This window comes from Polynucleobacter sp. Adler-ghost, assembly GCF_018688495.1.
GTDB lineage: Bacteria > Pseudomonadota > Gammaproteobacteria > Burkholderiales > Burkholderiaceae > Polynucleobacter.
The window spans coordinates 605914-663027 of the sequence record NZ_CP061320.1; the positions used below are offsets into that span (position 1 = coordinate 605914).

General features: G+C 46.4%; 55 protein-coding genes (2 of these 55 cut by a window edge). 30 read left to right on the plus strand and 25 right to left on the minus strand.

The genetic code is table 11. The annotated features are described in order from the left end of the window. Both ICV89_RS03185 and ICV89_RS03190 read left to right on the plus strand, forming a co-directional pair. Window positions 1–961, plus strand: the 3' portion of a protein-coding gene (locus tag ICV89_RS03185; RefSeq protein WP_215309627.1) for an extracellular solute-binding protein. It extends 95 nt beyond the left edge of the window; only the last 961 of its 1056 coding nucleotides appear in the window; its start codon lies off the left edge, out of view; its stop codon occupies window positions 959–961. A gap of 66 nt (window positions 962–1027) precedes the next feature. Further along, window positions 1028–1297 carry a hypothetical protein gene (locus tag ICV89_RS03190; RefSeq protein WP_215309629.1) on the plus strand — a complete coding sequence of 90 codons (270 nt, stop codon included), beginning with the start codon at window positions 1028–1030 and terminating at the stop codon, window positions 1295–1297. Window positions 1298–1308: 11 nt separating this feature from the next. Here ICV89_RS03190 and ICV89_RS03195 read toward each other — a convergent pair whose 3' ends face one another. After that, window positions 1309–2169, minus strand: coding sequence for a hypothetical protein (locus tag ICV89_RS03195; RefSeq protein WP_215309631.1), 861 nt, complete (start codon window positions 2167–2169; stop codon window positions 1309–1311). A gap of 241 nt (window positions 2170–2410) precedes the next feature. Between ICV89_RS03195 and ICV89_RS03200 the strand changes: the two genes are divergently transcribed. Next, a complete protein-coding gene (locus tag ICV89_RS03200) occupies window positions 2411–4225 on the plus strand; it encodes an AsmA family protein (protein ID WP_215309632.1) in 1815 nt (604 codons plus the stop codon). A gap of 3 nt (window positions 4226–4228) precedes the next feature. Here ICV89_RS03200 and ICV89_RS03205 read toward each other — a convergent pair whose 3' ends face one another. The 3 genes from ICV89_RS03205 to ICV89_RS03215 are packed head-to-tail and all read right to left on the minus strand — an operon-like array spanning window position 4229 to window position 5079. Then, window positions 4229–4576, minus strand: a complete 348-nt coding sequence (locus ICV89_RS03205) for a phage holin family protein (RefSeq protein WP_215309634.1) — start codon at window positions 4574–4576, stop codon at window positions 4229–4231. Window positions 4577–4632: 56 nt separating this feature from the next. Continuing rightward, entirely contained in the window at window positions 4633–4836 is a 204-nt protein-coding gene (locus tag ICV89_RS03210; RefSeq protein ID WP_215309636.1) for a SlyX family protein, read from the minus strand. A 21-nt stretch (window positions 4837–4857) separates the two neighbouring features. Beyond that, window positions 4858–5079 carry a hypothetical protein gene (locus ICV89_RS03215; RefSeq protein WP_215309638.1) on the minus strand — a complete coding sequence of 74 codons (222 nt, stop codon included), beginning with the start codon at window positions 5077–5079 and terminating at the stop codon, window positions 4858–4860. A 33-nt stretch (window positions 5080–5112) separates the two neighbouring features. On the opposite strand from ICV89_RS03215, the gene ICV89_RS03220 reads away from it, so the two are divergent. After that, window positions 5113–6129 carry an LLM class flavin-dependent oxidoreductase gene (locus tag ICV89_RS03220; RefSeq protein ID WP_215309640.1) on the plus strand — a complete coding sequence of 339 codons (1017 nt, stop codon included), beginning with the start codon at window positions 5113–5115 and terminating at the stop codon, window positions 6127–6129. On the opposite strand, the gene ICV89_RS03225 is transcribed toward ICV89_RS03220, so the two are convergent. After that, window positions 6119–6535: a putative toxin-antitoxin system toxin component, PIN family gene (locus tag ICV89_RS03225; protein WP_215309641.1), complete on the minus strand. Its 417-nt coding sequence runs from the start codon at window positions 6533–6535 to the stop codon at window positions 6119–6121. The two genes, ICV89_RS03220 and ICV89_RS03225, sit on opposite strands and share 11 nt — an antisense overlap. Further along, window positions 6532–7080, minus strand: a complete 549-nt coding sequence (locus tag ICV89_RS03230; protein ID WP_215309643.1) for a YaeQ family protein — start codon at window positions 7078–7080, stop codon at window positions 6532–6534. Before ICV89_RS03230 ends, ICV89_RS03225 begins: the two co-directional genes overlap by 4 nt. A gap of 89 nt (window positions 7081–7169) precedes the next feature. Between ICV89_RS03230 and ICV89_RS03235 the strand changes: the two genes are divergently transcribed. Next, a complete protein-coding gene (locus ICV89_RS03235) occupies window positions 7170–8780 on the plus strand; it encodes an NAD(P)/FAD-dependent oxidoreductase (RefSeq protein ID WP_215309645.1) in 1611 nt (536 codons plus the stop codon). 247 nt (window positions 8781–9027) lie between these two features. Further along, complete coding sequence (locus tag ICV89_RS03240) at window positions 9028–9657, plus strand: OmpW family protein (RefSeq protein ID WP_215309647.1); 630 nt, start codon at window positions 9028–9030, stop codon at window positions 9655–9657. A gap of 69 nt (window positions 9658–9726) precedes the next feature. On the opposite strand, the gene ICV89_RS03245 is transcribed toward ICV89_RS03240, so the two are convergent. Then, window positions 9727–10323 (minus strand): ATP-binding protein, encoded by a 597-nt coding sequence (locus tag ICV89_RS03245; RefSeq protein ID WP_215309649.1) that lies wholly within the window; start codon window positions 10321–10323, stop codon window positions 9727–9729. Window positions 10324–10424: 101 nt separating this feature from the next. Between ICV89_RS03245 and ICV89_RS03250 the strand changes: the two genes are divergently transcribed. Beyond that, on the plus strand, window positions 10425–12356 hold the full coding sequence (locus ICV89_RS03250; RefSeq protein ID WP_215309651.1) for an ATP-binding cassette domain-containing protein: 1932 nt from the start codon (window positions 10425–10427) through the stop codon (window positions 12354–12356). A 35-nt stretch (window positions 12357–12391) separates the two neighbouring features. Here the strand turns inward: ICV89_RS03250 and ICV89_RS03255 are convergent, their stop codons facing one another. The 5 genes from ICV89_RS03255 to ICV89_RS03275 all read right to left on the minus strand — a co-directional run bounded on the left by ICV89_RS03255 (window position 12392) and on the right by ICV89_RS03275 (window position 17092). Next, entirely contained in the window at window positions 12392–13063 is a 672-nt protein-coding gene (locus tag ICV89_RS03255) for an alpha/beta hydrolase (protein ID WP_215309652.1), read from the minus strand. Window positions 13064–13099: 36 nt separating this feature from the next. Next, on the minus strand, window positions 13100–13435 hold the full coding sequence (locus ICV89_RS03260) for a chaperone modulator CbpM (RefSeq protein ID WP_215309654.1): 336 nt from the start codon (window positions 13433–13435) through the stop codon (window positions 13100–13102). Between the two features lie 5 nt (window positions 13436–13440). Continuing rightward, a complete protein-coding gene (locus ICV89_RS03265) occupies window positions 13441–14421 on the minus strand; it encodes a DnaJ C-terminal domain-containing protein (RefSeq protein ID WP_215309656.1) in 981 nt (326 codons plus the stop codon). Between the two features lie 132 nt (window positions 14422–14553). Further along, on the minus strand, window positions 14554–16101 hold the full coding sequence (locus ICV89_RS03270) for a UxaA family hydrolase (protein WP_215309658.1): 1548 nt from the start codon (window positions 16099–16101) through the stop codon (window positions 14554–14556). Between the two features lie 28 nt (window positions 16102–16129). Next, the gene (locus ICV89_RS03275; protein ID WP_215309660.1) at window positions 16130–17092 is read right to left on the minus strand and encodes a tripartite tricarboxylate transporter substrate binding protein; all 963 of its coding nucleotides are present in this window, start codon (window positions 17090–17092) and stop codon (window positions 16130–16132) included. A 66-nt stretch (window positions 17093–17158) separates the two neighbouring features. Between ICV89_RS03275 and ICV89_RS03280 the strand changes: the two genes are divergently transcribed. After that, window positions 17159–18304 (plus strand): mandelate racemase/muconate lactonizing enzyme family protein, encoded by a 1146-nt coding sequence (locus ICV89_RS03280; protein WP_215309662.1) that lies wholly within the window; start codon window positions 17159–17161, stop codon window positions 18302–18304. Here the strand turns inward: ICV89_RS03280 and ICV89_RS03285 are convergent. After that, window positions 18291–19226 (minus strand): 3-hydroxyacyl-CoA dehydrogenase family protein, encoded by a 936-nt coding sequence (locus tag ICV89_RS03285; RefSeq protein ID WP_215309663.1) that lies wholly within the window; start codon window positions 19224–19226, stop codon window positions 18291–18293. The two genes, ICV89_RS03280 and ICV89_RS03285, sit on opposite strands and share 14 nt — an antisense overlap. Before the next feature lie 144 nt (window positions 19227–19370). Between ICV89_RS03285 and ICV89_RS03290 the strand changes: the two genes are divergently transcribed. Genes ICV89_RS03290 through ICV89_RS03305 form a run of 4 tightly spaced genes read left to right on the plus strand, consistent with a single transcriptional unit; the run spans window position 19371 to window position 23096 of the window. Beyond that, window positions 19371–20303 carry an SMP-30/gluconolactonase/LRE family protein gene (locus ICV89_RS03290; RefSeq protein ID WP_251370897.1) on the plus strand — a complete coding sequence of 311 codons (933 nt, stop codon included), beginning with the start codon at window positions 19371–19373 and terminating at the stop codon, window positions 20301–20303. Between the two features lies 1 nt (window position 20304). Beyond that, on the plus strand, window positions 20305–21039 hold the full coding sequence (locus ICV89_RS03295) for a GntR family transcriptional regulator (RefSeq protein ID WP_215309665.1): 735 nt from the start codon (window positions 20305–20307) through the stop codon (window positions 21037–21039). A 15-nt stretch (window positions 21040–21054) separates the two neighbouring features. Further along, window positions 21055–22104: an Ldh family oxidoreductase gene (locus tag ICV89_RS03300; protein WP_215309667.1), complete on the plus strand. Its 1050-nt coding sequence runs from the start codon at window positions 21055–21057 to the stop codon at window positions 22102–22104. Window positions 22105–22124: 20 nt separating this feature from the next. Next, window positions 22125–23096 (plus strand): tripartite tricarboxylate transporter substrate binding protein, encoded by a 972-nt coding sequence (locus ICV89_RS03305; protein ID WP_215309668.1) that lies wholly within the window; start codon window positions 22125–22127, stop codon window positions 23094–23096. Window positions 23097–23145: 49 nt separating this feature from the next. On the opposite strand, the gene ICV89_RS03310 is transcribed toward ICV89_RS03305, so the two are convergent. Next, window positions 23146–23850 (minus strand): pirin family protein, encoded by a 705-nt coding sequence (locus tag ICV89_RS03310; protein WP_215309670.1) that lies wholly within the window; start codon window positions 23848–23850, stop codon window positions 23146–23148. Between the two features lie 72 nt (window positions 23851–23922). Here ICV89_RS03310 and ICV89_RS03315 point away from each other — a divergent pair, with 72 nt between their 5' ends. Then, entirely contained in the window at window positions 23923–25329 is a 1407-nt protein-coding gene (locus tag ICV89_RS03315; RefSeq protein WP_215309672.1) for a TAXI family TRAP transporter solute-binding subunit, read from the plus strand. Between the two features lie 34 nt (window positions 25330–25363). Beyond that, the gene (locus ICV89_RS03320; RefSeq protein ID WP_215309673.1) at window positions 25364–26719 is read left to right on the plus strand and encodes a DUF3422 domain-containing protein; all 1356 of its coding nucleotides are present in this window, start codon (window positions 25364–25366) and stop codon (window positions 26717–26719) included. Window positions 26720–26768: 49 nt separating this feature from the next. Here the strand turns inward: ICV89_RS03320 and ICV89_RS03325 are convergent, their stop codons facing one another. Together ICV89_RS03325 and ICV89_RS03330 are read right to left on the minus strand one after the other, a co-directional pair. Continuing rightward, entirely contained in the window at window positions 26769–28046 is a 1278-nt protein-coding gene (locus ICV89_RS03325; protein WP_215309675.1) for an NAD(P)/FAD-dependent oxidoreductase, read from the minus strand. A gap of 9 nt (window positions 28047–28055) precedes the next feature. Next, entirely contained in the window at window positions 28056–28385 is a 330-nt protein-coding gene (locus tag ICV89_RS03330) for a c-type cytochrome (RefSeq protein WP_215309677.1), read from the minus strand. A 183-nt stretch (window positions 28386–28568) separates the two neighbouring features. Here ICV89_RS03330 and ICV89_RS03335 point away from each other — a divergent pair, with 183 nt between their 5' ends. From ICV89_RS03335 to ICV89_RS03345, 3 genes are read left to right on the plus strand one after another with little or no spacing between them, the layout of a single operon-like run. After that, window positions 28569–30290 (plus strand): glycosyltransferase family 39 protein, encoded by a 1722-nt coding sequence (locus tag ICV89_RS03335; RefSeq protein ID WP_215309683.1) that lies wholly within the window; start codon window positions 28569–28571, stop codon window positions 30288–30290. After that, complete coding sequence (locus tag ICV89_RS03340) at window positions 30287–31534, plus strand: exo-alpha-sialidase (RefSeq protein WP_215309685.1); 1248 nt, start codon at window positions 30287–30289, stop codon at window positions 31532–31534. Before ICV89_RS03335 ends, ICV89_RS03340 begins: the two co-directional genes overlap by 4 nt. Then, complete coding sequence (locus tag ICV89_RS03345) at window positions 31531–32136, plus strand: hypothetical protein (protein ID WP_251370898.1); 606 nt, start codon at window positions 31531–31533, stop codon at window positions 32134–32136. The genes ICV89_RS03340 and ICV89_RS03345 overlap by 4 nt, the downstream gene beginning before the upstream one ends. 112 nt (window positions 32137–32248) lie before the next feature. Here ICV89_RS03345 and ICV89_RS03350 read toward each other — a convergent pair whose 3' ends face one another. From ICV89_RS03350 to fabI, 6 genes are read right to left on the minus strand one after another with little or no spacing between them, the layout of a single operon-like run. Further along, window positions 32249–33241 carry a tripartite tricarboxylate transporter substrate binding protein gene (locus ICV89_RS03350; protein WP_215309687.1) on the minus strand — a complete coding sequence of 331 codons (993 nt, stop codon included), beginning with the start codon at window positions 33239–33241 and terminating at the stop codon, window positions 32249–32251. 59 nt (window positions 33242–33300) lie between these two features. Further along, complete coding sequence (locus tag ICV89_RS03355) at window positions 33301–34146, minus strand: CoA ester lyase (RefSeq protein ID WP_215309689.1); 846 nt, start codon at window positions 34144–34146, stop codon at window positions 33301–33303. A gap of 40 nt (window positions 34147–34186) precedes the next feature. Beyond that, the gene (locus tag ICV89_RS03360) at window positions 34187–35557 is read right to left on the minus strand and encodes an MmgE/PrpD family protein (protein WP_215309691.1); all 1371 of its coding nucleotides are present in this window, start codon (window positions 35555–35557) and stop codon (window positions 34187–34189) included. Window positions 35558–35569: 12 nt separating this feature from the next. Then, a complete protein-coding gene (locus ICV89_RS03365) occupies window positions 35570–36454 on the minus strand; it encodes a MaoC family dehydratase N-terminal domain-containing protein (protein ID WP_215309693.1) in 885 nt (294 codons plus the stop codon). Between the two features lie 31 nt (window positions 36455–36485). Then, a complete protein-coding gene (chrA, locus tag ICV89_RS03370; RefSeq protein WP_215309695.1) occupies window positions 36486–37811 on the minus strand; it encodes a chromate efflux transporter in 1326 nt (441 codons plus the stop codon). Further along, window positions 37808–38593, minus strand: coding sequence for an enoyl-ACP reductase FabI (gene fabI / locus ICV89_RS03375; RefSeq protein WP_215309697.1), 786 nt, complete (start codon window positions 38591–38593; stop codon window positions 37808–37810). The genes chrA and fabI overlap by 4 nt, the downstream gene beginning before the upstream one ends. 50 nt (window positions 38594–38643) lie before the next feature. On the opposite strand from fabI, the gene ICV89_RS03380 reads away from it, so the two are divergent. The 5 genes from ICV89_RS03380 to ICV89_RS03400 all read left to right on the plus strand — a co-directional run bounded on the left by ICV89_RS03380 (window position 38644) and on the right by ICV89_RS03400 (window position 45098). Then, the gene (locus tag ICV89_RS03380; protein ID WP_215309699.1) at window positions 38644–40515 is read left to right on the plus strand and encodes an extracellular solute-binding protein; all 1872 of its coding nucleotides are present in this window, start codon (window positions 38644–38646) and stop codon (window positions 40513–40515) included. 11 nt (window positions 40516–40526) lie between these two features. After that, window positions 40527–41591: a microcin C ABC transporter permease YejB gene (locus ICV89_RS03385; RefSeq protein WP_215310303.1), complete on the plus strand. Its 1065-nt coding sequence runs from the start codon at window positions 40527–40529 to the stop codon at window positions 41589–41591. Next, the gene (locus ICV89_RS03390) at window positions 41588–42613 is read left to right on the plus strand and encodes an ABC transporter permease (RefSeq protein WP_215309701.1); all 1026 of its coding nucleotides are present in this window, start codon (window positions 41588–41590) and stop codon (window positions 42611–42613) included. The genes ICV89_RS03385 and ICV89_RS03390 overlap by 4 nt, the downstream gene beginning before the upstream one ends. After that, a complete protein-coding gene (locus tag ICV89_RS03395; protein WP_215309703.1) occupies window positions 42610–44277 on the plus strand; it encodes an ABC transporter ATP-binding protein in 1668 nt (555 codons plus the stop codon). The genes ICV89_RS03390 and ICV89_RS03395 overlap by 4 nt, the downstream gene beginning before the upstream one ends. Before the next feature lie 137 nt (window positions 44278–44414). Continuing rightward, complete coding sequence (locus ICV89_RS03400; RefSeq protein WP_215309705.1) at window positions 44415–45098, plus strand: C40 family peptidase; 684 nt, start codon at window positions 44415–44417, stop codon at window positions 45096–45098. An 11-nt stretch (window positions 45099–45109) separates the two neighbouring features. On the opposite strand, the gene ICV89_RS03405 is transcribed toward ICV89_RS03400, so the two are convergent. The 3 genes from ICV89_RS03405 to ICV89_RS03415 all read right to left on the minus strand — a co-directional run bounded on the left by ICV89_RS03405 (window position 45110) and on the right by ICV89_RS03415 (window position 46623). After that, window positions 45110–45382, minus strand: a complete 273-nt coding sequence (locus tag ICV89_RS03405) for a BrnA antitoxin family protein (RefSeq protein ID WP_215309707.1) — start codon at window positions 45380–45382, stop codon at window positions 45110–45112. After that, a complete protein-coding gene (locus ICV89_RS03410; protein WP_215309709.1) occupies window positions 45360–45635 on the minus strand; it encodes a BrnT family toxin in 276 nt (91 codons plus the stop codon). The genes ICV89_RS03405 and ICV89_RS03410 overlap by 23 nt, the downstream gene beginning before the upstream one ends. A 73-nt stretch (window positions 45636–45708) precedes the next feature. Next, window positions 45709–46623, minus strand: coding sequence for a patatin-like phospholipase family protein (locus ICV89_RS03415; RefSeq protein WP_215309711.1), 915 nt, complete (start codon window positions 46621–46623; stop codon window positions 45709–45711). A gap of 200 nt (window positions 46624–46823) precedes the next feature. Between ICV89_RS03415 and scpB the strand changes: the two genes are divergently transcribed. From scpB to typA, 8 genes are all read left to right on the plus strand, one after another. Then, on the plus strand, window positions 46824–47549 hold the full coding sequence (scpB, locus tag ICV89_RS03420) for an SMC-Scp complex subunit ScpB (protein ID WP_215309713.1): 726 nt from the start codon (window positions 46824–46826) through the stop codon (window positions 47547–47549). Between the two features lie 6 nt (window positions 47550–47555). Then, window positions 47556–49307, plus strand: coding sequence for a 23S rRNA pseudouridine(2605) synthase RluB (gene rluB, locus ICV89_RS03425; protein ID WP_215309715.1), 1752 nt, complete (start codon window positions 47556–47558; stop codon window positions 49305–49307). Between the two features lie 173 nt (window positions 49308–49480). Continuing rightward, a complete protein-coding gene (gene rimP / locus ICV89_RS03430; RefSeq protein ID WP_046329859.1) occupies window positions 49481–49972 on the plus strand; it encodes a ribosome maturation factor RimP in 492 nt (163 codons plus the stop codon). After that, window positions 49969–51450 carry a transcription termination factor NusA gene (gene nusA, locus ICV89_RS03435; RefSeq protein WP_046329860.1) on the plus strand — a complete coding sequence of 494 codons (1482 nt, stop codon included), beginning with the start codon at window positions 49969–49971 and terminating at the stop codon, window positions 51448–51450. Before rimP ends, nusA begins: the two co-directional genes overlap by 4 nt. Before the next feature lie 13 nt (window positions 51451–51463). Then, the gene (gene infB, locus ICV89_RS03440) at window positions 51464–54241 is read left to right on the plus strand and encodes a translation initiation factor IF-2 (protein WP_215309717.1); all 2778 of its coding nucleotides are present in this window, start codon (window positions 51464–51466) and stop codon (window positions 54239–54241) included. Window positions 54242–54255: 14 nt separating this feature from the next. After that, entirely contained in the window at window positions 54256–54624 is a 369-nt protein-coding gene (rbfA, locus tag ICV89_RS03445) for a 30S ribosome-binding factor RbfA (RefSeq protein ID WP_015420788.1), read from the plus strand. Between the two features lie 6 nt (window positions 54625–54630). Further along, on the plus strand, window positions 54631–55542 hold the full coding sequence (gene truB / locus ICV89_RS03450) for a tRNA pseudouridine(55) synthase TruB (protein ID WP_215309719.1): 912 nt from the start codon (window positions 54631–54633) through the stop codon (window positions 55540–55542). A gap of 70 nt (window positions 55543–55612) precedes the next feature. Continuing rightward, window positions 55613–57114 carry the 5' portion of a translational GTPase TypA gene (gene typA / locus ICV89_RS03455; RefSeq protein ID WP_215309721.1) on the plus strand. It continues 316 nt past the right edge of the window, so 1502 of the gene's 1818 nt are visible here — the first part of the coding sequence; the start codon lies at window positions 55613–55615; its stop codon lies off the right edge, out of view.

The window sequence follows — 57114 nt, forward strand, 5'->3', positions numbered from 1 at the left end:
ACTCAATCTCTACTCGGCGCGTCACTATCAAACTGACGAGGCGCTCTACAGTGACTTCACCAAAAAGACAGGCATCAAGATCAACCGTATTGAAGCAGATGACAATGCTTTAGCTGAAAGACTAAAGAGTGAGGGTGCGAATAGCCCAGCAGATGTGATTTTGATGGTAGATGCAGCGCGATTGTGGCGTGCGCAAATTGATGGCTTCTTCAAACCAATACAGTCAAAGTATTTAGAGAGTCGTATTCCGGCAAACTTGCGATCTCAGCCTGAGCCAGAGGGGTCAACTTGGTTTGGCTTTTCAACCAGGGCTCGTCTCGTGGTCTACAACAAGGCAAAAGTAAATCCCCTTGATGTCGATACTTATGAAAAGTTAGCTGAGACTGTAAACAAGGGCAGAGTCTGCACGCGCTCAGGAGCTCACCCTTACATGCTCTCATTAATTGGCGCCATGATTGAACGTCGTGGCGAGGCTGCCACAGAGGAGTGGGCAAAAGGCATGGTCGCTAATATGGCTCGCCCTCCTAGAGGTGGAGATACGGATCAGATTAAAGCAGTTGCTTCTGGTGAGTGCGGTGTAGCTTTAACAAATTCTTATTATTTGGTCAGGCTTTTACGCTCAACTAAGCCAGAAGACCAGGCCATTGTTTCTAAGATTGGATTTATTTGGCCAAATCAGCAGACGAGTGGTGCGCACATCAATATTGCGGGAGGTGGGGTTGCCAAGAGTGCGCCACATCCACAGGCTGCAAAACAATTTCTGGAATACTTAGCAAGTGACTCTGCGCAAGAGTATTTTGCTAACGGCAATAACGAGTGGCCTGTAGTGAAGTCAGTCAAAATTGACAATGAAGGCATCAAAATGCTCGGCCCATTTAAAGTAGAAAATATTTCTATTGCGGCGATCGGCAAGAATCAAATCGCTGCTCAACGCTTACTTGATCGTGTTGGGTATAAGTAAAATCAATTTACTAGGGTCCAAAGATGGCTAGAATGAATCTATTCTTTAAAAGATCTGGATTTCAATATGAACATTATCTCGCTTACTTTGGCGCTAGTTGTCTCAATGACCATGTTTGCTTGTGCAACACCCCCAAGTGAGTTTGGAGTCTACCGACAATCTGATGGAACGGTTGGGGTGCATGCCCCTAAATCCGCTAAAGATACTGAGGCTCAGGCAGCCGCAGTAGAGGAGTGTAAAAAATTAGGAAAGCGAGGCGCTACTATTGTCGAAACTCGTAAAACAGTGAACGACCGCTTTCCCATGACCTACATTTTTGTGTGTAATACCTACTAAGTAATCACTGCTTAGCTCAGCAACCATTTCTTAATCGATTTATTAACGCACATTGCATCTAAAGCTAAGCCAAAGAACTCTGAACCATTGGTAACCATGCTTTCAATGGCCTCAACCTTGCCAGATTTCACGCCACGCAAATAAGTGGCTGCACGATAGCGTAGGAAGTGCTCATTTGCACCTTCTTCGTTATCAGTAGAGCAAATCTCAAGGCTGCCATAACGGGTTTCTGGGTTGATATTCAAAATAGAGAGGCCTAATGCGCCAATCAGCTTTTCTGGAACGGGAATAGGCACGTAAGAGTAGAGAGAGACTAACTGCTCTTGTTCGTCGACTTCAATAATATGGTCAACATCGAACACATCCTTTTCTGTCAACTCCGTCTCACCAGAATCGCCTCCGCCAAAGGTAGACTCAAACTGCAACATTGCAGTATTGCTATCTTTAGAGATTTCGATCATGTCAGGATAGCCAAGTAAGCCTTTCCACCAATACATTAAGGAGAAGGTGCAAGGTTTTACTTCAACTAAACCCTTATTAGTCGATTTGGCAAAGTAGAGGCCGTAAAACTCATCATCTTCTTCGAGCCCATACTGATCAACTTTGAGTTTCTTGGGTGCAGCCGCTTTAGGAGATTTCTTCGCAGCTTTCTTTGGAGCTGGCTTTTTGGCTGCCGGCTTCTTCGCCACTACTTTCTTAATCGCCTTCTTAGCCGCTGGCTTTTTGCTTGCTGTTTTTTTCACTACCTTTTTCACGGCTTTTTTGGCTACCACCTTCTTGGTGCTAACTTTTTTAACGGCTTTCTTTGCAGGGGCTTTTTTTACCACCTTGGTAGCTACTTTCTTTTTTGCTGGAGACTTCTTTGTAGCCATGGTCTATTGCCCTTCCTATTGGTAGTTAATATATTTATTGCATCTTTGATCTTACTTCAGATCTTTCCATTTTTGCTGATACTGATATGGGGGATTTATCTTGCAATATCAAGCTTGTATGCCTAATTGATTTGAGCCTCAACAAAAAGCTAACGCCACTTACAGGCCTTATGCTAGCAAAGCTAATATTAGAAAATCAGTCCTAGTCTAAGGCTGGTAGGTGCCTTAGAATGACTTAATAATGAGTAAATTAGTCAAAATCACTATTAGCACCCTTGGCGGTGTAATCATCCTTATTGTTATAGGAGTATGGTACGCAGCCTCAACGGTAGATCCAGTGCAATTGACCAAATTACTCTCTGCCTCTGTAAAAACTGCTACCGGTAGAGATCTAAAAATTGCTGGACCAGTGAGCTTAAGTTTTTTTCCGGGGATTTCTGTTTCCGCAGAGGGTTTAAGTCTGAGCAATGCATCTTGGGCATCTGATTCTGACATGCTGACGCTTAAGCGCATTGATCTAAATATTAAAACGCTGCCGCTACTGAGTAAGCGTATTGAGATTGGTAATGTGAAGCTTGCTGGTCTGGAGCTATTTCTTCAAAAAAATGGGACTGGTAAGGCCAATTGGGACTTCAGTGCAGATGTCTCTGGGGACATGTCTGGCACTAAAAATAATACAGAAAGCCCCTCTGTTAGCGATGATTTAATCTCTATGGATAGTGTTTCGATTACGGATACTCAAATTCAGTATCAAGATCCTTCAAACGCGATATCAAGCTACCAAATTCAGCGTCTATCCTTGGCAGATAGCGGTGATAAAACAACCGTCTACCTCAACATGAGGCTTCAAGAGCAAGCTCTTGAGCTCAGCGGAAAAACAGGCTCATTCTCTAGATTATTTAAACAGTGGAATGTTTCCTCAACACAATTTCCAGTCGACCTCAACCTTACCATGAATGGTAAGTCTATGATGATTCAGGGTGAGGTAAGCAAGAATCGGAACTCTTTACCTGCAATCAATTTGACAATGAATTCAAAGGCATTCGACTGGCCTGTCTTGGGAGCATCGCCAAAGCAGTCTTCACGAGCTTTCAGTAGTAATCAGCCAGCAGCAACTGCGCATCAAGCACAACATCCACAGCCCAAATACTTATTTAGCGACGAGAGCATTCCCTTTGATGTGCTATCTCAAGCCAAAGGACAAATCGTAATTAATATTGGCGAATTGGGTTTGCCAAAACGCAAGCCTATTGACAATCTTCAGGCTTCCGTGAAATTGAATGGCCATGTGATTGATATTCCAAATCTGAGGTTTCAGATGGATAAGGGCAGTGCTGATTTACAGCTCAAACTTTCAGGGTTAGATGTGGCAAACCCTGTACTTACTGCCAAAGGGGTGACAAAGGATTTCACGCTGGAAAACTTACTAGCTAGGCTTGACCCGAGCTCCAAGGTGAGTGGGGGCAGTATGAAGATGGCGTTTGATGTGAAAACATCTGGAAGTAGTTTGCATCAAATGGCATCAAATTCAAATGGCAAGATTCAGTTGAGTATCAATCAGGCTCGCATGGGGGCGAATTTCTTAAACGATGCAGGTGATTTCGTAGTGACGCTGTTGGATTCAATGAACCCACTACGTAAAAAAACTAGTGAGACAGTTTTAGAGTGTGCTGTTGCCTACTTACCAATTAACAATGGCCAGGTCGCTATAGCTAAGTCGGTTGGAGTTGAAACGGATAGGTTGAATGTGGCTTTAGTTGGCTCTATCAATCTGAAGACGGAGGCTATTAATCTCACAATTGATCCACAAGAGAAATCAGGCCTCACAACGGGCTTGGATTTAACTGGAATGGTAAGGATGGGTGGGACGCTGGCAAATCCTAAGGCAGGCATTAATCAAGCTGGCGTGGTGAATAGCGCCGTCTCCATTGGACTTGGTTTTTTGACGGGCGGTGCCAGCATTTTGGCTGAGAATGCCAGATCAATGACTTCAAAGAGCCACCCATGCCGTGATGCGCTCCACCCCTGGTCTGATATTTACCCTGGGGCAGAGTAATTTTTAAAACAGTATTCCGCTGATAAAGAGACTGAATAATGAAATAAAGATGCTGGCAAAAAATGCGGTCCAAAAACTAGAAATCGTAAAGCCACTCACCACTGCAGACACCATCATCAGCACTAAGGCATTAACAACCAGTAGAAACAATCCCATGGTGAGGACGGTCAGTGGCAACGTGAAGAGAATTAATAAAGGCTTGACTACTGCGTTTGCAAATCCAAGCAGTAGAGCAGCAATCAAGAGTGAACCACCATCTGCAAAGCGTAAGCCGCTAAAAAGATAGCTGGCAACCCAGAGGGATAGAGAGGTTAAGCCCCACTGGACTAAAAATGGTACCAAGTTACCCATGGCGAGTGTCCTTCTTTATAAGAGCTACGTTAGCTATAACAAATGTTATCAGGGCTTTAATAATGCGGAGGGATTTCCTCTTTTGGGCTGCTGTTACCTGCGCCATCTCCGCTGCTAGTCTGCTCCTTGATGGATTTGAGCTCGCGATACAGAAATTCAATTTGTTGCTGCTGCTTGTAGATTGTTTGATTGAGTTGATCAATCAAATCTTCAGTAAAGCTAAGCTTGATTTCAAGATTGGTGATGCGATCATCGGTCATGTCAGTTTTCTCATCTTTTTCTTAGGCGTCGACCAATTCAAATCGACCATCTTCCATCTCCACTTTTGGTCTGATCCAAAAATCGTGTGACTGAAGGGATTCATAGACGTAGGCTGGCTCTAGATTGGCTTCGATATTGGCAAGTAAGACTACCTTATAGAAGCCACCCGTCTTAATATGTTTTAGCTTGCTGCCCGGCTTAAAGAGGCCGTCATCAGCATCTGCCATCTTTGCTTTACTCATGTCAAAAAAGTACTTTCTTAGTATGATCTACGGATGGCAAATTGCGTACCGTACTCTATTCTAGATATATCTCCGATCCCAGAGGGATTTACTGCTGCAGATGCCTTGCGGAATTCTTTAGATGTTGCCCAGCATGCGGAGGCTTTGGGCTATACCCGTTATTGGGTAGCCGAGCACCACAATATGACGGGTAATGCTAGCTCTGCGACCGCAGTTTTGGTTGGCTATATTGCTAGCGGTACAAAAACAATTCTCGTTGGGTCTGGTGGTGTGATGTTGCCAAATCACGCCCCCTTGGTGATCGCAGAGCAATTCGGTACTTTGGCATCAATCTATCCCGGCAGAATTGAGCTCGGCCTAGGGCGTGCGCCAGGGTCAGATCAAATGACGGCTAGAGCCTTACGGAGAGATTTGCTTGGGAGCGATGACCGTTTCCCGCAGGATGTGCGTGAGCTGCAACATTACTTCGGCCCCCTTCAGGAGGGGCAAGTTGTGAGGGCTATTCCGGGTATGGATACCGAGGTGCCGATTTGGATATTAGGTTCTAGTTTGTACGGCGCGCAACTAGCAGCCCACTTTGGCTTGCCTTATGCATTTGCGTCGCATTTTGCGCCCGAGCAATTATTGGATTCTATGTCCACCTATCGCGAACTATTTAAGCCATCAGATAAGTTAGCCAAACCCTATTGCGCATTTCTGATGAATGTAGTCGCTGCTGATACCGATGAGGAGGCGACCCATCTATTTACTACTTTGCAGCAAAACGTCATTCGCATGCGCCGCAATACCCGCGGGCAGTTACCACCTCCAATAGAAAATATCGATGACTTCTGCGAGCCGCATGAAAAAATGACTGCTGCTCAGGCTTTGCGCTGTTCTGCAGTAGGATCTTTGCAGACCATAAGAAAAGAGATGCAGTATTGGCTCGATCAGACTGGTGCCAATGAAATCATCATCACAGGTCAAATTTTTGACCATCAAGCTCGCCTCAAGTCGTTTGAGATTGCTGCCGAAGCTGCCAAAGGTTTACGCTTTAGTTCTATAGCCTAAAGGCGTTGTAATCGCTGGTAATCAGAATGTTTTCTGAGGCCGCTTTGTGAGCGATTTGAAGTACTGCATTATCTTTGCTAATGAGTATTGTTGGTCTGAGTTGATAGGCCAAATCCAAGAAAATCTGATCATCCGGATCCTGGCATTGCCAAGGTGCGGAAGCCAAATTTGAATCATCCTGCTGCTCCGCGATAGATTGCCATTGAGCCAAAATGGCTTTTTGAGTTTGTTTATCAAGCTTAAAGAGAGGGCGCGAGATGACATCGACAAACTCTTCAATTGTTTTCTGGCTGGCTAGGAATTGTGTTGCTTTATCAAAAAGCGCTTTCTTTAATTGAAGGGCTCTTTCGTCATTAAAGACAAAAATATCTAGCAAGATATTGGTGTCTAAAACTACAGGCTTCATTGCTGTTGATTGCGCCAGATTTCTGGGGTAATAGTAACTTGTCCCATATCCGAAGAAACGTATGCTTCACCATCCTGAATATTTACATGTAGCACCATACTGCGCTCAACTAGCTTATTCAGTTCTTTGGCCTGCTCTGCTGGAATGGAGATCACCTGAAGATTGCGGGCACGAGTCAATTTATTGGCAATGCCGTCCCACCAGATTTTGCTAGTGTGTCCGCCATAGCAGTAGACGATGACTTGATCAGATCGACCACAGGCTTTCAGAATACGTCTCTCGTCAGGCTGGCCTATCTCAATCCAGAGCTGAATGGCATCCGTGAGGTCTTTTATCCAGAGGTCGGGCTCATCGGTATCACTTAAGCCCTTAGTAAAAGCTAACTCTTCTTGTGCTTGCAGGGCAAACGCAATGATGCGTACCATCATCCGTTCTTCGGTTTCGGAAGGATGCTTGGCAATAGTGAGTGAGTGACTGCCGTAATAGTGGCGGTCAGAGTCTGCGACATGAAGGTCGGCTTTGTGGATAGTTGCGCGAAGAGCCATGGCATATTATCGCCCTTAAAATAGTCTTCACTGCGTATCCCAGTATTATTTCGAAAATTGCCCCTATTTAGTGTGTATCGTAGAGTCCCATGATCCGTATTACCGAACTTCGCCTCCCTATAAGCCATGCCCCCGAGGCATTGGAAGAGGCGATCTTACAGCGCCTAAAGATCTCAGCTCAAGACTTGATTCGGTTCAATATTTTTAAGCGTAGCTACGATGCCAGAAAAAACGTGTCACTGGCCTTTATCTATACAGTGGATCTATCGGTTAAAGATGAAGAAAAACTACTGAAACAGTTTTCGCATGACATTCATATTCGACCCTCACCGGATATGAGTTATCACTTTGTCGCCAAGGCCTCACAAGTCAAGAGTGAAGGCTTTGAACGACCGGTTGTCATTGGATTTGGCCCTTGTGGAATTTTTGCCGCCTTAGTGTTGGCGCAGATGGGTTTTAAGCCAATCGTATTGGAGCGCGGCAAACCAGTTCGCGAGCGTACTCAAGATACTTGGGGTCTGTGGCGCAAGAATGTCCTCAATCCAGAATCCAATGTGCAATTTGGTGAGGGGGGAGCAGGGACGTTTTCTGATGGCAAGCTTTGGAGTCAAATTAAAGATCCGAAATTTTACGGTCGCAAAGTCATTGCTGAATTCATCAAGGCGGGCGCACCAGAAGAAATTCGTTATGTAGCTAAGCCACATATCGGAACCTTTCGATTAGTGGGCGTTGTCGAAAGAATGCGTCAAGAAATTATTGAGCTTGGTGGAGAGATTCGTTTCTCACAAAAGGTCATTGGCTTTGATATTCAGATTGATCAGATTACAGGCGTCAAAATTGAGGGGTACCCTGATTTGTCTGCTAATCATGTGGTGCTGGCTTTAGGGCATAGCGCTCGTGATACGTTTGAGATCTTGCATGCGGCAGGTGTTTATATGGAGGCTAAGCCGTTTTCTGTGGGCTTTCGAATTGAGCACCCGCAATCCTTAATTGATAAAGCACGCTTAGGTCCACATGCCGGTAACGAGTTGATTGGTGCAGCTGATTACAAATTAGTTCACCATGCTAAGAATGGCCGAGCCGTCTATAGCTTCTGTATGTGCCCTGGCGGCACAGTAGTGGCAGCTACTTCTGAACCTAATCGGGTTGTCACAAATGGCATGAGCCAGTATTCGCGTAACGAGCGCAATGCAAATGCAGGCATCGTTGTCGGTATTACCCCGGATGACTATCCTGGCGGCCCCTTGGCAGGCATTGATTTTCAGAGGGCTTTAGAGTCCAAGGCATACGACCTAGGCGGATCTAACTATGAAGCTCCTGGCCAATTAGTGGGCGACTTTTTGGCTGGAAAAGCCTCTACAGAATTTGGCTCTGTAATCCCGTCTTATAAACCCGGCGTACACCTAACAGATCTTGCCGATGCTTTACCTCCTTATGCCATTGAAGCAATTCGAGAGGCGATTCCGGCTTTTGAGAAACAGATTAAAGGCTTCTCGATGAAGGATGCAGTGCTGACTGGTATCGAAACGCGAACATCCTCGCCTTTGCGCATTACTCGAGGCAGCAATTTTCAGAGTTTAAATATCAAAGGTCTTTACCCTGCAGGCGAGGGTGCTGGCTATGCTGGTGGAATCTTATCGGCAGGAGTTGATGGCATTAAGGTGGCGGAAGCAGTTGCGCTTGACTATCTCTCTCAATAAATTCATCACCTGATTGATAAAGAGTTCTCTGTTACTGGAACTGAATTCAAATAAAAAAGCGTAGTTTTATTCTGATTGATTGCAAAGTCAGAGTTATTTGATCTGAATCAAAAACTTATCAAAATAGCGTTGCTTTAATACCAATAAAAAATTTTAGTAGCCTGTATATTTGATTTGCATCAAATCGATACCCTATCTTCAACCTGAAAATCGATTGATCGAATTGATAACAGATAAGGGGTAAATCATGCGCATCAAAAATATAGTAGCTGCTATGGCAGCATTAGCTTCATTGGCTCCAGTGGTCGCTCAAGCCCAATCCTCGAGCGAGAACCCATGGATGGTTCGTGTGCGAGCAACTTATTTAGATTGGACAAATGGCCAAACTGAGACAGTTCAGTCCGCAAATTTAACGGCTCGTAAGCAGATGATCCCTGAGTTTGATGTCAGTTATTTCTTCACTAAAAATATTGCAGCGGAGTTGGTTCTAACTTACCCACAAACAGTCACTATTAATGCGGGATCCAATAGTATTGGTACTGTTAAGGCCTTACCCCCATCATTGCTATTGCAGTACCATTTCACAGATTTTGGTGCGTTTAAACCTTACGTTGGTGCTGGTGCAAATTACACTATTTTTAGTAATCGTAATAATTTATGGCTTGGCGGCAATCAATACACTGTTGATAGCTCAAGCTTTGGAGCCGTTGGTCAGGTAGGCATGGATTACATGTTAGATAAGAACTGGGGATTAAATATGGATGTGAAGTACATCTCCATGAATACAAATGTGAGTAGTGTATCTACAGGTACTAGTGTTGGTAAGCTTAACTTGAGCCCATGGACGCCAGCAGTTGGCCTGACATATAAGTTCTAAGTTAGTTTTTTAGTAATGTACTTTGGTGTTAAAAGTAAAGACCCTGCATACAGGGTCTTTTTTATTGTTTTAATTAATCAAGTGATCAATTAATTTCTTAAACTGAGTTTCATCAAAATGTAAGTTGTCGAAACGCTGTATTGCAGCATGCTCCGGTGGCTCTACTCTTCGCTTGGTGTACTCACTCCAGTGTTGTAGCTTGTATTCATCTCTCGGATCTGCGCGCCGCTCCATGCGGCTTTTAGCTTCACTCTCATCTAAATCAATCCAGGCAATTCTGATGCTCGATACGCTGGGCACACCAAGCTCTTCCGGCTTAAACATTCGACCACTTTGGATTTCACTAGAAAAGGGGCCCACTAGAATGACATTCACTCCGAGTTGCAGGTTTTCTTTGGCAATGGCAATGAGTCCCGCATACTCCCAATCCCTCAAGTTTTGGAGATAGAAAGGACTATCTCGATCATTGGGGTTATTGGTAGTGAGTTCCATGACATGGGCACTGTAGGCACCATACACCGTATCTTTATCTAAAAAGAAAAAGCTCTCTCCAGTCTTCTCAACAATGAGAGGCAGTGCTTTTTTAGCCAAAGTGGTTTTACCGGTACCCGCATGGCCGGCAAAGAGGATGAGTCGTGGTGCGCTAGGGCTGAGCTTGCAGGTCATTTACACCTTTATTTGGAGGTATTCCTGAAGTAAATTCTACTTCTCAATCCCATGTTTATTGGAAATATCACCACTTTGAGTGAAGTGACGATAATGTCGCCATGGCTTTAATCGTACTCACTGATGCAAAACTGGCTTTTGGCCACGTTGACCTCCTCGCAAACACTGCTTTCTCCTTGGAATCCGGGGAGCGGGTTGGCTTAATTGGCCGTAATGGCACTGGCAAATCCTCTCTCTTGAAGATCTTAGCCGGCATAGAAAAAATGGATGATGGTTTGCTGCAATATCAGCAAGGTCTCCGCATTGCCTATGTTCCACAAGAGCCGATATTTGAAGCTGAGGAGACCGTCTTCGATGCCGTATCTAAGGGTGTGGCTCAAGCCAAAGCTCTACGTGAAGAGTATGAAGCTCTTAGCATAGGGGAGTGGGACGATGCTGCTCACCATCGCCTAGATGAAGTGCAGTCCCAATTGGAGGCCTTAAGCGGCTGGAATTGGGAGCAACGCGTTCATGAAACCTTGGATCGTCTTCACCTTGAGGCTGATCTCAAGATTAATACTTTATCGGGCGGCACCAAGAAGAGGGTTGCTCTTGCTCGTGCGCTGGTAGAAATGCCCGATGTGCTGCTATTGGATGAGCCTACCAACCATTTGGATTTAGATTCCATTTCTTGGTTGGAAGATTTATTAAAAGAGTACAAGGGCTCTGTGATTTTGATTACCCATGATCGCGCGTTCTTGGATAACGTCTGCACGCAAATTGTGGAGCTCGATCGCGGTATCTTGCGTACATATCCAGGTAATTTCTCGGCCTATGAGGTATTAAAAGATCAAGAAATGAACTCAGAGTCTTTGGCTAATGCACGTGCAGATAAGTTGCTCGCCCAAGAAGAGGTCTGGATTCGTAAAGGAGTTGAGGCTAGGCGTACTCGCAGCGTTGCTCGTATAGCCCGTCTAGAGGCTCTGCGGACAACTCGCTCACAAAGACGTGATGCTGTTGGGCAAGTCAAACTTGCAGTCTCAGCAGGAGACAGAAGTGGCAAGATTGTTGCTGATCTGCAAAATGTTTCTAAGTCATACGAGCGCCCGATTGTGAAGGATTTCACGGCAACGATTTTGCGTGGCGATAAAGTAGGGCTGCTTGGTCCTAACGGCGCTGGCAAGACTACGCTACTTAAATTGATTCTCGGAACAATTGCGCCAGACTCTGGCACAGCAACCATGGGTACTCGTATCGAGGTGGCCTATTTTGATCAAATGCGTGAAGGTCTCGATCTCAATGCTTCTCTTGAGGATTACATCAGCCCAGGTAGCGAGTGGATCGAAATCAATGGCAATAAGAAACACGTGAAGAGTTATCTGAGCGATTTCTTATTTGCGCCGGAGCGTACTAATTCGCCGGTAAGTACTTTGTCTGGTGGCGAGCGCAACCGCTTATTGTTGGCCCGTTTATTTGCGCGTCCTGCAAACGTCTTGGTTTTGGATGAGCCAACCAATGACTTAGATATTGATACCCTAGACTTGCTTGAGCAATTACTTCAAGACTATAAGGGCACGGTATTCTTAGTCAGCCATGACCGCTACTTCTTAGATAACGTAGTGACCAGCATCATTGCAAATGAAGGCGATGGATTTTGGCGCGAGTATGAAGGTGGTTACGAGGACTGGAAAATTCAGAAGGCGCGCTCAGATAAGATTCGTGCGGCCAATGGTGGCCTTAAGGCTGCTGAGAAATCGGAACCCAAGCCAGAGGCAAAACCAGAAGCAAAAGCTGATTCAAAACCCGCTGCTGCAAAAACTGGGGTGAGCAAGCTTAATGGTAAAGAGCGGCAGGAATTAGAGGCCTTGCCTTTGCAGATCGAAACTCTAGAGACAGAGCAGGCTGATATTGGGATCGCTATGAGTAGTCCGGATCTTTACAAGAATGAGCCTGAATTAGCGGCGAGCATGCAAGCGCGCTTATCAGAAATCACTGCCGATCTAGATATCAAACTACAGCGCTGGGAGCTGCTCTTAAGTCGCTCAGAATCTTAATGTAATTGAAGTCCCAACACTCAATACAGTATGGGTTATGACTTGCCCAGCACCATAGTTAAAAATCTCGAGATATCTACCAGTTCATCCGGATGAAGGGAGTGTTCCATTGGGTAGGTATTCCAGTCCACCTGATAGTCTAATTTTTCTAGAGTATCGACTGAAGCTTCTGCACGCTCTAGAGTGATTACCGCATCCCAAGTGCCATGCGCCATAAATACAGGGGTCTTGCCATTGGCCTCACTTCTCTCTTGTGCCAGTGAATTTGCTAGAGGCAAATAGCCTGACAGCGCCATGATGCCCGCCAATCTATGTGGAAAACGTAGCCCTACCTGTAGAGACATAGCGCAGCCCTGCGAGAATCCGGCTAAAACAATTTTTTCATAGGCAATACCACGACTTGCTTCACGTTCAATTAACTCTGATATCGCTGTCGCCGATTTGTGAATGCCAGCAATATCTTCGCGGTCGTTGATAGTTCTTCCGGTAATGTCATACCAGGCTGGCATCACGTAACCACCATTGACTGTGACGGCCATGGAAGGTGCGCTCGGAAAAATAAACCGAATAGCAGGGCACTCGGAAAGATTCAATTGGGGAATGATGGGTACAAAGTCATTGCCATCAGCCCCTAGTCCGTGAAGCCAAATGACAGCAGCACTTGGATTGGGAGCGGTTTCAATTTCAATGCAGGGTAATGCGACCATTTATTTTTTTATCCTAAATTGCAAAGTACTTCGTTACTAAGTCTCCAAGAGACTTAAGCTATTTTTTTCGCGAACTAGTTGATTGCGAAGGCGACTGATTTCATCCAAAAGATCTAGCGCTAGCGCAACTCCAGGTGTATTAAGCTCTAGATCATGAGTCAGGTGAGCGGCAGTCTTTGCACGCTTGAGAGACTCTCCACTAAAGCGCCAGTCCTCTGGAGATGAGCCTATGGGACTGAGAACACCTTCGGATACCCAGGACATGATGAGATCCTCTGGCGCACGTGTTGCTTGTGAAATTTCCACAATACTCATGTGCACCTCTTCCTCAACTACGCTGCCTGTAATCCAGGTGATTTGTGTTTGTGTCATATTCATCATCCCTGCAAATGGTTTCTGGGCTTGAAATCAAAAGCTTTCTCCAGTGCTTGATAGGCTTCTTTTTGTGCATCTGTTTCGGCGCTGGGTAAAACAATATTTGGTACTACGTATAGATCGCCTGCCTCTTTGCTGGGGATGCCCTTCTCTTTGAGTCGCATCTTGCGGCCAGCCACTGTGCCCGCCGGAATCTTTAGTTCTAAGGTTGAGCCTGCAGGGGTTGGAATATTGACAGTAGTACCAAGCGCCGCTTCCCATGGAGCGAGCGGTAAATCAAGATAAACGTCTTTGCCATCTACGCGATAAATGGGATTAGGATGGAAATCAATCTCAAGATACAGATCACCTGCACCACCAGAGCCCATACCCGGACCGCCCTGACCAGCTAAGCGTAGATTTTGTCCGGCCTTAATACCCTTCGGAATACTGACATCGAGCTTACGTTCTTGGGTGCTGACATGGCCGTTAGCATCTTGCGTAGGCATATGTAGGGCGATAGTTCGTTTTGCACCGTGATAAGCATCCGCAAGATCAATCAAGATCTTGGCATGATGATCTTGACCTTTCAAGTTCATGCCTTGGCGGGGGTTACCACCTCGTCCACCTTGAGTTTGACGCCCTCTACCAAAGAGAGATTCAAAGAATTCGCTTTGATCACCTTCGTAGCCACCACCAAATCCACCATGCCCAGTGCCGAAGTTGCCGTCAGAATATTCAAATCCCTCGTTCCAGTTTGGTGGAGGCGTGAAGTCTTGACCATTCTTCCAGTTAGCGCCCATACGATCGTAGGCGGCGCGCTTTTCAGTATCTTTGAGAACGGAGTAGGCTTCGCCAACTTCCTTAAATTGAGCCTCTGCCCCAGCTTCTTTATTTACATCCGGGTGATATTTGCGCGCCAACTTTCGGTAAGCCGCTTTAATTTCTGCTTCAGTGGCGCCACGCGCTACACCGAGTGTTTCATAGTAGTCCCTGAATTTCATAAGCCTAATGAATTCCTGATTAATTCAATAGTATTAATTCTACAGTCCCCAGCACTGATTATTGGCTTCTTTTGAGCAAAGAAAAAGCGGGCCAGAAGCCCGCTTATCGCAAATGTCAGGTGCAGTCTTTGATTAGCTCATGACGCCAACTTGCCAGGGCACGAATTCATAATCACCTAAGCCTAATAATTCGCTTTTTGAAGGCTCTCCAGAGGCTGTCCTGAGGAAGAGTTCAAAAATGCGTTGCCCCATCTCTTGAACGGAAACCGTGCCATCTAAAATCTCTCCGCAATTGATGTCCATGTCTTCAGTTAGCCTTTGATACATGGGTGTATTGGTAGCCAGCTTAATACATGGCGCTGGTTTAGAGCCAAACATGGAGCCGCGTCCCGTGGTGAAGGCAATCAAGTTTGCTCCACCAGCAATCTGACCAGTTGCTGAGACAGGATCAAAACCAGGCGTATCCATAAAGACAAAACCTTTGGCTGTGACTGGCTCCGCATATCGATAGACCTCCATCAGTGGTCCGGTACCGCCCTTCATAGAAGAGCCGAGCGACTTTTCAAAGATGTTGGCAAGACCGCCAATTTGATTACCGGGACTCACTTGCCCATTGATCTGTACATCGCGACCAACGGAATACTCATCTTTCCACCAACGAATTCGTTGAATCAGTTTTTCACCAATGGCTTTGCTTGCTGCACGACGGGTGAGGGTATGCTCAACTCCATAAATTTCCGGCGTTTCAGAAAGAATACCTGTGCCACCATGGCGCGACAAGATATCAATTGCGGCACCTAAGGCGGGGTTTGCGGTAATGGAAGAGAATCCATCCGATCCACCGCACTGCAGACCAACGCATAAATGGCTTGCAGAGACAGTTTGACGCTTTACATTATTGGCTTCTGGCAGAAGCGCTTTGACGGCTTCTATTCCTGCTTCAATAGTTTTGCGTGTGCCCCCAGTCTCTTGCATGATGAAAGTATGCAAAGTAGAGTTTTCTTGCAATGCTTCTTGCTCCATCAAGCCTTTTAGTTGATTGCGCTCGCAACCTAAGCCAATAATGAGGGCTGCAGCTAGGTTAGGGTGTTGCGCGTAACCTGCCATCGTTCTGCGTAGCAATTGCATTGGCTCCCCACTCATCTCCATACCGCAACCAATGCCGTGACTAAAGGCAACTACACCATCGATATTGGGATAGTCTTTCAACCTCTCGGGCGTGAACCAGTCAGCAATTTTATTGACCACCGTTGCAGAGCAATTGACGGTGGATAGAATGCCAATGAAATTACGCGTACCTACTTTTCCATTAGCGCGCACATAACCTTCAAATGTTGCACGCTCAGATTCTGGAAGGAGGGTAGTGGGCTTGTATTCACTGGCATAAGCATAGTCACGATCAAATTCACGAAACTCGGTGTTATGACTATGGACCATCGTGCCAGCTTCAATATCGGTATTGGCGAAGCCCACGGTGACGTTGTATTTCAGGATAGGCTCACCCTGCAGAATTTTCTTTGCAGCAATTTTGTAGCCTGCAGGCACTTGGCTGCGACTCGTAAAATTCTCACTAGGAACCTGTTCGCCAATAGCGACATCAACTCGTGCAACAACAATGTTGTCATTTGGATGCAGGCGAATTATTGCGCCAGCTAATTTTTTTTCAGATGTTTCAATCATGAGTAACTTTCGATTCGTATATTTTGAATTATTCTGCAGTAACACCTGATTTTTTGACAATCGGCGCCCACTTGGCAACTTCAGATTTAATGTAGTCACCAAGTTGGCCTGGGGTGCTTGTGACAACATCAAATCCTCTTGAGTTCAACTGGGATTTAATTTCAGGGTTGTTGAGTACATTGGCTAATTGAGCATTTAATTTTTCCACAATTGCCTTTGGTGTGCTGGCGGGCGCAACAATGGCATAAACCAGTTCAACGTCAAATTTAGGGAGGGTCTCGGATATGGCTGGAATCTCTGGGGCATTTGGAGACCGTTTTAAGCTAGTGACACCTAAGCCAGTCAGCTTTCCAGATTTGACATAAGGCAGAGCCGCTGGAGTGCCAACAATAGCTGTTTGAATCTGTCCGCCCAGCACATCCGTTAATGCGGGAGCCGCCCCTTTGTATGGTACGTGGAGGATATTGGTTCCTGCCTGAGTATTAAATAATTCGCCCGCTAAATGGAGTGGTGTGGCTGCACCCGAAGAACCAAAGCTGACTTTGCCAGGATTGGCTTTATCAAACGCTATCAATTCTGCAACAGTTTTTACAGGGACACCAGGGTTGGCCACCAACATCAACGAAGAGGAAGCAACTAGTGAGACCGGGGCAAAATCTTTTACAACGTTGTAATTGAGTTTTTTATACAAGGTTTCATTAATAGCTTGGGTGCCCACTAGCATCAGGAAGAGTGTGTAACCATCGCCTTTGGAGTTGACTACATATTCCGCGGCTAAATTGGCACCTGCACCTGGTTTGTTTTCAATGATGATTGGCTGACCCAAGTTTTCACCCAGTTTTGGAGAAAATCCACGGGCGAGAACATCTGATGGTCCACCAGCTGCAAATGGGATAACTAGCTTGATCGGTTGGTTTGGGTATCCTTGTGCATTCGCTAGCGATGGCAGAGTGATTCCTAGAGCCAGTAGGGTAAAGATAATCTTTCTCATGTATTGTTCTCCTAGATATTATTTTTAAAATAAAAACTGTTTTGTAAAAGCTGATGAAGCAAAAAAATGAAAATCACGTGCGCTGAAATCTATCCCTTATCCATTCCCCTGATCGAGCCTATCAAGATGTCTCGTGAAATGGTGGTTGATGCAAAAACGGTGCTGCTCTGCCTAACTGACGATAAGGGTCGACAGGGCTGGGGTGAGGCCTCGGTCGCACCTTTGATGACCGGGGAAAGCTTGGATAGTCTCGTCGGTAGCATTAAGTACTTAGTGGAATACGCATTGCCAATAGATTGGAGCGAGCCAACCGAATTTGCAAGTGTTTTTAATCGAATTTTGTATGCAAATGCATCAGCAAAATCTTGTCTAGAGATGGCTTTGTTGGATTTATACACGCAAGACCGCTCTATCCCTTTATGGCGATATCTGCGCAGTGTCAGTGGTGTCTTGGCAGATGCTGTGCCTGAGCCCATACCTTTGCTGAGAATGTTGGGTGGCTCATTGGAGAAAGAGCTTAGTGATGCCAAGGCATTTCGTGAGCTTGGATTTAAACACTGGAAAATTAAAATTGGCTCACTCTCGCTTGATGAAGATCTGCATAGGGTGAAAGTGCTATGCGATGCCTTGGCGGGTGATGTCATTTCCGTTGATGCAAACTGCGCCCTCACTTTGACGGAGGCACTTCGGTTTTGCCAGTCAGAGTCAGCAAGCAAATTAACATTTGCAGAACAATTAATTTCTGCAGAGCTAGCCATGGCAGATTTTGTATTGCTCAATAAAAGCTCTCCCGTTCCAATTGGATTGGATGAGTCAGTCCATGGACTCGCTGAGCTAGAGCAATTAATTGAGGCTAAGGCATTTAGTGGGGCAAGCTTAAAGCTGATTAAAACAGGCGGAGTAATGCAGGCACTTGAATGTGCAAAGTTACTAGAGCGGCATAAGCTCTCACTCAATTTAGCGTGCAAGATTTCGGAGACTTCTCTGTCGGCAGCAGCGACTGCATCTCTAGGATTTGCAATGGGCAAAGTCAATTGGGGTTTTAGCATGTCAAATCAGTACTTGAAGTTTGATATCTGTGACACACCACTAATAGCCAAGCAGGGAAGTTTTGAGGTGAGCCAACTAGCACCGAGCGGCATTGGTGTAGTTCCAAATCTTGATCGAGTAAAGGAAGCCATTGCAAAGGGATATGCGGCTATTCAATATTGAGAACATCGAAAGCAGCCTTTAATCTCCTGGAGTAGGAGTCTGAAACTTGCTGTATTTCTGCTGGAGTCCACTTTCTGAAACCTTCGCCAGATTTCATTCCTGTTTTTCCTTCGCTCATTAGCTGCACCACCTTTGGAGGGAGGGTGGTGATGTTGGAGAGTGAGGGATAAATTTCTTTTGCTGCATTTGCCATCCCATCCCATCCTGAGATCTCTTTTTGAGTCATTGGACCAACAGCAGCATATCGAAAGCCAAAGCTGTAACGTACTGCATCATCAATATCCTCGGGACTGGCAATACCCTCTTGAACAAGTGATAGGGCTTCACGCATGAGTGCATGTTGAATGCGATTTGCCAAAAATCCTGGAATATCTTTTTTTACTAAAACCGGTTTTTTCTCTATGCTTTTGTATAGAGCGCAAGCTTGTTCTGCAAATACCAGCTCCGTTTTCTCTCCCATGACCACCTCTACTAGAGGGACGACTTCGGCAGGCATAAAGTAATGTGCCCCCATCATTCGATTGGCGGTTTTAAGTCCAGAAGCAATTTTGCTGATTGGGAATCCTGAGCTATTGCTACCAATAGGAATGTGCGCTGGAACGCGTTCATCAAGGTATTGGAATATCTCTTGCTTTAGAGCAAGGTTTTCTGCCACGGTTTCAATGACCCAGTTACATCTATTCCAGTTGGACCAACTCTCAAGGACTTCAGTTTTCTGTTCAGACTTGATTGCCTCTTGGCTCTGGCTGGCGTAGGCTCCATTGATTCCAATTTTCTGAGCGAGGGCCAGCGCCTTATCTAGGCATTTATCCGCTTTATCTTTACCTCTACCCAAAATGACAACGGGAATACTTTGCGCAAGAAAACCTGCAGCAATACCTGCAGCCATGATTCCGGTACCAATAACGGCAACATAGTTCATAAGAAACCTTACTTATACGGTTAAGTTTTAATCAATTGGACTCATCATAAGCCTATACTTACAATACATTATCACCAATTATGTTTTAATTGTGAATCATTTAAATAAACCTATCCGTATAACTACAAAGAGGAGCAATCAACTATGACGATGCACAACCCATTTCAACCGGTAGAGAAAATCAAGGCAGAAGTCTTTATGTCCATGCCTGGGAAGTTTAGGAAGAAGTCCCGCACAGCTTGGTCTGATCCTAACCGCCAAAACGCTGAAGTGGAGTGCTTTTTAGAAGGGCCTTCTTTTGACCGTGAGGGTAACTTATGGTTTCTGGATATCCCTTTTGGCCGCGTCTTCAGAATTACTCCGAAGGGTGACTGGGATTTGGTAACTCAATTTGATGGCTGGCCTAATGGATTGAAGTTTCACAAAGATGGCCGCGCATTTATTTGCGATTACAAGCTAGGCTTATTAGCCCTCGATCCTAAAACTGGAAAAGTGGAAACAGTCCTAGGGTCCATGTATAGCGAAAACTTCAAGGGATTGAATGATTTGCACTTTGCTTCCAATGGTGACCTGTACTTTACCGATCAGGGTCAAACTGGAATTGCAGATCCAACAGGCAGAGTATTTAGATTACGCGCCAATGGTCAATTAGATCGTTTGGTAATTAATGTACCGAGCCCTAACGGTATCACCTTAAACACGCAAGAAAAGCATGTATTCGTTGCAGCGACAAGATCTCAGCAAATTTGGCGTTTACCATTGATGGCTGATGGTTCTGTTTCTAAAACAGGCGTTGCAATTCAGTTAACGGGTGGCGTTGCTGGACCGGATGGTATCGAGATGGACTCTGAAAATGGTTTGCTCGTTTGCCACTTAGGAGTTGGTATCTGGAGGTTTGATAGCAATATGCTGCCGACACATTTAATTTATTCGGATAACCCACATCACCATCACTTAGCAAACATGTGCTTTGGTGGCGAAGATGGTAGGGATTTGTACATCACTGAATCTCTCTCAGGCGATATCTTGAAGGCACGCTTACCCGTTGCCGGCAAAAAAATGTTTGGCCTGTCCTAAGTTGAAAGAATCTCTACCGCTCTATAAGACCCTAGCGAATGCGCTGGCTCAGCGTATTTATGAGGGCGATTGGGCGGTAGGGTCTCACTTGCCATCTGAAGCGGCACTTTGTAAAAGCTTCACTGCAAGTCGCCATACCTTAAGGCATGCTCTTCAAACCTTAGAGAGGGATGGCATGGTATTGCGTCGTCAAGGAGCACCAACCCAGGTGATCTCAAGACGGAAGGTGAGAAGATTTACCCAAAGTTTTAATTCGCCTGTTGATATTTTGAGTTATCCAAGAAATACCTATCGACAAAACACCATTGAAGAATTTATTGAGCTCGACAAGCCGCTAAGCGAAATGATTGGCGGTGCAGTCGGATCCTCTTGGTATCACATCGGAGCTATTCGAAAGCAGCGAGATACCGAGGAAGTAATTGCTTGGACTGATATTTATATTCTTCCCCAATTCGCATCCTTGACATCGGAGCCTGAGCACAGCCAAGTAATGGTGTTCGAGCAGATCGAGAAAAAGTATGGCACTCGAATTGATCGAGCTGAGGTCGATGTGTATACCATTAGCGTGCCTGCTGATATTGCTAAGAGGCTTGGGTTGAAGCTGCATGACCCGTGTTTGGTCATTGTTCGGCGTTACTTTGATAATCAGGATAAGCTTTTTGAAGTTACCATCACTTATCATCCTCACAATAAATACACTTATAAGATGGAATTTAAGAGTGATGCTGGGAATTAAATTACAAGTACAAATATGAAACATTTATCCGTAACTAAGGCCGAGGCATTTATTGCACAAGCATTGCATGCGAATCATGTGCCTTTGGTAGATGCCAAGCTTGTGGCCCAACTGATGATCCAGTCCGATCTCGTTGGTGCTGATGGCCACGGAATTTTCAGATTACCTGCCTACATTAAGCGGATTCGTGCTGGCGGTATTAATTTGAGTCCTCATATTCAGATTGAACGTGAGCAGGGTGCAACTGCGTTGATCAATGGAGATAATGCCCTGGGGCATTTGGTGATGAATAGGGCTGTTGATGTCGCAATAGAAAAAGTGAAGCAGCATAGTGTTTGTTGGGTGGGTAGTCACTATGGCAATCATTCTGGTGCAGCATCTGTCTATGTGAGAAAGCTAGCCGAACAGGGATATATCGGTATCTATATGGCGGTTGGTAATGCTAATCACATGGCGCCATGGGGCGGCATTGATTTATTGTTGTCTACCAATCCAATTGCGATTGCAGTTCCTGCGGGTGATAAGCCGATCGTGCTCTTGGATATTGCGACTACAGTCGCCGCCTATGGCAAGGTCAAGCTTGCTGCCCAAAAGGGTGAATCTATTCCCGATACTTGGATGATCGATCGACATGGTCAACCGATTACAGACCCGCAGAAATCAAGCGAGGGATCATTACTTCCGATTGGAGGCTACAAGGGATATGGTTTGGCTGTCATGATTGGTCTTCTTGCGGGTGCGCTCAACAATGCAGCAGTTGGCAAAGGCACGATTGACTTTAATGCGCATCATGATTTAATTACCAATACTGGTCAAACGATCATTGCTGTTGATCCAAGTGCTTTTGGAGATCAGGAGCAGTTTGTTGCTCGAGTGATTGCTTTAGTCGATGATTTAAAAGCCTCCTCTAAATTGCCAGGCGTGAATCAAATTCGAGTACCCGGCGATGGTGCTGCAAGGGTGATGGCAGAGCGACTTGCGCATGGCATTCCGATCTCGAGCGAATTACAAGAGTCTTTGAATAACTGCGCCAAAGAGTGCGGGATTGCAGCATTAGATTTATAACTTACCGGAGGAGACAAAAAATGATGAAAAAATCAATTAAAAAGATAGTGTTGAGTTCTTTAGTATTACCGCTAGTTTTGGGAACGGCGTTTGCATCCTATCCAGATAAGCCAATCAAGATGTTGGTTGGATATGCACCAGGGAGCTCAACTGACATCGTTGGGAGAATGGTGGCGAATGAGCTCAGTATTGCCTTAAAGCAATCAGTCATTGTGGAAAATAGGGGTGGTGCTGCAGGTAGTTTGGCAGCTGATGCAGTTGCTAAAAGTGCTCCAGATGGTTACACCGTGTTATTTGCGCAAAATGGCTTAGCGATTAACGTCGCTGCAAACCCAAGACTACCTTTTAACGGTCAAAAAGATTTACTCCCCGTTGTCGGAGTGGCTGCTACCCCACATATTTTGATTGTGAATACCAATTCCAAAGCTAAAAATGTAGCCGATTTAATTTCTATGCTCCGAGCTGATCCTGGAAAGATGAGCTTTGGCTCCTCCGGCATTGGTAACTCCGACCATATGGCTGGAGAGCTATTCTTGGCAACCACGGGTACTCAAGCAATCCACATTCCGTATAAGGGTGGCTCACCAGCTGCAACTGATTTAGTGGGCGGTCAAATTGATTTTTACTTTGCTGGTATGCCAGTGGGACTGCCTTTATATAAGGGTGAAAAAGTCAATGCACTTGCCGTTACTAGCAAGAATCGATTTAGCGGAGCTCCAGAGTTAGTTACCATTCAAGAGGCTGGCGTCAAGGGTTACGAAATGGCTTTGTGGCAAGGCATGTTTGTGCCAGCAGGAACACCTCCTGCGATTATCAATACCCTTAGCAAGACAATCTTGAAAATTCTGGAGACTCCGGAAATGAAGGAGCGTTTTGTGAAGGCGGGCGTACAAATTGCACCGATGACTACCCAGCAATTTACAGATTTATATGTTTCTGATATTGCGAGATGGAAAGTGGTAATAGAAAAAGCAAAAATTAAGCTAGACTAATTTAACCTAGCTCAGCTGCAAGGGTGTTGACCTCAGTCGATGCCCTTTTTTATTGGCTGCTGAGATCGAACACCAGGACCTCAGCATCTTTGCCGCCATCGATGAGTAAGCTGCTTTCATTCTCTATTAGTAGCGCGTCTCCGTTTGACAGAGGTATTCCATTGACAAGTAGAGAGCCTCTGATCAGGTGCACGTAGGTCTTACGTTGTAAATCGAGATCTAATTTTTGGGCTTGGTGGCCATCAAAAAGTCCGGCATATACCCTGGCATCCGCATGGATCTTGACGGCATTTCCCAATCCGTCTGGTGAGGCAATTAAGCAGAGTTTGTTTTGTTTTTCTGAGATTGGAATCGATTTTTGCTCATAGCTTGGTGCAATCTCCGTGACATTCGGTTCTATCCAAATTTGCAGGAAGTGGGTGGTCTGATCTTTAGCATGATTGAACTCGCTATGGGTGACCCCAGTTCCGGCGCTCATGCGTTGAACGTCGCCCGGTGGAATGCCCTTGATATTCCCCATACTGTCTTCGTGAGCTAATTCACCAGATAAAACATAGCTAATGATTTCCATATTGCGGTGCCCGTGCTTGCCGAAACCCATGCCTGCAGCTACCCGATCCTCATTAATCACCCTTAAATTGCCCCAAGACATAAATCGGGGGTCGTGATAGTCCGCAAAAGAGAAGGAATGGAAGCTTTTAAGCCAGCCATGATCAGCGTAGCCGCGATCTTGAGCTTTTCGGAGGGTTAGCATGAATAGAGTATTTTCTAGAAAGGAATAAGCACATTATCATTAGCTTTGGACATATTTGCTGATTGGCCTTCCATGGGAAGCATCAAACAAGACATTAAAGAAACCTATCTCGGTCTATACGAGACAGCTCAGGAAAAGTTGGGTGACTTTGCTCAGTTCCTTAGAGAGGCTTGGCCTATCTTAGTCATTCTGTTGGTGGTCTTGCTCGGAGTTTGGTGGTATGCCGATCCGCCACCACCAAGACATGTGGTGATGGCAACTGGCCAGCCCGGGGGCTCCTACGACACTCTAGGAAAAAAGTATGCTGCTTTTTTTGAGAAAAAAGGCATCACCCTTGAATTACTTCCAACAAAGGGTGCCGAGGAAAATGTGGCGCACTTAGTTGATCGTCATGATCCGGTTCAGGCTGCCTTCGTGCAGGCAGGCGCATTTAATCCTCATGAGGTTGCTGGAGTCGAATCTCTTGGCACGATTTCGTATGACCCAATTTGGTTGTTCTATCGTGGTCCAGAGATTAAGGTGAATGATTTCCAGGCCATTAAGGCCCGTGCGAGTTTCTTTCTGAATTCCAGAATGTCAGTTGGTTTGAAGGGTAGTGGAACCTATGCGCAAGCAATGCATATCCTCAAAGCCAATGGCTTTGAAGAGGGATCACATTTTCTGCATCTCTCTGGCTCTCAATCGGTTGAAGCTTTGCAAAAAGGCGCAATCGATGCAGCGTTTATTGTGGATGCCTACGAGGCCCCGAATGTCCAGAAATTACTAAGGGATCCCAACTTACATTTAATTGCCTTTGATCGAGCTGAGGCATATGCACGCTTGCTGCCCTATATGCAAATACTCAATGTCCCTGCGGGCGCATTTAGCTTGGTGCGGAATTTTCCTCCTAGAGATATTAAGTTGATGGCTTCAACCACCAATTTGTTGATTGATGACAGAATGCATCCTGCACTCCAATTTTTATTTCTAGAGGCTGCACGTGAGATTAACGGTAAGGCAAGCTTCTTTGCGGAGAGTGGCGAATTCCCTTCCTTTAAAAATACAGGACTTATTCAAAGCCCTGTAGCCTTGCATTACGAAAAAAATGGTTCACCATTATTAATGCTCTATTTCCCTTTTTGGTTGGCAGAACTGATCAATCGCTTGATTTTTGTATTACTGCCGTTTTGTGCTGTGGCATATCCTGTCTTACTCACTTTACCGGGCTATCGTAATAAACGAATGAAGCGAAAGATTGATAAGTTGTATGGCACCCTAAAAAGCTACGAACAAGAGCTCACTGAAAATTTTCTGCCAGAGGTGATAGACGACTACCTCAATAAGTTAGATTTGCTAGAGCACCAGGCACTTCAGTTAAAAGTCTCTAAAAGTATGTCTGGTGATTATTACGCTTTAAGGACCAGCATAGACTATGTCCGTAACTGCTTGAATCGGGGTGTTCATCCATACCAAGCTCAAGAGAATGCAGTTGGCGTATAGTGCAAACACAACTATCTGAGCCCAGCTAAACTCTATGAAGCCTTACGACCATCCTGCTCGAAAACAATTGCACGAAGAAGTGCATGCGCGTCCACCTATTGCACTTTGGCCAAATGAGCGGGTGCTTTCACAATCTTTTTTGCTTGATGCAAGTTCTCGCCAGACTCAAATTGAGTGGATTCAAAAGCTCAGCCTTGCCTTAGGCATTCCCAATGATCATCAGCAGGACCACTCCTTTAAGATGTTGACTCTCGCGCCTGAGCCGCAGAGGGTGTTAATTAAATGGGAGTTGCATGGCGAGTTTGCAACCATTGCAGCCATTACGCGCAATCCCGTCAAAATCACTGGACCATTACTGGAATCCCGCCTTGCTTTGGAAAAGAGTTTAGATGTATTACTTCAAAGCCTTGGTTGCCCAACTATTGTTGAGGCCGGTGGCGAAAGAATTTCTGCATTAGATCTCGCATTTGAGCATCGCCCTCTATTTACAGAAGCTCAAGAAGTATCTTCGATCTTTAGTGGGAATACCGTGTTGGGTAGTTACATCTTATCGAGTAAGAAGGCTCAGTTGTGGACGGATTTACGTTTGGATGAAGATGGTTTTATCTCTTACCTTATTCCACACGATATTTTGGGTTCACGTCAGGCTGGTCGTGTAGCGCGTGCAATTGCTGAGGCGGAAACTTATCGAATGGCAGCTATGATTGCCTTCCCGGTGGCGAAGAGTCTTTCTATGCCACTTAGAACTGCAGAGTCGGAATTAGCAGAGTTATCTAAAAATATTTCTCAATTACAAACTGAGCCAGGGGTCCATACCGAAAAAGATGGCCAGTTTTTAGGTGAGCTCTCTAATCTAGCCTCTCGAGCTGAGCAATGGATCTCTGGATATGGATTGCGCTTTACTGCATCTGAGGCTTACAGCCAATTGCTGAGTAAAAATCTCTACGAGCTAGCAGAGTCTCCTATTCCGGGTGTGCAGTCTCTTTCAGAATTCATGGACCGACGTTTTCAGCCAGCGATGGGAACTTGTATTTGGACTCAGCGTAGATTAAAAGAATTATCTGACCGAATCTCAAGGACAACTCAAACTTTGAGAACGCGTATTGAATTCGTAAATGAAGAGCAGACGCAAAAATTACTAGCTAGCATGGATCAGCGAGCACGCTTGCAATTGCGATTACAGGAAACAGTTGAGAGTCTATCCGTTCTAGTGTTGACTTACTATGCAGTAAGTTTGTTGGCTTATATGGCTAAAGGCGGAAAAGAAGCCGGCCTTGCCATTCATCCAGAAATTATTGCCGCTATCGCCGCCCCACTAGTGGCGCTTACTTTCTTATTCATCAGCAAGCGAAGACGCAAACGAATCATTGAGATGGGTAAATCGCTGTAGATATTAAAAAAGAGGCCGAGGCCTCTTTTTTAATGAGCATAAATACTTTTTAACCCAAGCTATCTGCCCAGATGTTGTGCGCCCAACCCCAAGCATAAATACCCTCCAGAATAGAAGGTGCAGGCGATAAACCTCCAGAACCAGGAACGGTCTTGAATGTTTTTTCAGCGGCATTGTATTGATGGACGCTAGCAACGTGGACTACTTCTCGGTTATTCACAAAGCTATAGCAGGTGTTTGTCAGAACTGGCGCTGGATTGATTTCCCAGCCATTCAATTCTGCAACGATTGCTGCTGCTGCGACTTTGGCATGTTGATTAGCCATGTGACCAGATTTGGGCATCAACGGTGCAATTTGAATCGCGTCACCTAATACGTGAATATCTTTTCGTGCTGTTGATTCAAAGTTGAGGAAGTTGACATTCGCCCAGCGACCATTGGAGTTGGCCAATCCAGTTTTAATGGCGATTTCACCTGCAGCCATTTGCGGCAAGACATTTAATACGTCGGCCTTCACATCATCCTCTACTTCGAGTTTAAGTGTTTTGGTTTTCGCATCTACGCCAACTACATTGCTCTTGGGGCGGTACTCAATCATTCCGGCGTATTGTTCAGCCCAAACTTTTTTGAACAAAGCCCCTTTGGAGACTACATCTTGGTTGGCATCCAAAATCAAGACCTTACCCTTAGGATTGCGTTGCTGAAGATAGCTTGCTACCTGACATGCGCGCTCATAGGGTCCAGGAGGGCAGCGATAAGGAGCTTCTGGAATGCTGATTGCAAAAGTACCGCCTTCGCGCATCGCAGCGATTTGCTTATGTAAGGCAACAGTTTCTGGCCCGGCTTTCCAGGCCTGCAGTGTTACGCCATCTTTATTGGCTTGTGTAAGGCCTTCAATACTTTTAAAGTTCATTGAGACACCGGGAGACACAACAGCTTTGTCGTAGCGCAAAGTTTTTCCGGAGGCGAGTGTCACCGTCTTTTTATCTGGATCAATGCTACTGACGCTATCTTGAATAATCTTGATGCCATGACGCTTACTGAGCGTGTCATAAGGTGAGGTAATTTCAGCGATCGTACGTGAGCCACCGATGACCAAATTAGACATTGGGCAGGACACAAAGGATGTATTGGGTTCAATCAGAGTCACTCTGGCGGTGTTATTGGAGAAGAGTCTCAAATATTTAGCGGCGGTAGCGCCACCATATCCGCCGCCAATGACGAGGATTTCTGCTTTTTGTAAATTAGCTGCCGTAGTTTGACTTGAAAGGCCTGCAAGCAAGCCAACTGCTGCAGCGCTCTGACCTATAAAATGTCGACGATCCATAGCGCCTCCTTATTGTTTCTTGCCAAGTTGATTGGCAATAGTGGTGAGTTGTTCGTCGGAATAGCCTTTAGCTAACTGAGGCATGATGGTGCCCTCTAAGGCTCCAGATTTGTAAGCCTTTAGTTTGGCAAGCATTTGTTCGCTAGTGAGATTATTAATGAGTGGCATCCCGCCATCCACAACGCCTTTGCCATCTGTGCCGTGGCAATTAGCGCAGGTGGCAGCAAGTCCACGTTTATATAGTTGGTCAGCGGTTTGGGCAAAGCTAAGTCCGCTCCATTGGCTCAGGCCAATCATGGCGCTAGTCACCAAAATGGGTTTTAAATACTTCACTTGCATAGGGATAATCTCCGTCTTACATACAACTGTTCTTAGGATGCTGCTGATGAACTCTATCTTAATCAGATGGGGATGGGATTAGTGGTTTTACTTAGATTGATTTTCAATAAGCTCAGAACCAAAAATGAGGGTATTGACCTTGCTAGTTTTAGTATTCCAGTCCAAGACCTATAAACTAGCAATATGCGAGGCTCTTTTACCTACCGAAATGCCATTTTCATCCTACTTCTAGGTGTATTTACCTATCTATATGGTTTAGATAGTCGCTTTGCGCCAAAGAACGGGGATGAATACCCCTATATGCATATCGTCCGAATGACAGCGGATGCTGGTGCTTGGTTACCGCTGCAATCAGAGATGGACGGTATAAAAAATACAAAGCCACCCTTGGTATTTTGGGAGGGTATTGCTAGTACCAACTGGGGAAGCGACTGGACACTCTTCTCGCTGCGTTGGCCCAGTGTTGTCTATACTAGCTTAACCGCACTATGCTTATTTTTGGCTGTATCTCGTTTTAGCGGTAGACGGCAGACTGGCTTATTAGCAGCTTTAGTATGGCTTTCCTTTTTTGCAACTTATCGCTATGGCCGTCCGTTTCTGACAGATCCCCCTGAAGTATTTTGGCTAAGCCTACCCTTTTTTGCGCTCCTATATTGGGGTAAGGCCGCTTTTGAATCGAAGCTTTTCTTTCCTGTGTTAGCAGGCGCCTCTTTTGGTATGGCCTTGCTGTCAAAGTCTTTTGCTTACATTGTTCCTGCCGCATTTGCTTTGGGCTTGTTTTACTGGCGCTGGCGTGAATGGAGTATCCCTAAGGCCTTATTGCATGACCTATACAAAGTGATCTTGATTACCGTTCTGGCTTTGGGCGTGTTCGCACTTTGGTTTGCTCTAGATCCTTTCCCTGAGGCGGTTTGGAAAGAATTTGTACTGGGTGAGAATGCCGGTAAGTTTCAAGCGCGCAGCTCTCACTATTTATTAGATTTAGTGCGGGGTGGCGATAGTGTTTGGATGCTGGCTTTAACGTCTTTGGCTAATGCCGGGCTATTTACCTTTGTGTTGATTTCTGCATTGATTCAATGTTGGCGAGAGCGGCGTTTTATATCAATTGAAGAGAGTCTTTTGTTGCTGTTGGTCTTAGCCTTCTTTATTGTGTTTAGCTTGCCAAGTCAGCGCTCTGGGCGATATCTGCTTCCAGTGATGCCAGCATTTGCTGCTGTGATCGCACTATATTGGGATCGATTGCCTGTATGGGGATTTCGGATTGCATTGTTATTGCAGTTACTATTACTTGCTGCACTTGCTTGGGTGGGTGCTAATTTGCAACTATCCAACTTCTTAGGTCAGCCCGGCATCTGGAGTTACTCGCCTTGGCATTGGCTTTTTATGGGAGCCGCGATAGTTCTAGTATTGCTTGGTATATTGAATCGCAACCGAAGTAAGGCAATCGCTCTAGCAGGATGCTTTCTTTGCTATTGCGCACTCACTAGTGGCTTATCACCTCTCGAGGCTAGCTTAGGTCGGTACTCACAAGCAACTATTCAAGGCCTTGCCGGAAAAGATGTTTGGGTGCCTTGCGACTATCGCGCCAAAGATGAAGAGTATCGACTCTTATTGCCTGGGGCAGTATTGCATGGCTATTTGGCAAAGGATGCCAGTCAAATTGATCTACTGACTAAAAATTACCCATTAGTAGCTGTGCAGTCAGCGATTGGCGTGGAGCCCGCGCTGTGTGATTCTTGCAAGATCGTGGGTAAGCGGATGGAGATGCGAGCGCGCCATTCTGATGCAGAAATTCAGGCGATACTCAGGGGTCATATTGGAGAACACCTGTTTGTGAATGAATATTTAATTGCCACTCCTGCAACTATTGCATTGCCATTAGTAGGTAAGGATGCTTGTCGATGAGTCGTGTGATCGCCTTCTGTTTTTTATTGCTTGCTTCGGTACTGGGTTATCTCCACATTGATAGTCGTCCAGTATGGGCGCCATTTGCAAGTACTTACCCAATTCAGAATGCAAATCAACTTGATGATGCATCAGAGATATCTAGGGGTGCTAAGCAAGTGAAGATGCTGAAAAGTGCCGTGTCAGTAAAGCCCATTCAGCCTAGTCTACGGACAGATTGGTTGCCAGACACTGGAGCACCTTCAGTGCATGCCGCCTCGTTAATTGCGCTGAAGGATGGTGCGGTCAGAGCCTTCTGGTTTGCGGGTAGTCGAGAAGGTGCTCCAGATGTAGTGATTAATACATCTGTTTTTGATTCCCAGGCATCTCGATGGAGTGCCCCAACAGTTGTGGTAGATCGCGTTGGCGCTGAAAAAGGCTTGTCTCGCTACATTGCGAAGTTAGGCAATCCTGTTCCAGCCAGAATGGCTGATGGCCGCATGCAATTATTTTTTGTAACAGTTTCTATTGGGGGTTGGGCTGGCAGCTCCATCTCTTCAATGATTTCAGATGACGAAGGTTTAACTTGGGGTCGGCCTGCGCGCTTAATCAGCTCCCCACTGATTAATCTCAGTACCTTAGTAAAGTCACCAGCGATGCTATTTGTGGATGGACGACTTGGCTTACCTGCGTATCACGAGTGGATTGGTCGCTTCGGCGAGTTTCTGAGAGTCGATGCGAATCAGGTGATTGATAAGCGACGTATGAGTTCGGGTAGGGGTGCGATTCAGCCTGTAGTTTTTTCTGATGGCCCGCAAGAAGCAAACGCCTTCTTTCGCCAAACTCGACCTAGCTCTAAGCCAAAGCAAATCCCTACAAGTGAAACCAAGGATGCTGGACAAACTTGGGTGGCAACAAAAGATCTTGAGATTCCAAATCCTAATTCAGCACTGGCTGCACTTACCTTAGCCAATGGCACGAGATTGATGGTATTGAACAACATCGAGACGGGGCGCTATCGATTGGTGATGGTCATGCGTGAACCAAGCTCACCTCAATGGCGGGTAGTGCAAGTGCTCGAGGATGATGCATCTTTACTCAATGATCAGCATCGAGAATTTTCCTACCCGTATTTAATTTCTACGAATGGTGAAGATGCTCACCTTACCTATACCTGGAATAGAACAAAGATAAAGCATGTGTATTTCCCAGCCGCCTGGTTTAAGTATGCTGCTAGCAGTCTGAAAGAAAAGGAAGCGCAATGATGACTTCCTATTTACAGCTAATCGCTCTTCTGGAGATGTCGCTTACTTGTGCGGTAGTGCTGATTATTCTCTCGCAAAAAATGTCCTCAAAAGAAATTCCATTTGCAATTCGCCTGCTTGCGGTCTTATTGCTGGTAAACCTATTTTTCTGGCCATTAGGAATGTCGCTTGAATTGCCTTTGGCTGCCTATGTTCGCGGGGTGACTAGTGAGCTCAGTATTGTGACTATGCTCTTGCTTTGGAGTTCCATGCTTCCTGCTGCCAAAAAGACACCATTGGGATTTAAAGTGGTGGTGGCACTGATTGCAATTGCGTTTTATCCCTTAGCGCTAGGCCTTGGGATGCTCGATCCCTATGCTTGGGGTTACGGATCTATTGGCTTTTTAATCGCCACGATCTTCTTTGCTATAGCTTGCGGCCTTGCTGGCTGGACTAAGGGTGTTTGGATCCTGTCTATTGCGATCATTGCGTGGACAGTGCATTGGCATGAATCCGCAAATCTCTGGGACTATCTCCTAGATCCCTTCTTGGCTATTTGGGCCCTGCTAGCAATCCCGAATGCGATTTATCAGAAGCGTCGTGAAAGAGCTCAGTCAGGCTAATTGTTTAGGGCGGGGTGAGTAGTGAGTGTATCAATCAGTAGATCAGTTCATTTTAGGTAACAAAAAAGCCAGCAAATTTCTGCTGGCTTTTTTGTTGACTGCTATTCCGGAATTAATCTGGAATATTCGCTTTACGAATGACTGGACCCCAGACGTTGATTTCTTTATCGAGGTGATCCTTGAGACCATTGGCGGACACTTTATCCATTGATACGATATCAATGTTGGCATCATCCAATCGCTTCTTCACATCAGGAGTATTTAATGCCTTCTTGAGTGCAGCATTGATTTTGTCCAAAACTGGTTTTGGAGTACCTTTTGGAGCATACACACCGTGCCATACTTTCACTTCAAAGCCTTTGAGGCCTTGTTCGTTCAAAGTGGGAACGTTAGGAATGGCTGGCAAACGCTTCATCGTAGTAGTGCCAAATGCTTTTACACGGCCATCTTTGATGTAAGGAATAGTTTGTGTTGTCTGATCGCATAAGAGGTCAACTTGACCGCCTAGAAGATCAGTTAAAGCTGGGCCAGTTCCTTTGTAAGGAATATTGGTTAACCGAACACCCATACGACTTTGAAATAGCAAGCCGCATAGCTGTGACACAGCGCCTGGACCCGCATTAGCCATCGTTACTTTGGAACCATTGGCTTTAATGTAAGCCTCAAGCTCTTTAAAGTTATTAGCTGGCAAATCTTTTTTACCGAGCAATACCATTGGCACGTCAGCAACTTGGCCGATGTACTCAAAGCTAGTCATTGGGTCGTATGGGAGCTTGTCATACAGCGCATTTGCTGTTGCCATACCCATGTGATGAATATAGATGGTGTAGCCGTCTGGAGCTGCGCGAGCCACCTTAGTGGAGGCAATTGTACCGCCAGCACCAGGCACGTTCTCTACCACCACTGTTTGACCTAAGGCCTGACCCATGGGCACAGCAATTAAGCGTGCGATAGTGTCAGTCGGGCCGCCAGCTGCAAATGGAACAACCAATTGAACTGATTTTGTAGGCCAATCCTTTTGAGCAGATGCAATATTGCTACCCAATAAAGTACTGGCGCTGACAACTGCAGCAATTCCAGCAAAGAGGGTTTTTTTAAATTTCATTGAAGTCTCCGTTAATGTGTAATGCGAGCCAATTTTGCCACTATTAAATCCTATCGGCTTTAGGGTTTACCAGCAATCGCCAGAGTTCTTTGGGCCAGTAGCACAACTGGACGATCAATCATGCGGCCGTCTAATTTCACGGCGCCTCCTTTAGACGCCTTGTCAGCCTCGATGACCCGATGAGCCCAAGATACCTCCGCAGCAGTAGGCATAAAGGAATCCTTCACTAAGGAAACCTGTTTTGGATGAATGCACAGCTTGCCACCAAAGCCCATTCTTTTAGCGCGCTCAGCATCATCGGTGATGCGCTCTATATTGTCAGTAGAAGGAGTAACCCCATCAATTGGAGGGGCAATTTGGGCTAGGCGTGAGGCCAACACAATCTGAAAGCGCGCAGTTTGCAGTTCAGTCTCTTGTGCATCGCAGACCATACCTAAGTCTGCCTGCAAATCGATGTTGCCTAATGCTAGGCGCAATACTTGTTCAGAGTTTGCAATTTCATTGAGGCGATCAAGACCGATGGCAGTCTCAATCATTGGAATGATGGCTGTGTTTGGAAGGATTTGTGCAGCGCCATTGATTTGATCGAGAGACTCACTTTTGGGAATGAGTAAGCAAGCTACATCTAACTCTTGTACCAAGATAAGATCTGCCGCATAAAAATGACTGCCAGGAGAATTTGAACGAATAATCAGACGCTTTTTTTGTTCTGCAGTAAATGAAGGCCAAGCTGCACGTATTGCTGTCCGGGCAGATTCTTTATCTTCCTGGGCAACTGCATCCTCTAAATCGATGATGACACCATCGGCACCACTATCGAGTGCTTTAGCAAATCGCTCGGGGCGCGTCGCCGGAACGAATAAGAAAGTACTGCTAAAGCCGATGGGGGTATCGAGTGGATTCATGTATGCGGCTTTATTAAATAGGTGGTGAAGAAAAAATAAGCTAGGAGATCAACATACCTATCTTGGACTGCTTGCGGATATTCCACAAGCGCTCAATAGCAGTACTCATCTCATTTGGGTTTGCGCCGCCACTAAATGCAGCAAGGCGCATAGCCTTGTCAGTAATTTCAGTGCGACTCAGAGTGTTGCCGGGATCGCCTTTGGGTTCATCAACGCGGCCCTCTAAAACCTCGCCACTATTTAAATAGACTTTGACTTTGCCAATCCAGCGTTGAGGGTAGGCGCCATCCACTTCAGGATCCAGAATCATGGTGACACGATCACGGAACGCGCAAATGGCTTGATCATGAAAGTGTTGATCAAATTCTTGTAGCCCTGCGAATTGATAGTGCGCAATCAAGGCTAATACAGTTCCCATAGAGAACTTAGATTGGTGAACAGTTGCAGGATCAGTCACTGGGCCCAGCACATCGATTGCGCCCTGATGAACCAAAGTTTCTACTTTGGCGATATCACTTGGCTTAAGGTGATGTGCCAACATGACTTGTAACAAGGCATCTGCGGCAGGGTGCGTATGACGACATGAGGCGTGATATTTGAAGCTCGTCTCAGCAGTAGTCCAGCGACTACCCAATCGATCAATCAGCTTGCTGGGATCCGCATCACTTGACATCCCAGCCGCTAAGCCTTGTTTACCTTCCAAAATGTGTTCAGCACCAGTAAAGCCGGATTGCGCTAGGTAAGCTGACATCAAGCCAGTAGCGGCAGCGTGGGCAGTATGCAATTGTTTAGAGTCGGCGGCATCGCGCAGAAATTCCCAAAGGCCAGCAGATTGGGTGCCGGCTGAACCAAAGGCGTGCAGCATTTGAGTGGGGTTGAGCTTGAGAAGATGACCTACTGCAGCGGCGGCAGCCAAGGTACCAGCAGTACCGGTCGTATGAAATGTCTTGTAGTGTGAGCGACCTAGAAATTCTCCAACTCGAATACCGACTTCGTAGCCAGCAACCGCAGCAACCAGCAGATCCTCACCTGAGGCACCAATCGTTTGTGCTGTTGCTAATGCTGCAGGAAATACCACGGTAGCTGGATGAAAGACGGAGCCATTGTGCACATCATCTTGCTCGGCTACATGTGATGCTGCGGCATTGGCTAGCGCCGCTAAAAAAGGGCTTGAGTTCTTACGGCTAATCAGAATTTCAGCGGTACCAGGATTGGCGGTATTAAAGCCACCCATGTTTTGCGCAAACTGCGTGATCGTTTCTACTGGGCGTGAACCTTTGCCGGCAATCGCAGAGCCAAACCAATCTACCAGTAAATCTTCGGTGCGCGCAATCACTTCTTGGGGAATATCCCCAATCTTTAATTCAGAGGCAAATGTAGCTAAGGCTTTAGTTAAGTGTGGAGTGGTCATTGAGATCATTTCCTAGGCTAAAACAGCACTGGCTTGCATGGTGAGCCAGCCTTCATGATCTTCCGCCCAAATGGAGATCGTTTTTCCAGAAGGATCTTTCTCTAAATCAGGCTTAGCGCTCACCTTAAATATATTGATATCAAAAGTAGGGCGAATGGCGCGGAACTCAAAACTCTTGAGCCTACAGCCTGAAATACTTTGTCGCACAAGATCTACTAATAAAGTTGCAATTAAAGGGCCATGAACAATTAAGCCGGGGTAGCCCTCTACTTCAGTAACGTATTTGCGATCGTAATGAATGCGATGACCATTAAATGTCAGTGCTGAGTAACGAAATAACAAAACATCATCAGGAGTAATTGTTTTAGACCAAGTCGCTCCTGAAGGAGCTGGTGTTGGCGCAACTGGCTTGTCGTCTTGCCCGGGAGCATCGCGATACACAATGTCATGCTCTTCAACTAAGGCTAAGCCATTTTGATTGGAGATGGCATGTTTTACCAATACAAAGATGAGGTCGCCAGTACGACCCGCTTTGTGCGTAACGGATTCAATTTTGGAGACGCGCTCAATTTTATCGCCCACTGCTAGAGGGGCTAACCATTCAATGCGACTGCCAGCCCACATGCGACGCGGTAATGGTACTGGGGGCAAAAAGCCGCCACGCTTTGGATGCCCATCAGGGCCGATTTCTGATTGAAGAGCGCAAGGTAAAAAATAAAGCCAATGCCATAGCTCTGGTAGAAAGCTTCCGGTAACGGGCGCGGCATCAGATCGATCGAGCGTTGCTGATAAAGCTTTGACAGGTACAGCGGTGACGACGTCTTGAAGGGTCTCAGTTTTACCGAGCCATTCTTGGAGATGGGTAATAGTTTGGGGTTCGATTCGCATAAGTTCCATTATGCCAATTTCAACCCTCAATATGGCCTCGCTAGATCAATAAAGTAGTTAGTAAATGACTCAGAAGCCCAGCTAGGGCTGAACCGATCAATACGCTAATCACCCCTTTTTGGTATCTAAAGAGTGCTAAACCTGCAAGTACGGTAATCACAATCGAAATCCATGAGATTGAACCACCAAGACCATGTGGAAAAAAGACGTGGTACGCAAAGAACAGACCTAGATTAGCGATGACGCCAACTACCGCCGCAGAGATGGCGGTCAGGGGCGCAGTAAAGCTCAGCTTGCCGTGGGTAGATTCAATGAGGGGACCGCCAATCAGTACTAAGAAAAAAGAAGGTAAAAAAGTAAACCAGGTGGCAACGCAAGCCCCAAGCACTCCAAACCAAAATGGATTGCTATTACCAATCCAATGTTGAATGTGGCCAGCAAGATAACCAACAAAAGCTACGACCATGATGAGTGGTCCTGGAGTAGTTTCTCCAAGCGCCAAACCATCCATCATCTGGCCAGCGCTGAGCCAATGGAATTGATCTACTGCGCCTTGGTAGACATAGGGCAGAACTGCATAAGCGCCACCAAAGGTGAGAAAGGCGGCTTTGGTAAAGAACCAGGCAATTTGTGGGTAGAGCGTTTTCCAGCCAAAGATCAGTATGAGAGTAATCAACGGAATGAACCAGAGAACGAGAACAACTGAACTATGCAGCGCCAGTTTCTTTCTGGAAAACTTGGCATGGTCGGGAGTAGGAGTGTGATCATCAATCCATGCGGGAGCATGTGCTCCACTCAATTGATCGTGAGTAGCGATTTGCTGAAAATATTCCGGATAGCGTTTACCACCCCAGATGCCCATCACTGCAGCAAAGATAACGATGATTGGGAAGGCTAAATTAAAAACAAAGATCGCCAGAAAGGATCCGAGCGCAATCCAACGTAATACTTGATTGTGAATCGTGCGCTTACCAATACGTACTGCGGCATGAAGGACGATGGCAGTGACCGCGGGTTTGATGCCAAAAAAGATGGCAGCAATCCAAGGGACTTGACCAAAGGTCAGGTAGATCCAAGACAAACCAATCAAGATAAAGAGAGAAGGAAGAACAAAGAGGGTGCCCGCTAAAACACCACCCCAGGTGCGATGCATCAGCCAGCCGATATAAGTGACCAACTGCTGCGCTTCAGGCCCAGGCAGCAGCATGCAATAGTTGAGTGCATGTAAAAAACGCCGCTCAGAAATCCAGCGACGTTTTTCAACCAGCTCTTGATGAAGGACTGCGATTTGTCCTGCTGGCCCACCGAAACTAATAAAACCCAGCTTGGCCCAAAACTTCAGAGCCTCACGCAGTGGAACGATCAAACTTCTTCCATTCCACCAACCACTTGGCTAAAGCCGTTATCGACGTAAATGATTTCAGCGGTGATGCCGTTTGCTAAATCAGACAATAGGAAGGCAGCGGTATTACCAACATCATCAATCGTGACATTACGACGCATGGGGGCAGTTTGCTCAACCGCTTCCAAAATTTTCCCGAAGCCTTTAATGCCAGCAGCAGCCAAGGTTTTAATTGGGCCAGCAGAGATTCCGTTAGCGCGAATGCCTTTAGGGCCAACCGAGCCAGCGATATAGCGTACCGAGGCTTCTAGTGAGGCCTTCGCAAGTCCCATGGTGTTGTAGTTGGGAACGTTACGTAAGCTACCGAGGTAAGTGAGCGTCAATAGAGAGGATTTATCACGCAACATGGGCAAGGCTTCTTTCGCCATCGCGGGGAAGCTGTAGGCAGAGATGTCATGAGCGATTTTGAAGCCTTCACGAGAAAGACCTTCTAAAAAGTCTCCAGCAATGGCTTCACGTGGTGCAAAGCCAATCGCATGGACAAAGCCATCAAACTGCGGCCAAGTCTTAGCTAAATCCTTAAAAAGGGCAGAAATCTGCTCATCACTGCCAACGTCGCAGTCAAAAATCAGTTCGGTATTAAATTCTTTAGCAAAATCGACAATACGGTCTTTAAAGCGCTCACCAACATAGGTAAAGGCCAGTTCAGCCCCTTCGCGGTGGCATGCTTTGGCAATACCATAGGCAATAGAGCGGTTAGAAAGAAGGCCGGTAATCAGAATTTTTTTGCCAGCGAGAAAGCCCATATAGTGTCCTTTGCTTCAAATATGATTTGCTATCTACAATTGTTGCATATATGTCCATGCTCCTCGCCATCTGCCAAATCCCCAATTTGCTACTCTTAGCCCTACTGGCTGGGGTGGTGCTGAATTCGGCTCATGGTGCGCAGGGCATCGCTCAATACGGTAAACCCAAATACGCTGATGGATTTAGCCATTTTGATTACGTCAATCCCCAGGCGCCCAGGGGTGGCACCTTAACTTTGCCTAACCCCGATCGGCGAACGAGCTTTGATAAGTTCAATCCATTTACCCTGCGTGGCGTGACTGCCCCTGGTATCGCTCAGCTGATGTTTGAGTCTTTGGCGGTGGGGAGTGCCGATGAGGTCTCAAGTGCCTACGGTTTGATTGCGGAGGATATTGCAGTGGCGCCCGACAAGATGTCGGTAATATTTCGGATCCGTCCTGAGGCGAAATTTTCAGATGGCAATCCTATCTTGGCTAGCGATGTAAAGCACAGCTTTGATACCTTGATGAGCTCACTTGCCAATCCACAATTTAAAACGGTGTATGCCGATGTGAAGCAGGCGGTAGTGGTCTCGGATCGCGTGATCCGTTTTGACTTTAAGAACCGTAATCCTGAATTACCGGTAATGGTGGGAACTTTGCCTGTGTTCTCTCGCAACTGGGGTAAGAAACCCGATGGCAGTATTACCCCATTTGATAAGTTGACTTTTGAGCACCCGATAGCAAGCGGTCCATATGTGATCGAGTCTTATAAAGCTGGTAAGACCATGATCTTTAAACGTAACCCCAATTACTGGGCTGATCAAAGTGATAAGCCACTCAATGTCCGTGTTGGTTTTTACAACTTTGATCGCGTGAACTACAAACTCTATAGCGATGATGCAGTTCGTCTAGAAGCTTTTAAGGCTGGAGAGTTTGACGCATTGGTAGAGTACCGCGCGAAGAATTGGGCTAAGAGTTATGTGGGCCCGAGATTTAATGATGGCACCTTAGAAAAGAAAGCTTTTCTCAATCACAATGGGGCAGGCATGCAAGGTTTTGCGATGAATGTACGTCGACCGATTTTTCAGGATCCACGTGTTCGCCAAGCCTTGGGTTATGCGCTCGACTTTGAGTGGTTGAATCGTCAACTCTTCTTTGAGCAATATAGTCGTATCAATAGTTACTTTACCAATAGTGATCTGAGTGCCAATTTCGATGGCCCACGTAAACCCACTGAAGCGGAATTAAAATTACTCAAGCCCCTGAAAGCGCAATACCCTAAATGGGTGCCTGATGCTGTCTTTGATGCAATGCCGGCCGCACCTTCAACTGCTTCGCCCGATAGTCTGCGTCAGAATCTGCGCAAGGCACGTGATTTATTGGCTCAAGCTGGTTGGCAGTACCGCGATGGTGCCTTGCGGAATATGCAGGGCGAGCCTTTTCGTTTTGAGATGGTCGAAGACGGCCCATTCTTTTTGAGGGTTTTGTCATCCTATATTCGTAATTTAGAGAAGCTGGGTATTGCGGTGGATATTCGTACCAGTGACTTTGCTTTGCATCAGAAACGGATGGATGAATACGATTTCGATATGACCACTATTCGTTTCCCTGATTCACAAAGCCCCGGTAATGAATTGTGGGATCGCTTTGGTAGTCAGGCCGCAAAAGAAAAAGGTTCTGACAATGTGATTGGGGTCCAATCACCCGTAGTTGATGCTTTGGTGGATGCGATTGTGAAAGCGCAAACGCGTGAAGAGTTGCGTGCAGCTACCAGAGCTTTAGACCGCGTACTTTGGAATAGTTATTTCGTCATTCCTCAGTGGTACAACCCAACACATCGAATTGCGTATCGTAAAGAGATGCGCTATCCAGAACCGCCTTTGTATTACACCGCTGAATCTTGGATTTTGCTTAATTGGTGGAAAGCGGGGGCGCGCTAATGCAAGGACAAATGTGGTCTTATATTTTCAAGCGTGTACTCTTGATGATTCCTACTTTGTTAGGTGTCTTAACCCTGACATTTGCTGTAGTGCAATTTGTACCGGGTGGTCCAGTTGAGCAGTTGATGTTAGAGCTCAAAGGTAAGGGTGATGCTGCAGTCAGTGGTGCGGAGTCTTCTGGTGGTGGTAGCAATTATCGTGGCCGCCAAGGAGTGGATGCTGAGCGCTTGGCTGAGGTGAAGGCTTTGTATGGTTTTGATAAGCCGCCAGTAGAACGTTATTTCATGATGCTCAAGCGTTTTGCGCAATTTGATTTAGGCCAGAGTTACTACCAACACCAAAGTGTTTGGCAGTTAGTGGTTTCTAAATTACCTGTGTCTATCAGCATTGGTTTATGGACCTTCTTTCTGACGTATTTAGTATCGATACCCTTAGGTATAGCTAAGGCAGTTAGGGATGGCTCTCGCTTTGATGCGGTCACTAGTACGATGATTTTAGTGGGCTATGCCATTCCAGGTTTTGTATTGGGTGTGCTTTTGCTCGTCATTTTTGGTGGCGGCAGTTTCTTGCAGATATTCCCTTTACGAGGGCTAACTTCAGATAACTGGAGTGAGCTCAGCATGATGGGTAAGGTAATGGATTATTTATGGCATTTAGTTTTGCCAATTACCGCTTCAGTCTTAGGTAGCTTTGCCGTGATCACTATGCTGACTAAAAACTCCTTCCTAGAGGAGATTCGTAAGCAGTATGTATTGACTGCGAGAGCCAAGGGTCTTACTGAAAAACAAGTGCTGTGGAAACATGTGTTCCGCAATGCGCTTCTTCCCCTGGTGACTGGATTTCCGGCGGCATTTATTGGCGCTTTCTTTACTGGCTCGCTCCTGATCGAAACTTTATTTTCTTTAGATGGACTTGGTTTGCTTTCCTATGAGTCCGTGATGCGACGTGATTACCCAGTGGTTTTCGGAACGCTCTATCTCTTTACGCTGATTGGCTTGTTTACGAAGTTGATTTCGGATCTTTGCTATGTCTACATTGATCCGCGCATCCAGTTTGGTGCGGGAGGTGGCTCATGAGTCGCTGGTACCGATTTAAAAATAGTCGTATGGGTTACGTCAGCCTGTGGATCTTCATGATCCTATTTGGTCTTTCTATGGGCGCAGAGCTGATTGCGAATGACAAACCTTTGGTCGTTCGCTATGAAGGAAAATTCTATTTCCCTATTGTGAAGTCACAACCTGAGCGAGTATTTGGTGGTGACTTTGCGACGCCCACCGATTTTCTAGATCCGGATATTCGTCACAACATTACCAGCAATGGTAATTGGGCAATTTATCCGCCTATTCCCTATAGCTATGAAACGCTCAATTATTTTTCAAAGGTTCCAAATCCTGCACCACCATCGTTAGATAACTGGTTAGGTACTGATGATCGAGGGCGCGATGTCTTGTCGCGCTTAATTTATGGCTTTCGTTTATCAATTTTGTTTGGTTTGGCGCTCACCATTGTTGGCGTTAGCGTGGGCATCATCACCGGCTCTTTAATGGGATTCTTTGGCGGTAAGTTCGATCTGGTTTCTCAGCGATTGATTGAGGTTTGGTCAGCGATGCCAGAGTTATATCTACTCATTATTTTTGCCTCCATCTTTAACCCGAGTATTTGGCTCTTGATTATTCTGCTAGCAGCATTTGGTTGGATGGGTTTATCTGACTATGTGCGTGCAGAGTTCTTCCGTAATCGCGCGCTAGAGTATGTTCGTGCAGCCCGAGCATTGGGATTAACCAATCTACAAATTATGCGCCGTCATATTTTGCCGAATAGTCTGACGCCTGTCATTACCTTTCTTCCCTTCAGAATGAGTGCGGCGATTCTGTCGCTCACCAGTTTAGATTTTTTAGGTTTAGGTGTGCCACCAGGAACGCCGAGTCTTGGTGAATTACTCTCCCAAGGAAAAAGTAATTTAGATGCGTGGTGGATTTCACTATCCACCTTTGTTGTTTTAGTAGCCACCTTACTCTTACTCACTTTTATGGGCGAGGCCTTACGTGATGCCTTTGATTCTCGTAAGTCGGGCGCGATGAGTGGAGGCCGTTCATGAGTTCCGTGAAAAGCACAGCTCCACTCCTGCGCTATGAAGATTTCTCAATTTCTTTTGGTTCAGGTCGGCGTGAAAAATTTGCTGTGAGCCATCTTGATTTAGAGATTGGGGTAGGTGAGCGCATTGCCCTAGTTGGAGAGTCCGGTTCAGGTAAGACGCTGACTGCTTTAGCGCCACTGCGCCTTGAGCCAGAGGGTGCAAAAACATCTGGTCGAATTTTGTGGAGTGGCCAGAGTGCAGATGCTAGTAATCCTTCTGTGAATTTGCTAGACCTACCAATACAAGCTATTCGTGAAATTCGTGGTCGTGAGATTGCCATGGTCTTCCAGGAGCCGATGACTGCGCTCAATCCTTTGTTTACTATCGGCAATCAGATTGTTGAGGCAGTGCAGATTTATGAGCCATTGATCTCTAAGCCTGACGCAATGTCTGCTGCAATTGAACTGCTTAAGAAGACGGGTATTCCGGAGCCAGAAAAACGCTTTCATTCTTATCCTCACCAGCTATCTGGTGGACAGCGCCAACGCGCCATGATTGCAATGGCCTTGGCTTGTAAACCCAGATTACTCATTGCAGACGAGCCTACTACCGCTTTGGACGTGAGCTTGCGTTTGCAGATTTTAGATTTACTCAAAGAGTTGCAGGAGGAGTCTAAGGATCACGGTGGCATGGCGATCTTATTAATTACCCATGACCTTAATTTAGTAAAGCATTTTGCTCAGCGTGTTGCCGTTCTCAATCAGGGCAACCCAATGGAAGTAGGGCCTACAAAGCAAGTCTTTGAGCATCCGGATAACGCGTATACAAAAGCGTTGGTCAACAGCGAACCTGTGCGCAACTTAGCACCAGTAATGCCTTTGGCACCCGTCCTATTAAAGACGGAGAGCTTATCTGTTTCTTATCCTGGCACAGAGTCCACCTCTTGGTTTAAAAAATCTCCGCGTCATCAGGTCTTACGAAAGGTGAGCTTTGAGCTCAAGCAGGGACAGACTATCGGTGTCATTGGGGAGTCTGGTTCAGGTAAGACCACTTTAGGTATGGCAGTTTTAGGTTTGTTGGGTGATTCTGCAGCAGAGATCACGGGCACAGTAGATGTATTGGGTAAAGATTGGCAAAAGCTAAAACCATTGGATCGCCGAGCCATGCGCTCGAGTTTGCAGGTGATTTTTCAAGATCCATTTGGCTCACTTTCTCCGCGCATGAATGTGATGCAAATTGTTTCAGAGGGTTTGGATGTGCATTTTCCGAATTTGTCTGCAGCGGAGCGTGAGTCCCGCGTTCTCGATATTTTGCGAGAGGTGGGAATTGATCGTTCCGCTCTCACGCGCTATCCCCATGAATTTTCTGGCGGTCAGAGGCAGCGCATTGCCATTGCTCGTGCTTTGATTCTGAAGCCGCAGATCTTGGTATTGGATGAGCCAACTTCAGCATTAGATGTATCGATTCAAAAACAGGTGCTCGCATTGCTGACGGAGCTCCAGAAAAAATACAACTTAGCTTATTTGATGATTAGTCATGATTTGGCGGTCATTCGGGCAATGTCGCATGAGGTGATGGTGCTCAAAGAGGGTAGGGTGGTGGAGTTTGGTGATACTGAGACCCTCATTAAGCACCCTCGTCAGACTTACACCAAAGAGCTTTTTGCAGCCGCTGAACTGAGCTAAGAGCTCAGTTAAATAGGCTCTACAAGGGGCTAAAGTGGTGCATTTACGCCCCATAATGGCAAATACACTATTGAAAACAAAGAGTTATCTCAGGCTTAGCACTTGGTGAAATGGGCCTTCTTTGCTAGAATCGAGTGATGTCCCTTAAAAAAGACCTCTTGCCAACGCTGATTCTGCAGTTGCCGATCGCTGCGCTGATTGCAATCACATTGGCTGCGAATCCCGCGCGAGCTGTGGACGCTGTTGCCGATACTGCAAAAGATTCGTCCGCAGAAGTTGTTAAAGAGACTCCTAAAGAAACCATGTTTCAGGCAGGTAGGTCTTACTTCGCCCGCGTGTCAGATCGTTTGGCAGATTCCGTTACCGGCAAATCAGATGAATTAATTAATCGCGCTATGGAAGTGATTGGAGTGCGTTATCGCTGGGATGCTGAGTTGCCGCAATCAGGTTTGGACGGTAGTAGTTTTGTTGGCTATGTTTTTAAAGATAAGCTAGGTTTTTTATTGCCACGCAAATCGACTCAAATGAGCCGAGTGGGCAAACCGATTACTCGTGAAGAATTGCAACCTGGTGACTTAGTGTTCTTTAACACCATGCGCTTAACTTTCTCTCATGTCGGTATTTATGTTGGTGACAATAAATTTATTCACTCTCCATCTAAAGGTACCAGTGTGCGTGTAGACGATCTTGGTAGCCTTTACTGGGATAAGCGCTTTGATGGTGCTCGCCGCTTAGACGGTAGTGACAATTTGGGTGATGCAGAGCGTCAAGAGTTGCTCAATGAAGTCAATAAGCTCAAGCGTAAGTCCCGTAGCCTTTGATTTTTATCTAGCTAAGCGAGTGTATGCTCCCTTAGCCATTCTTTTAGCGCTAAATCAATCCTAGTTTGCCATCCCGACCCGGATGCTTTAAATGCTTCGACTACGTCGCTAGACAAGCGAATGGTAGTTGATACTTTCGTTGGTAAAACTTGAGCCCCTCTAAGTTTTCGAGAGGCTAATTTAGCTTGTAGCGACTCTGGCAGCTCTTTAAATGTTTTTGACTTTCTGAGCTCTTCAGCTGACCACTCGAAGTTTTCGCCATTAATTTTGGATTTGTTTTTCATATTCAGTGAGCTCCCGCTTGTTTGCTTTTCTAAAGCTAATGACTCGTATTCCCTTTTCGGTCTCAGTAAAAACTAGTGTATGCAATCGACATCGCAAAAAACCGATTGCTCGTATTCTGATTTCTCCATAGTCTTTTCTCTCATCCACAGAAAGTCTTGCGCCCTCAAAATCAAACTCGATAACCTCCTCAAATGAGAGATTTCGTTCTATTAGATTTCTTTTGTTTTTATGGTCATCATAGGTAATCTCCATATATATCTAATTGTAGTTACAATCAGATATATGGAAATATACCATGCTTATGACGTGGGGATGTGGGGAGGTTTTACTGCTTCAACCTTTCCTTAATCAACCCCATTTGCTCCTGTGCTGCAACCTCGCCAGCAAGGATGGCGGCATTTCTGGATTTGAAGTCGCCGCTACTCATTTGTTTGAGTAGGGGCGTGATCACAATATCGGCGCTCTTGAGCTCATATTGATTAATACTTCGCTGCATGATGGATATGGTTTGTTGCATAACGCCAAAGGTTCCGCTGGCATCTTGATGAACAGGCTCTGATGAGATGTTGACCGCAATCACCAGCGTTGCGCCCATCTGTCTGGCATAACTGACTGGTACTGGAGCAACTAAGCCGCCGTCAACATATTCTTTGCCGCTAATGACTGCTGGCTGGAATACACCCGGAACGCTGCAAGAGGCGCGCACCGCCAGACCTGTATTGCCAGAGCGAAACAAAATACCTTTGCCAGATTGCAGTTCAGTCGCCACAATCCCTAGGGGTATCCGCATTTGCTCGATAGACTTATTTTGCACTTCACGATTCACCATGTTTTGCAGGGCGTCCCCTTTAATGAGGCCGCCAAATCTTCCCGCAAAAGGGAGTCCCCAGTCGGCAATGGTGGCTTCATCAAGACTTAAGGCGAGCCGATTGAGATCATTTCCGGTAGCACCAGAGGCAAGTAATGCCGCAATAACGCTTCCGGCGCTACTGCCCACCACAATATCGGGTCGAATACCCTGTGCCTCTAATGCCTTAATAACGCCCACATGGGCAAAACCTCGGGCGGCACCCGCCCCTAATGCAAGGCCAATGACAGGCTTGCGACTACTCATTAAGCTACAACCGGCCAGACTCGAGCCCCCAAGGAGAGCCCCTAAACCTAGGCCTAAGCCCAGAAAACGACGTCTTGCATCGATCTCAGGGGATGAAAGAAGGGGTAGGGCTGTAATTTCGTGCATATAGCTATTGTATTGAGCCTCCCTTATAATGGTTACACGGTGAGCGAAAAAGACTTCGTTTCAGCGCGGGTAGCTCTCCCAAGTGGATTTTGTGGATGCATTGCCCGCAGTAGCTAAAAGTGCCACCAGAACACTACCAACCCATTACTGAAATACATTTTTATAGTCTCATCAGGCCAATGCCTGATAGCCCGAATTTTATGGATGATCACAATAAACGCGTAATTGAAACAGCCCTCTTGTGCGCGCAAGAACCACTCACAGTTGCTGATATGACGCGCTTATTTGTGGAAGATATTGCCGCTGGTGAAATTGATCATGCTCTTACGGAGCTTCAAAAAGCCTGGGAAGATAAAGGCATGGAGTTAGTTCATATTGCAACTGGCTGGCGTTTTCAGAGCCGCTTAGCAATGCGTGAATATCTTGATCGTTTGACCCCAGAAAAGCCGCCAAAGTATTCTCGTGCGGTGATGGAAACCTTGGCGATTATTGCCTACCGTCAGCCGGTGACACGTGGCGAGATTGAAGAGATTCGTGGTGTTGCAGTCAGTAGCAATGTGATGAAGCAGTTAGAGGATCGGGGTTGGGTTGAGGTGATTGGCCACAAAGAGACCATCGGTCGTCCTGGTTTATATGCCACAACTAAGCAATTTTTAGACGACCTCAGTCTGACTAATTTACAAAGCCTGCCAATGTTAGAGGATGCTGCACCGATGGCTGCAGCTGCGCAATTAGGTCAGGCGGTCATGGAATTTGATCCTAGCGCTACTGTTGAGACGGTCATCGAGTTAGATGAAAACGGTCAACCCATCATTCAGTTAACAGATGATGAATCGGTAGACGACGAATCGATTAGCGAAGAGATAAGTGAAGCAGTAGAAGCAGTTACTCCAGAGTCTGAAGACAAATCAGACGAACCAAAATAATTATTAATGACAAGTCATAACGAAAACGATTCATCTCCGATTAAATCTACATCGGACAACTCCACTGGTTCTGAGTCTGCGCCCAATCATTCAGAGGGTGCAAAAGGCGAAGGGCGTGAGGGTGGTCCACGTCGTCCACGCCGTCAGGGTGCGGGCGCTGGTAAGCCGTTTAATAAGAAACGTCCATTTAACAAGGATCGTCCTCGTCGCGAGGGCGACCCTGGTGGTGCGCGCGATGGCGTTAACCACGCAGCTGCCAAGCTGGCACCAAATCCGGCAGAAAGCGAAGCCTTGTTTGCTTCAGTAGTCTCTGGAGAATTCGATGCCGCATTAGATGCGCCTGAGGTCATTGAAGTTAAAAACCCAGATGGTGTGAATGAGAATGAGATTTCTCATCAAACTGGTGCAGAGCGTCGCGCACAACGTGTCCGTCATGACGATGATGCCGATACACCTAGCGATGATGAGATGAGTAGCTTGCAATTTGCCAACATCGATGACTTGCCACTCAGCTTGCGTGATGAAGTTTGGTCAGACTTGGATGGCTTGGACGACGAAGCTGACGACGAAGATACTGTCAAGTTGCACAAGGTATTAGCTGATGTCGGCATGGGTTCACGTCGCGATATGGAAGACTTGATTATTCAAGGACGTGTGTCCGTGAATGGCTTGCCAGCCCATATTGGCCAGCGTATCGGGCCGACCGATCAGGTGCGTATTAACGGCAAGCCTGTGCATCGCAAGATTCAGACCAAGCCGCCACGCGTGATCATGTATCACAAGCCTTCTGGTGAAATCGTCAGTCAATCTGATCCAGAAGGTCGTCCAACTGTATTTGATCGTTTGCCAAAGCCACGTCAAGGACGTTGGATTGCAGTGGGGCGTTTGGACTTTAATACTGAAGGCCTCTTGCTATTTACAACTTCAGGTGAGCTGGCAAATCGCTTGATGCATCCTCGTTACGGTGTTGAGCGCGAGTACGCTGTTCGTATTTTGGGTGATTTGAGTCAAGAAAATATGGCTCAATTAAAGAGTGGTATTACCTTAGATGATGGCCAAGCCAAATTCTTACGTCTTTCTATGGGTGGCGGGGAAGGTGCAAACCGTTGGTACCACGTTGCTTTGACTGAAGGTCGTAACCGTGAGGTACGTCGCATGTTCGAGGCAGTTGGGCATGTCGTCTCTCGCTTGATTCGTACTCGTTACGGGATTTTCTTATTGCCTCCACGTTTGAGGCGGGGTAAGTGGGAAGAGATTGAGGCTGGCGGTATTTATAACTTAATGAAGTTTGCAGGCTTAAAAATGCCTCAACCCCAAGATAAGGGTCGTGGCCCCAGTTCTGGATCTCATGGAAGAGACCGTAATCCCGCCTCCAGTGGGGATTTTCAGCCAGACCCAATGCAAACCTCGGTTTCTTATTGGGGTTCACGGGATGCTTTAACCCAGGCCAGTGGTCATGGTTCTCTCACCCATCAAGGTCGGGGTGGTAAACCTGGCGGTGGTGGTTCTGGCGAGGGGCGTGGTCCTTTCCGGGGTCGTACTCAGGGTGGACGTCCAGGCGCAGGTGGTCAAGGTGGTGGCCAAGGCGGTCAGGGCCAGAACCGTAATAAAGGCAAAAAAGTCCATCACGGACAGTCTGCTTTTGTAACGGCAAGCCCTCAAACTCCAGGAAATGGCCCTAAACGGGGGGCTCCAAAAGGGCGCAAACCCTTCAATAAAGGTCCTAGAAAACCGCGAAATCCAAGCGAAAGCTTCTGATTTTCATGAGTTTTCCTCTAAATCGGCTATAATTTTGGACTTACAGCAGTTTGCTGCTGTTTTAAGTTGTTACCGACTGATGTTGCGATCAACGTAAGTCGGCCTGTTCTGAATTTCGAGAATATGGGCTTTGAAGCCCATTTTTTTTTGCCGTTTTGGATTGAAGGGTATTCGTGAAGGATCAGCGGATTATTTCTGCAGAGGTAGAAAACCTAGGGTACACGCTAGTTGATATCGAGCGTGAAGCCGGAGGTTTGCTGCGTGTCACGATCGAAAACCCGGATTATGAGCGTTTGATTAATGTCCAGGATTGCGAAAAGGTAAGTCATCAACTGAGCTACACATTGCCAGTAGAAAACATTCCCTTTGAGCGTCTAGAGATTTCTTCTCCTGGTCTAGATCGCCCTGTTAAATCAGCGGCTGATTACGAGCGCTTTTCCGGAATGGAAGTGGATTTGAAATTGCGAGTTGCCGCTGGCGATCGCAAGAAGTTTCGTGGTGTGTTGCAAGGATTGCTGAGTGGTGAGTTGGATTCACCCGATGCGAAATTTGGTTTGTTGTTTGAAGGCGCTGATGGCGCTGAGTCTCAATTGGAGTTTTCTTTAGCCGAGGTCGATAAGACTCGGTTGGTCCCTGTTATTGATTTCAAAGGAAGAAAGTCATGAGCCGAGAAGTTCTCATGTTGGCAGACGCCTTAGCGCGTGAAAAGAACGTAGATCAAGCGATTGTGTTTGAGGCGCTAGAAATGGCGTTGGCATCAGCTACTAAGAAACGTTATCCGACAGAAGATGTGGATATCCGTGTATCGATTGATCGCGAGTCTGGTGAATACGAAACCTTCCGTCGCTGGTTGGTTGTTCCTGATGAAGCAGGTCTCCAAGAGCCTGATAAAGAAATTCTGCATTTCGAAGCCCTCGAACAATTTCCAGATATGGAAGTTGGCGAATACATTGAAGAGCAAATCGAATCTTTAGCCTTTGGCCGTATTGGCGCACAAGCTGCCAAGCAAGTGATCTTGCAACGTATTCGTGATGCTGAGCGTGAGCAGATTCTGAACGACTACCTTGAGCGTGGCGAAAAAGTCATGACTGGTACCGTGAAGCGTGCTGACAAAAATGGTTTGATTATTGAGTCTGGTCGCGTTGAAGCCCTGCTGCGTCGCGATCAAATGATTCCTAAAGAGAACCTCCGTTCTGGTGATCGTGTTCGTGCTTACATCTTGAAAGTAGATCGTGAAGCCCGTGGCCCACAGATTGAGCTCTCACGTACTTGCCCAGATTTCTTGATCAAGTTATTCGAGAACGAAGTTCCAGAAATGGAGCAAGGTTTATTGGAGATTAAGGGCGCAGCACGTGATCCTGGTATCCGTGCAAAAATTGCTGTGATTACTTACGACAAGCGCATCGATCCAATCGGTACTTGCGTTGGCGTTCGTGGTACACGCGTTACTGCAGTTCGTAATGAAGTGGCTGGCGAGGCGGTAGATATTGTGTTGTGGTCTGAAGACCCAGCGCAGTTTGTGATTGGTGCCTTAGCACCAGCACAAGTCTCTTCCATCGTAGTTGACGAAGAGCGTCACGCTATGGATGTGGTGGTTGATGAAGAGAACTTGGCAATTGCGATTGGCCGTAGTGGACAGAACGTCCGCCTGGCTAGCGAACTGACTGGTTGGCAGATCAACATCATGACTCCAGAAGAGTCTGCTGAGAAAACTGAAAAAGAAGCTGCTTCTGTACGTCAATTGTTCATGGACAAATTGGACGTTGACCAAGAAGTTGCTGATATCTTGATCGAAGAAGGTTTCAATACATTAGAAGAGGTTGCTTACGTACCCCTTTCTGAAATGTTGGAAATTGACTCTTTTGACGAAGACACCGTAAACGAATTGCGTACTCGTGCGCGTGACTCTCTCTTGACCATGGAATTGGCTAAGGAAGAGCGCGTTGGCGAAGTCTCACAAGATTTACGTTCCCTTGAGGGAATGACCACTGAACTGGTTGCTAAGCTTGCTGACAATCAAGTTCATACCCGTGACGACTTAGCTGAACTGGCTGTTGATGAGCTAGTTGAGGCGACACAAATTGACGAAGAAACCGCGAAAACGCTCATCATGAAAGCGCGCGAACATTGGTTTACTTCATGAGAGGAAGTAGTACATGGCAACAACAGTAAAAGTACTCGCTAAAGAATTAAAACGTACCGCGCCAGACCTTCTAGAGCAATTGAAGGCTGCCGGTATTGAAAAAGGTTCTGAGGACGACAGCATTACCGAAAAGGACAAGATTGTCCTGCTTGAGCATTTGCAAAAAGAGCATGGCAGTGCAGATACGGGTAGTCGTAAAAAGATTACCCTAATCAAGCGCGAAAACTCTGAGATTCGTCAGGCAGATTCTGCTGGGCGTACTCGCACTGTTCAGGTTGAGGTTCGTAAAAAGCGCGTGCTCGTTAAAGCAGGAGATAAAGCTCCTGAAGAGACTCCTGCTCCAGCAGCCAAGAAAGCTGTTTCTGCAGCATCCGCTAAACCCATCTTATCTGCTGAAGAGTTAGAAAAACGCGCTGCAGAAGCTACGCGTCAAGCTGAGTTATTGGCTCGTCAAGAAGCTGAAATGAAAGCAGCAGAAGATGCTCGCCAAAAAGAGGCTGATGCTGCAGCGGCTGCAAGCGCAGCTGAGCCAGCGACTGAGAAATCCGCTAAGGCAGACGGAGATGCTGCAGCAGCTAAAGCTGCTGAAAAGAAAGCGAAAGCTGACAAGGCTGCTAAAGATATTGCTGATGCTAATAAAGTGCAATTGGCGGATATCACTAAACGCCGTGCCGCTGCTGAGGCTGAAGCTTTAGCAATTCGCGACATGATGAGTACACCTGCGCGTGTTCTTAAGGCGCCAAGTGAAATTGCTGCTGAAGAAGCTAAAAAAGGTACTCTACATAAGCCTGCCAAGGTTGAGGGTGCTGAGGATAAGAAAAAAGCAGTTGCTAAAGTTGGTGGTAAGACGATTAAATCTGCAGAGACTTCATCTACTTGGCAAGAAGAAGGCGCTAAAAAACCAGGTGGTCTCAAGACTCGTGGTGATAGCTCAGGTGGTGTAGGTGGTTGGCGTTCAGGCGGCGGCAGAAGAAAGCAACGTCAAATTGCTGAAGCCAATGTCGACACCAATTTCCAAGTGCCTACTGAAGCTATTGTGCGCGATGTCAATGTCCCAGAAACCATTACCGTTGCTGAGTTAGCACACGCTATGGCTGTGAAGAGTGCAGAAGTGATTAAGCTCTTGATGGGTATGGGTCAGATGGTCACCATTAACCAGATCTTGGATCAAGATACGGCAATGATCATCGTCGAGGAAATGGGCCACACAGCGCATGCTGCTAAGTTAGATGACCCCGATTTAGATTTGGGTACAGCTGGTCACGATGCAGAGTTATTGCCGCGTCCACCCGTAGTTACGGTGATGGGTCACGTTGACCACGGTAAAACATCTTTGCTTGATAAGATTCGCGCAGCTAAGGTTGCCACTGGCGAAGCTGGTGGTATTACTCAGCACATCGGCGCTTATCACGTTGAAACTCCCCGCGGCATGATTACCTTCCTGGATACTCCGGGTCACGAAGCCTTTACGGCAATGCGTGCTCGCGGTGCCAAGGCAACGGATATCGTGATCTTGGTGGTTGCAGCGGATGATGGCGTGATGCCACAAACCAGAGAGGCGATTCACCATGCTCAAGCAGCGGGTGTTCCAATCGTTGTGGCAATTAATAAGATTGATAAACCTGAGGCCAATTTAGAGCGTGTCAAAACGGAATTGGTAGCTGAGCAAGTAGTGCCTGAGGAATACGGTGGCGATGTGCCATTTATTGGTGTTTCTGCCAAAACGGGTGATGGTATCGATGCATTGCTCGAGAACGTACTCTTACAAGCAGAGGTTTTGGAACTCAAAGCAGCTAAAGAGGCTCCGGCACAAGGCTTAGTGATTGAGGCGCGTTTGGATAAAGGGCGTGGTCCAGTTGCAACTGTTCTCGTTCAGTCTGGAACGCTCAAGCGTGGCGATATGTTGTTAGCCGGCTCAACCTACGGCCGTGTTCGCGCGATGTTGGATGAAAACGGCAAGCCTTGCAATGAAGCTGGCCCATCTATCCCTGTAGAGATCCAAGGTTTATCTGAAGTTCCTGCAGCTGGTGAATCAGTACAAGTGGTTCCTGACGAGCGTAAAGCACGCGAGATTGCACTGTTCCGTCAAGGCAAGTTCCGTGATGTGAAGCTAGCGAAACAGCAAGCCTTCAAACTCGAAACCATGATGGAAAACATGGAAGAGGGTGCAATTGAAGCGAAGTTGTTGCCGCTGATCATTAAAGCCGACGTACAAGGTTCTCAAGAGGCATTGTCACAGTCATTGCAAAAGCTCTCTACTGCAGAGGTGAAGGTTCAAATCGTTCACGCGGCAGTCGGTGGCATTACTGAAACTGACGTGAACTTGGCAGTGGCTTCTAAGGCAGTAATCATTGGCTTTAACTCTCGCGCAGATGGTGCGGCGCGTAAGTTGGCTGAAAATAATGGTGTAGATATTCGTTATCACAACATTATTTATGACGCAGTTGATGAAGTGAAAGCAGCCTTAAGCGGCATGTTGACACCAGATAAGAAAGAAGAAATCACCGGTATGGTGGAGATTCGTCAAGTCTTCTTGGTATCTAAAGTTGGCGCGATTGCCGGTTGCTTGGTGCTCGATGGTGTGATTAAGCGTAACTCTAGTGTTCGCCTCTTGCGTGACAATGTAGTGGTCTGGAGTGGTGAGTTGGATTCTCTCAAGCGCTTTAAGGATGATGCAAAAGAAGTTCGTGCCGGTGTTGAGTGTGGCTTGTCATTAAAAGGCTACAACGACATCAAAGAGGGCGATCAACTAGAAGCATTTGAAGTGACTGAAGTTGCTAGAACACTTTAAGAGCTACCCAGTTAATGCATAAAACTAGCCCTCATCGTAACCAGCGTCTCGCCGATCAAATTCAGCGAGACCTGGCCGAGCTGATTCCTCGTGAATTGCGTAGCCCGAGCCTAGGTTTGATTACTTTACAAAGTATTGAACTTACGCCAGATTTGGCGCACGCAAAAGTCTTCTTCACTGTTTTGGGCGCTGAGCCTGAAGTAGCATTGAAGGCGCTACAGGATAAAGCGGGCTACTTACACTCTTTATTGTTTAAGCGTTTGCATATTCATACTGTGCCAACCCTGCATTTCCACTACGACAGTTCTGTTGAGCATGGCATCGAAATGTCTCGCTTAATTGATCAAGCGGTGGATAGTGATCGCAAAGACGAGAACGCGTAAATAGCTATGTCTGTACGTATCGATGGCGTTGTCTTGCTTGATAAACCTGCTGGTATGAGCTCGCAAGGAGCCGTTACTGCTGTGAAGCGTGCATTCAATGCGGAAAAAGCTGGGCACACGGGCACCTTGGATCCAATGGCTACAGGCTTACTCCCCATTTGTTTGGGTGAAGCAACAAAGTACTCTCAGGATTTATTGGAGGCTGATAAGACTTACATCGCTCAAGTGAAATTTGGTCAGCGCACTGATACTGGCGATGCTGAAGGCCTCATCATTGAAGAGTTGCCGCTCCCAGTATTTGCTGATGAAGTTGCCTTAAAGTTAGCGCTAGAGTCATTATTGCCCGCATTTACTGGTCCTATTAGTCAGGTTCCGCCAATGTATTCCGCGCTCAAGCGCGATGGCAAACCTTTATATGAATATGCTCGTGCTGGTGTTGAGTTAGAGCGTGCCCCACGAAATATTACGATTCACGCCATTCGCTGGACCAATATCAATTGGCCTGAAGCCACTTTAGAAGTGAGCTGTAGCAAAGGTACTTACATCCGTGTCTTAGCAGAAGATATTGGCAAAGCTTTGGGTTGTGGTGCGCATTTGGTTGGCTTGCGCCGTACTGAAGTGGGTCACCTCACTTTAGAACAGTCTTTCACAATCGAATCGATTCAGAAGGGCTTGCAAGAAAGCTCAAGCTACATCTTGCCAGTCGATGCACTGTTACAAACCTTGCCACATCTAACGGTAGATGAGCAGCAGGCAAAACGTTTAGAGATGGGGCAGCGAGTCCCACTCAATTTAACCTCGATAGAAGCGCTAGTACGTATCTATCGCGCAACTGCTGCTCCACATAACTTTATCGGCACTGGAGATTGGCGCTCTGGGGTGTTGCATCCCAAGCGTTTGATTTCTTCCGCCCATTAACATTTTTGACTTATTAATTGATTAACCTTAACTAACCCGAATTTCATATTCTTAACTTTAGAAGCTTCACATGACTAAACGCGCACTTCGTAATATCGCCATCATCGCCCACGTTGACCACGGTAAAACCACCCTGGTTGACCAACTCTTGCGCCAATCTGGCACATTCCGCTCAAACGAAAAAATGACCGAACGCGTCATGGACTCAAATGATTTGGAAAAAGAGCGTGGCATTACTATTTTGTCCAAGAACTGTGCGGTTGAATATGACGGCACACACATCAACATCGTTGACACACCAGGACACGCCGACTTCGGTGGTGAAGTAGAGCGTGTGCTCTCCATGGTTGACGGTGTTTTGCTTTTGGTTGACGCAGTTGAAGGCCCAATGCCACAAACTCGCTTCGTTACTAAGAAAGCCTTGGCTCTTGGTTTGAAGCCTATCGTTGTGATTAACAAGGTTGACCGTCCAGGTGCACGTTGTGACTACGTAATTAACGCCACTTTTGAATTGTTTGATAAGTTAGGCGCTACGGAAGAGCAACTCGACTTCCCAATCATTTATGCATCTGGCTTGAACGGTTATGCAGGCACAACCGAAGATGTCCGTGAAGGCGATATGCGTCCATTGTTTGACGCTGTTCTGAAATACGTCCCTGTGCGTGATGATGATCCAGATGGTCCTTTGCAATTCCAGATTTCTTCAATCGATTACAACAGCTATGTCGGTAAGATTGGTGTTGGTCGCATTAGCCGTGGACGTGTGAAGTCAGGTATGGAAGTAGTCTGCATGAATGGTCCTGATGGCGTGCCATTTAAAGGCCGTATTAATCAAGTGTTGAAATTTAAAGGTTTAGAGCGTGAAATCGTTGACGAGGCATTTGCCGGCGATATTGCTCTCATCAACGGTATTGAAGAGTTGGCGATTGGTACAACGGTTTGTGCGGTTGATAAACCAGATCCATTGCCAATGCTCAAGATTGACGAGCCTACTTTAACTATGAACTTCATGGTGAACACTAGTCCATTAGCTGGCCGTGAAGGCAAGTTTGTAACGAGCCGTCAGATTCGTGAGCGTCTTGACCGTGAATTGAAGGCCAATATGGCTTTGCGCGTTAAAGAAACTGATGATGACACCGTATTCGAAGTATCTGGCCGTGGCGAGTTGCACCTCACCATCTTGGTAGAGACCATGCGTCGTGAAGGCTATGAGATGGCAGTTTCCCGTCCTCGCGTTGTCTTCCACGAAGAGAATGGCGTCAAGATGGAGCCGTACGAGAACTTAACGGTTGATGTAGAAGATGCTACTCAAGGTTCTGTGATGGAAGACTTAGGTAAGCGTAAGGGCGAATTACAAGATATGGTGAGCGACGGAAAAGGTCGTACCCGTCTTGAATACCGTATTCCTGCACGTGGTTTGATTGGCTTCCAGGGCGATTTCATGACCATGACTCGCGGTAATGGTTTGATGAGTCATACATTTGATTCTTATGCTCCAGCCAAAGATGGCATCTTGGGCGAGCGTCACAACGGTGTATTGATTAGCCAAGACGATGGCGAGGCCGTTGCTTA

Bases quoted from the DNA above. Each gene is read 5' to 3' on its own strand.
- ICV89_RS03190 (WP_215309629.1), top strand. From the start codon at position 1,028: ATGAACATTATCTCGCTTACTTTGGCGCTAGTTGTCTCAATGACCATG.
- ICV89_RS03195 (WP_215309631.1), bottom strand. From the start codon at position 2,169: ATGGCTACAAAGAAGTCTCCAGCAAAAAAGAAAGTAGCTACCAAGGTG.
- ICV89_RS03200 (WP_215309632.1), top strand. From the start codon at position 2,411: ATGAGTAAATTAGTCAAAATCACTATTAGCACCCTTGGCGGTGTAATC.
- ICV89_RS03205 (WP_215309634.1), bottom strand. From the start codon at position 4,576: ATGGGTAACTTGGTACCATTTTTAGTCCAGTGGGGCTTAACCTCTCTA.
- ICV89_RS03210 (WP_215309636.1), bottom strand. From the start codon at position 4,836: ATGACCGATGATCGCATCACCAATCTTGAAATCAAGCTTAGCTTTACT.
- ICV89_RS03215 (WP_215309638.1), bottom strand. From the start codon at position 5,079: ATGAGTAAAGCAAAGATGGCAGATGCTGATGACGGCCTCTTTAAGCCG.
- ICV89_RS03220 (WP_215309640.1), top strand. From the start codon at position 5,113: ATGGCAAATTGCGTACCGTACTCTATTCTAGATATATCTCCGATCCCA.
- ICV89_RS03225 (WP_215309641.1), bottom strand. From the start codon at position 6,535: ATGAAGCCTGTAGTTTTAGACACCAATATCTTGCTAGATATTTTTGTC.
- ICV89_RS03230 (WP_215309643.1), bottom strand. From the start codon at position 7,080: ATGGCTCTTCGCGCAACTATCCACAAAGCCGACCTTCATGTCGCAGAC.
- ICV89_RS03235 (WP_215309645.1), top strand. From the start codon at position 7,170: ATGATCCGTATTACCGAACTTCGCCTCCCTATAAGCCATGCCCCCGAG.
- ICV89_RS03240 (WP_215309647.1), top strand. From the start codon at position 9,028: ATGCGCATCAAAAATATAGTAGCTGCTATGGCAGCATTAGCTTCATTG.
- ICV89_RS03245 (WP_215309649.1), bottom strand. From the start codon at position 10,323: ATGACCTGCAAGCTCAGCCCTAGCGCACCACGACTCATCCTCTTTGCC.
- ICV89_RS03250 (WP_215309651.1), top strand. From the start codon at position 10,425: ATGGCTTTAATCGTACTCACTGATGCAAAACTGGCTTTTGGCCACGTT.
- ICV89_RS03255 (WP_215309652.1), bottom strand. From the start codon at position 13,063: ATGGTCGCATTACCCTGCATTGAAATTGAAACCGCTCCCAATCCAAGT.
- ICV89_RS03260 (WP_215309654.1), bottom strand. From the start codon at position 13,435: ATGACACAAACACAAATCACCTGGATTACAGGCAGCGTAGTTGAGGAA.
- ICV89_RS03265 (WP_215309656.1), bottom strand. From the start codon at position 14,421: ATGAAATTCAGGGACTACTATGAAACACTCGGTGTAGCGCGTGGCGCC.
- ICV89_RS03270 (WP_215309658.1), bottom strand. From the start codon at position 16,101: ATGATTGAAACATCTGAAAAAAAATTAGCTGGCGCAATAATTCGCCTG.
- ICV89_RS03275 (WP_215309660.1), bottom strand. From the start codon at position 17,092: ATGAGAAAGATTATCTTTACCCTACTGGCTCTAGGAATCACTCTGCCA.
- ICV89_RS03280 (WP_215309662.1), top strand. From the start codon at position 17,159: ATGAAAATCACGTGCGCTGAAATCTATCCCTTATCCATTCCCCTGATC.
- ICV89_RS03285 (WP_215309663.1), bottom strand. From the start codon at position 19,226: ATGAACTATGTTGCCGTTATTGGTACCGGAATCATGGCTGCAGGTATT.
- ICV89_RS03290 (WP_251370897.1), top strand. From the start codon at position 19,371: ATGACGATGCACAACCCATTTCAACCGGTAGAGAAAATCAAGGCAGAA.
- ICV89_RS03300 (WP_215309667.1), top strand. From the start codon at position 21,055: ATGAAACATTTATCCGTAACTAAGGCCGAGGCATTTATTGCACAAGCA.
- ICV89_RS03305 (WP_215309668.1), top strand. From the start codon at position 22,125: ATGATGAAAAAATCAATTAAAAAGATAGTGTTGAGTTCTTTAGTATTA.
- ICV89_RS03310 (WP_215309670.1), bottom strand. From the start codon at position 23,850: ATGCTAACCCTCCGAAAAGCTCAAGATCGCGGCTACGCTGATCATGGC.
- ICV89_RS03315 (WP_215309672.1), top strand. From the start codon at position 23,923: ATGGGAAGCATCAAACAAGACATTAAAGAAACCTATCTCGGTCTATAC.
- ICV89_RS03320 (WP_215309673.1), top strand. From the start codon at position 25,364: ATGAAGCCTTACGACCATCCTGCTCGAAAACAATTGCACGAAGAAGTG.
- ICV89_RS03325 (WP_215309675.1), bottom strand. From the start codon at position 28,046: ATGGATCGTCGACATTTTATAGGTCAGAGCGCTGCAGCAGTTGGCTTG.
- ICV89_RS03330 (WP_215309677.1), bottom strand. From the start codon at position 28,385: ATGCAAGTGAAGTATTTAAAACCCATTTTGGTGACTAGCGCCATGATT.
- ICV89_RS03335 (WP_215309683.1), top strand. From the start codon at position 28,569: ATGCGAGGCTCTTTTACCTACCGAAATGCCATTTTCATCCTACTTCTA.
- ICV89_RS03340 (WP_215309685.1), top strand. From the start codon at position 30,287: ATGAGTCGTGTGATCGCCTTCTGTTTTTTATTGCTTGCTTCGGTACTG.
- ICV89_RS03345 (WP_251370898.1), top strand. From the start codon at position 31,531: ATGATGACTTCCTATTTACAGCTAATCGCTCTTCTGGAGATGTCGCTT.
- ICV89_RS03350 (WP_215309687.1), bottom strand. From the start codon at position 33,241: ATGAAATTTAAAAAAACCCTCTTTGCTGGAATTGCTGCAGTTGTCAGC.
- ICV89_RS03355 (WP_215309689.1), bottom strand. From the start codon at position 34,146: ATGAATCCACTCGATACCCCCATCGGCTTTAGCAGTACTTTCTTATTC.
- ICV89_RS03360 (WP_215309691.1), bottom strand. From the start codon at position 35,557: ATGACCACTCCACACTTAACTAAAGCCTTAGCTACATTTGCCTCTGAA.
- ICV89_RS03365 (WP_215309693.1), bottom strand. From the start codon at position 36,454: ATGGAACTTATGCGAATCGAACCCCAAACTATTACCCATCTCCAAGAA.
- fabI (WP_215309697.1), bottom strand. From the start codon at position 38,593: ATGGGCTTTCTCGCTGGCAAAAAAATTCTGATTACCGGCCTTCTTTCT.
- ICV89_RS03380 (WP_215309699.1), top strand. From the start codon at position 38,644: ATGTCCATGCTCCTCGCCATCTGCCAAATCCCCAATTTGCTACTCTTA.
- ICV89_RS03385 (WP_215310303.1), top strand. From the start codon at position 40,527: ATGTGGTCTTATATTTTCAAGCGTGTACTCTTGATGATTCCTACTTTG.
- ICV89_RS03390 (WP_215309701.1), top strand. From the start codon at position 41,588: ATGAGTCGCTGGTACCGATTTAAAAATAGTCGTATGGGTTACGTCAGC.
- ICV89_RS03395 (WP_215309703.1), top strand. From the start codon at position 42,610: ATGAGTTCCGTGAAAAGCACAGCTCCACTCCTGCGCTATGAAGATTTC.
- ICV89_RS03400 (WP_215309705.1), top strand. From the start codon at position 44,415: ATGTCCCTTAAAAAAGACCTCTTGCCAACGCTGATTCTGCAGTTGCCG.
- ICV89_RS03405 (WP_215309707.1), bottom strand. From the start codon at position 45,382: ATGAAAAACAAATCCAAAATTAATGGCGAAAACTTCGAGTGGTCAGCT.
- ICV89_RS03410 (WP_215309709.1), bottom strand. From the start codon at position 45,635: ATGGAGATTACCTATGATGACCATAAAAACAAAAGAAATCTAATAGAA.
- ICV89_RS03415 (WP_215309711.1), bottom strand. From the start codon at position 46,623: ATGCACGAAATTACAGCCCTACCCCTTCTTTCATCCCCTGAGATCGAT.
- scpB (WP_215309713.1), top strand. From the start codon at position 46,824: ATGGATGATCACAATAAACGCGTAATTGAAACAGCCCTCTTGTGCGCG.
- rluB (WP_215309715.1), top strand. From the start codon at position 47,556: ATGACAAGTCATAACGAAAACGATTCATCTCCGATTAAATCTACATCG.
- nusA (WP_046329860.1), top strand. From the start codon at position 49,969: ATGAGCCGAGAAGTTCTCATGTTGGCAGACGCCTTAGCGCGTGAAAAG.
- infB (WP_215309717.1), top strand. From the start codon at position 51,464: ATGGCAACAACAGTAAAAGTACTCGCTAAAGAATTAAAACGTACCGCG.
- rbfA (WP_015420788.1), top strand. From the start codon at position 54,256: ATGCATAAAACTAGCCCTCATCGTAACCAGCGTCTCGCCGATCAAATT.
- truB (WP_215309719.1), top strand. From the start codon at position 54,631: ATGTCTGTACGTATCGATGGCGTTGTCTTGCTTGATAAACCTGCTGGT.